At 63.5% G+C, this 56,412-nt stretch carries 52 protein-coding genes and 1 other RNA gene (1 of these 53 only partly in view); 26 read left to right on the forward strand and 27 right to left on the reverse strand.

The annotated features are described in order from the left end of the window. Positions 1-103, reverse strand: a 103-nt coding sequence (locus ACNFIA_RS24380; protein ID WP_416788720.1) for a transposase, incomplete at its 3' end; no start/stop codon positions are given. 135 nt (positions 104-238) lie between these two features. On the opposite strand from ACNFIA_RS24380, the gene ACNFIA_RS24385 reads away from it, so the two are divergent. Further along, on the forward strand, positions 239-421 hold the full coding sequence (locus tag ACNFIA_RS24385) for a helix-turn-helix domain-containing protein (RefSeq protein ID WP_416789682.1): 183 nt from the start codon (positions 239-241) through the stop codon (positions 419-421). Between the two features lie 481 nt (positions 422-902). Here ACNFIA_RS24385 and ACNFIA_RS24390 read toward each other — a convergent pair whose 3' ends face one another. Continuing rightward, entirely contained in the window at positions 903-1,523 is a 621-nt protein-coding gene (locus tag ACNFIA_RS24390; protein WP_416789408.1) for a zinc ribbon domain-containing protein, read from the reverse strand. 35 nt (positions 1,524-1,558) lie between these two features. After that, positions 1,559-1,963, reverse strand: a complete 405-nt coding sequence (locus tag ACNFIA_RS24395) for a hypothetical protein (RefSeq protein WP_416789411.1) — start codon at positions 1,961-1,963, stop codon at positions 1,559-1,561. Between the two features lie 194 nt (positions 1,964-2,157). On the opposite strand from ACNFIA_RS24395, the gene ACNFIA_RS24400 reads away from it, so the two are divergent. The 3 genes from ACNFIA_RS24400 (at position 2,158) to ACNFIA_RS24410 (ending at position 4,202) form a co-directional block, all read left to right on the forward strand. Beyond that, a complete protein-coding gene (locus tag ACNFIA_RS24400; RefSeq protein WP_416789684.1) occupies positions 2,158-2,367 on the forward strand; it encodes a helix-turn-helix domain-containing protein in 210 nt (69 codons plus the stop codon). Positions 2,368-2,447: 80 nt separating this feature from the next. Then, entirely contained in the window at positions 2,448-3,191 is a 744-nt protein-coding gene (locus tag ACNFIA_RS24405; protein ID WP_416789414.1) for a hypothetical protein, read from the forward strand. A gap of 306 nt (positions 3,192-3,497) precedes the next feature. Continuing rightward, positions 3,498-4,202 (forward strand): recombinase family protein, encoded by a 705-nt coding sequence (locus tag ACNFIA_RS24410; protein ID WP_416789417.1) that lies wholly within the window; start codon positions 3,498-3,500, stop codon positions 4,200-4,202. A gap of 208 nt (positions 4,203-4,410) precedes the next feature. On the opposite strand, the gene ACNFIA_RS24415 is transcribed toward ACNFIA_RS24410, so the two are convergent. From ACNFIA_RS24415 to ffs, 5 genes are all read right to left on the reverse strand, one after another. Beyond that, positions 4,411-5,214, reverse strand: a complete 804-nt coding sequence (locus tag ACNFIA_RS24415) for a hypothetical protein (RefSeq protein WP_416789420.1) — start codon at positions 5,212-5,214, stop codon at positions 4,411-4,413. A gap of 42 nt (positions 5,215-5,256) precedes the next feature. Beyond that, positions 5,257-6,090 (reverse strand): DUF2971 domain-containing protein, encoded by an 834-nt coding sequence (locus ACNFIA_RS24420; RefSeq protein ID WP_416789423.1) that lies wholly within the window; start codon positions 6,088-6,090, stop codon positions 5,257-5,259. Positions 6,091-6,099: 9 nt separating this feature from the next. Then, positions 6,100-6,693 carry a hypothetical protein gene (locus tag ACNFIA_RS24425; protein WP_416789426.1) on the reverse strand — a complete coding sequence of 198 codons (594 nt, stop codon included), beginning with the start codon at positions 6,691-6,693 and terminating at the stop codon, positions 6,100-6,102. A gap of 366 nt (positions 6,694-7,059) precedes the next feature. Then, a complete protein-coding gene (locus ACNFIA_RS24430) occupies positions 7,060-7,305 on the reverse strand; it encodes a hypothetical protein (protein WP_416789430.1) in 246 nt (81 codons plus the stop codon). A 702-nt stretch (positions 7,306-8,007) separates the two neighbouring features. Beyond that, positions 8,008-8,104, reverse strand: an RNA gene (ffs, locus tag ACNFIA_RS24435) — signal recognition particle sRNA small type. A 239-nt stretch (positions 8,105-8,343) separates the two neighbouring features. On the opposite strand from ffs, the gene ACNFIA_RS24440 reads away from it, so the two are divergent. Then, positions 8,344-8,715 carry a hypothetical protein gene (locus ACNFIA_RS24440; RefSeq protein ID WP_416789433.1) on the forward strand — a complete coding sequence of 124 codons (372 nt, stop codon included), beginning with the start codon at positions 8,344-8,346 and terminating at the stop codon, positions 8,713-8,715. A gap of 5 nt (positions 8,716-8,720) precedes the next feature. Here ACNFIA_RS24440 and ACNFIA_RS24445 read toward each other — a convergent pair whose 3' ends face one another. From ACNFIA_RS24445 to ACNFIA_RS24470, 6 genes are all read right to left on the reverse strand, one after another. Further along, positions 8,721-9,098, reverse strand: a complete 378-nt coding sequence (locus ACNFIA_RS24445) for a hypothetical protein (RefSeq protein WP_416789436.1) — start codon at positions 9,096-9,098, stop codon at positions 8,721-8,723. Positions 9,099-9,164: 66 nt separating this feature from the next. Next, the gene (locus ACNFIA_RS24450) at positions 9,165-9,443 is read right to left on the reverse strand and encodes an HU family DNA-binding protein (protein WP_024763913.1); all 279 of its coding nucleotides are present in this window, start codon (positions 9,441-9,443) and stop codon (positions 9,165-9,167) included. A gap of 53 nt (positions 9,444-9,496) precedes the next feature. Beyond that, positions 9,497-11,884, reverse strand: coding sequence for an NAD-dependent DNA ligase LigA (gene ligA, locus ACNFIA_RS24455; protein ID WP_416789439.1), 2,388 nt, complete (start codon positions 11,882-11,884; stop codon positions 9,497-9,499). 87 nt (positions 11,885-11,971) lie between these two features. Next, positions 11,972-12,868, reverse strand: a complete 897-nt coding sequence (gene zipA / locus ACNFIA_RS24460) for a cell division protein ZipA (RefSeq protein WP_259755901.1) — start codon at positions 12,866-12,868, stop codon at positions 11,972-11,974. Between the two features lie 301 nt (positions 12,869-13,169). Further along, positions 13,170-16,658, reverse strand: coding sequence for a chromosome segregation protein SMC (gene smc, locus ACNFIA_RS24465; protein WP_416789443.1), 3,489 nt, complete (start codon positions 16,656-16,658; stop codon positions 13,170-13,172). A gap of 21 nt (positions 16,659-16,679) precedes the next feature. Continuing rightward, positions 16,680-17,339, reverse strand: coding sequence for a GntR family transcriptional regulator (locus ACNFIA_RS24470; RefSeq protein WP_416789446.1), 660 nt, complete (start codon positions 17,337-17,339; stop codon positions 16,680-16,682). Between the two features lie 183 nt (positions 17,340-17,522). On the opposite strand from ACNFIA_RS24470, the gene ACNFIA_RS24475 reads away from it, so the two are divergent. From ACNFIA_RS24475 to guaD, 5 genes are all read left to right on the forward strand, one after another. Next, positions 17,523-18,659, forward strand: a complete 1,137-nt coding sequence (locus ACNFIA_RS24475) for an alkane 1-monooxygenase (RefSeq protein ID WP_416789449.1) — start codon at positions 17,523-17,525, stop codon at positions 18,657-18,659. A gap of 601 nt (positions 18,660-19,260) precedes the next feature. Then, positions 19,261-20,724: a xanthine dehydrogenase small subunit gene (gene xdhA / locus ACNFIA_RS24480; protein ID WP_259755907.1), complete on the forward strand. Its 1,464-nt coding sequence runs from the start codon at positions 19,261-19,263 to the stop codon at positions 20,722-20,724. Beyond that, a complete protein-coding gene (xdhB, locus tag ACNFIA_RS24485; protein WP_416789452.1) occupies positions 20,717-23,107 on the forward strand; it encodes a xanthine dehydrogenase molybdopterin binding subunit in 2,391 nt (796 codons plus the stop codon). Before xdhA ends, xdhB begins: the two co-directional genes overlap by 8 nt. A gap of 192 nt (positions 23,108-23,299) precedes the next feature. Then, entirely contained in the window at positions 23,300-24,151 is an 852-nt protein-coding gene (gene xdhC, locus ACNFIA_RS24490) for a xanthine dehydrogenase accessory protein XdhC (RefSeq protein WP_416789455.1), read from the forward strand. A gap of 162 nt (positions 24,152-24,313) precedes the next feature. After that, positions 24,314-25,618, forward strand: coding sequence for a guanine deaminase (gene guaD, locus ACNFIA_RS24495; RefSeq protein ID WP_416789458.1), 1,305 nt, complete (start codon positions 24,314-24,316; stop codon positions 25,616-25,618). A 329-nt stretch (positions 25,619-25,947) separates the two neighbouring features. On the opposite strand, the gene ACNFIA_RS24500 is transcribed toward guaD, so the two are convergent. Next, a complete protein-coding gene (locus ACNFIA_RS24500; protein ID WP_416789461.1) occupies positions 25,948-26,370 on the reverse strand; it encodes a universal stress protein in 423 nt (140 codons plus the stop codon). A gap of 165 nt (positions 26,371-26,535) precedes the next feature. Between ACNFIA_RS24500 and ACNFIA_RS24505 the strand changes: the two genes are divergently transcribed. From ACNFIA_RS24505 to ACNFIA_RS24520, 4 genes are all read left to right on the forward strand, one after another. Then, complete coding sequence (locus tag ACNFIA_RS24505) at positions 26,536-27,459, forward strand: LysR family transcriptional regulator (RefSeq protein ID WP_259755914.1); 924 nt, start codon at positions 26,536-26,538, stop codon at positions 27,457-27,459. Positions 27,460-27,622: 163 nt separating this feature from the next. Beyond that, positions 27,623-29,203 (forward strand): MFS transporter, encoded by a 1,581-nt coding sequence (locus ACNFIA_RS24510; protein ID WP_416789464.1) that lies wholly within the window; start codon positions 27,623-27,625, stop codon positions 29,201-29,203. Between the two features lie 11 nt (positions 29,204-29,214). Beyond that, positions 29,215-30,282: an HlyD family secretion protein gene (locus ACNFIA_RS24515; protein ID WP_416789468.1), complete on the forward strand. Its 1,068-nt coding sequence runs from the start codon at positions 29,215-29,217 to the stop codon at positions 30,280-30,282. Continuing rightward, positions 30,279-31,721 carry an efflux transporter outer membrane subunit gene (locus ACNFIA_RS24520; protein WP_416789470.1) on the forward strand — a complete coding sequence of 481 codons (1,443 nt, stop codon included), beginning with the start codon at positions 30,279-30,281 and terminating at the stop codon, positions 31,719-31,721. Before ACNFIA_RS24515 ends, ACNFIA_RS24520 begins: the two co-directional genes overlap by 4 nt. Before the next feature lie 366 nt (positions 31,722-32,087). Here the strand turns inward: ACNFIA_RS24520 and ACNFIA_RS24525 are convergent, their stop codons facing one another. Next, positions 32,088-32,864, reverse strand: coding sequence for a GntR family transcriptional regulator (locus ACNFIA_RS24525; protein ID WP_259755919.1), 777 nt, complete (start codon positions 32,862-32,864; stop codon positions 32,088-32,090). 395 nt (positions 32,865-33,259) lie between these two features. Between ACNFIA_RS24525 and ACNFIA_RS24530 the strand changes: the two genes are divergently transcribed. Then, positions 33,260-34,606: an NCS2 family permease gene (locus ACNFIA_RS24530; RefSeq protein ID WP_259755921.1), complete on the forward strand. Its 1,347-nt coding sequence runs from the start codon at positions 33,260-33,262 to the stop codon at positions 34,604-34,606. Positions 34,607-34,676: 70 nt separating this feature from the next. On the opposite strand, the gene ACNFIA_RS24535 is transcribed toward ACNFIA_RS24530, so the two are convergent. Both ACNFIA_RS24535 and uraH read right to left on the reverse strand, forming a co-directional pair. Beyond that, a complete protein-coding gene (locus ACNFIA_RS24535) occupies positions 34,677-36,491 on the reverse strand; it encodes an ATP-binding protein (protein ID WP_416789474.1) in 1,815 nt (604 codons plus the stop codon). Positions 36,492-36,657: 166 nt separating this feature from the next. After that, positions 36,658-37,011, reverse strand: coding sequence for a hydroxyisourate hydrolase (gene uraH, locus ACNFIA_RS24540; protein WP_259755923.1), 354 nt, complete (start codon positions 37,009-37,011; stop codon positions 36,658-36,660). A 410-nt stretch (positions 37,012-37,421) separates the two neighbouring features. Between uraH and puuE the strand changes: the two genes are divergently transcribed. The 5 genes from puuE (at position 37,422) to ACNFIA_RS24565 (ending at position 42,758) form a co-directional block, all read left to right on the forward strand. Continuing rightward, positions 37,422-38,357, forward strand: a complete 936-nt coding sequence (gene puuE, locus ACNFIA_RS24545; RefSeq protein ID WP_416789478.1) for an allantoinase PuuE — start codon at positions 37,422-37,424, stop codon at positions 38,355-38,357. Next, a complete protein-coding gene (gene uraD / locus ACNFIA_RS24550) occupies positions 38,354-38,869 on the forward strand; it encodes a 2-oxo-4-hydroxy-4-carboxy-5-ureidoimidazoline decarboxylase (protein ID WP_416789482.1) in 516 nt (171 codons plus the stop codon). The genes puuE and uraD overlap by 4 nt, the downstream gene beginning before the upstream one ends. A gap of 68 nt (positions 38,870-38,937) precedes the next feature. Continuing rightward, the gene (locus ACNFIA_RS24555) at positions 38,938-39,438 is read left to right on the forward strand and encodes an ureidoglycolate lyase (protein ID WP_254475879.1); all 501 of its coding nucleotides are present in this window, start codon (positions 38,938-38,940) and stop codon (positions 39,436-39,438) included. A gap of 200 nt (positions 39,439-39,638) precedes the next feature. Further along, entirely contained in the window at positions 39,639-40,976 is a 1,338-nt protein-coding gene (locus ACNFIA_RS24560; RefSeq protein ID WP_416789487.1) for a urate hydroxylase PuuD, read from the forward strand. A gap of 435 nt (positions 40,977-41,411) precedes the next feature. Further along, positions 41,412-42,758, forward strand: a complete 1,347-nt coding sequence (locus ACNFIA_RS24565; RefSeq protein ID WP_259755931.1) for a nucleobase:cation symporter-2 family protein — start codon at positions 41,412-41,414, stop codon at positions 42,756-42,758. Between the two features lie 429 nt (positions 42,759-43,187). On the opposite strand, the gene ACNFIA_RS24570 is transcribed toward ACNFIA_RS24565, so the two are convergent. After that, complete coding sequence (locus ACNFIA_RS24570) at positions 43,188-44,831, reverse strand: methyl-accepting chemotaxis protein (protein ID WP_416789490.1); 1,644 nt, start codon at positions 44,829-44,831, stop codon at positions 43,188-43,190. A gap of 64 nt (positions 44,832-44,895) precedes the next feature. After that, complete coding sequence (locus tag ACNFIA_RS24575; protein ID WP_416789493.1) at positions 44,896-45,234, reverse strand: hypothetical protein; 339 nt, start codon at positions 45,232-45,234, stop codon at positions 44,896-44,898. A 171-nt stretch (positions 45,235-45,405) separates the two neighbouring features. On the opposite strand from ACNFIA_RS24575, the gene ACNFIA_RS24580 reads away from it, so the two are divergent. Beyond that, complete coding sequence (locus ACNFIA_RS24580) at positions 45,406-46,176, forward strand: 2OG-Fe(II) oxygenase (protein WP_416789496.1); 771 nt, start codon at positions 45,406-45,408, stop codon at positions 46,174-46,176. Here the strand turns inward: ACNFIA_RS24580 and ACNFIA_RS24585 are convergent, their stop codons facing one another. Further along, complete coding sequence (locus ACNFIA_RS24585; RefSeq protein ID WP_416789499.1) at positions 46,177-47,352, reverse strand: O-antigen ligase family protein; 1,176 nt, start codon at positions 47,350-47,352, stop codon at positions 46,177-46,179. It abuts the gene before it with no gap. 269 nt (positions 47,353-47,621) lie between these two features. Here ACNFIA_RS24585 and dusA point away from each other — a divergent pair, with 269 nt between their 5' ends. Next, positions 47,622-48,614 carry a tRNA dihydrouridine(20/20a) synthase DusA gene (gene dusA, locus ACNFIA_RS24590; protein WP_416789502.1) on the forward strand — a complete coding sequence of 331 codons (993 nt, stop codon included), beginning with the start codon at positions 47,622-47,624 and terminating at the stop codon, positions 48,612-48,614. 62 nt (positions 48,615-48,676) lie between these two features. Continuing rightward, the gene (tal, locus tag ACNFIA_RS24595) at positions 48,677-49,597 is read left to right on the forward strand and encodes a transaldolase (protein ID WP_259755939.1); all 921 of its coding nucleotides are present in this window, start codon (positions 48,677-48,679) and stop codon (positions 49,595-49,597) included. Positions 49,598-49,663: 66 nt separating this feature from the next. On the opposite strand, the gene rssC is transcribed toward tal, so the two are convergent. From rssC to ACNFIA_RS24615, 4 genes are all read right to left on the reverse strand, one after another. Next, positions 49,664-50,146, reverse strand: a complete 483-nt coding sequence (gene rssC, locus ACNFIA_RS24600) for an anti-sigma factor antagonist RssC (RefSeq protein WP_259755940.1) — start codon at positions 50,144-50,146, stop codon at positions 49,664-49,666. Continuing rightward, the gene (gene rssB / locus ACNFIA_RS24605; RefSeq protein ID WP_259755941.1) at positions 50,143-51,327 is read right to left on the reverse strand and encodes a two-component system response regulator RssB; all 1,185 of its coding nucleotides are present in this window, start codon (positions 51,325-51,327) and stop codon (positions 50,143-50,145) included. Before rssB ends, rssC begins: the two co-directional genes overlap by 4 nt. Before the next feature lie 179 nt (positions 51,328-51,506). Next, positions 51,507-52,211: a VacJ family lipoprotein gene (locus tag ACNFIA_RS24610; protein ID WP_259755943.1), complete on the reverse strand. Its 705-nt coding sequence runs from the start codon at positions 52,209-52,211 to the stop codon at positions 51,507-51,509. 169 nt (positions 52,212-52,380) lie between these two features. Then, the gene (locus tag ACNFIA_RS24615; RefSeq protein ID WP_416789508.1) at positions 52,381-53,097 is read right to left on the reverse strand and encodes a UTRA domain-containing protein; all 717 of its coding nucleotides are present in this window, start codon (positions 53,095-53,097) and stop codon (positions 52,381-52,383) included. A gap of 112 nt (positions 53,098-53,209) precedes the next feature. Here ACNFIA_RS24615 and ACNFIA_RS24620 point away from each other — a divergent pair, with 112 nt between their 5' ends. The 3 genes from ACNFIA_RS24620 to ACNFIA_RS24630 all read left to right on the forward strand — a co-directional run bounded on the left by ACNFIA_RS24620 (position 53,210) and on the right by ACNFIA_RS24630 (position 54,873). Further along, a complete protein-coding gene (locus ACNFIA_RS24620; RefSeq protein WP_416789511.1) occupies positions 53,210-53,953 on the forward strand; it encodes an HAD family phosphatase in 744 nt (247 codons plus the stop codon). Then, positions 53,950-54,531 carry a phosphonate degradation HD-domain oxygenase gene (locus ACNFIA_RS24625; RefSeq protein WP_416789514.1) on the forward strand — a complete coding sequence of 194 codons (582 nt, stop codon included), beginning with the start codon at positions 53,950-53,952 and terminating at the stop codon, positions 54,529-54,531. Before ACNFIA_RS24620 ends, ACNFIA_RS24625 begins: the two co-directional genes overlap by 4 nt. Before the next feature lie 78 nt (positions 54,532-54,609). Continuing rightward, positions 54,610-54,873 carry a DUF4404 family protein gene (locus ACNFIA_RS24630; protein ID WP_259755949.1) on the forward strand — a complete coding sequence of 88 codons (264 nt, stop codon included), beginning with the start codon at positions 54,610-54,612 and terminating at the stop codon, positions 54,871-54,873. A gap of 64 nt (positions 54,874-54,937) precedes the next feature. Here the strand turns inward: ACNFIA_RS24630 and queF are convergent, their stop codons facing one another. Both queF and ACNFIA_RS24640 read right to left on the reverse strand, forming a co-directional pair. Further along, positions 54,938-55,768 carry an NADPH-dependent 7-cyano-7-deazaguanine reductase QueF gene (gene queF, locus ACNFIA_RS24635; RefSeq protein WP_259755951.1) on the reverse strand — a complete coding sequence of 277 codons (831 nt, stop codon included), beginning with the start codon at positions 55,766-55,768 and terminating at the stop codon, positions 54,938-54,940. 268 nt (positions 55,769-56,036) lie between these two features. Beyond that, a protein-coding gene (locus ACNFIA_RS24640; RefSeq protein ID WP_416789517.1) for a copper resistance protein B crosses the window boundary here: on the reverse strand, positions 56,037-56,412 show its 3' portion. Its footprint extends 332 nt past the window's final position; only the last 376 of its 708 coding nucleotides appear in the window; its start codon lies beyond the right edge, outside the window; its stop codon occupies positions 56,037-56,039.

Consider the following 56,412-nt stretch of genomic DNA (forward strand, 5'->3'; position numbering starts at 1 on the left):
ACACACCCAAACGCTCCGCCACATCCGCTACACGCAGGCCGCGCTCGGTAACTTGTCTGACCGCTTCGATTTTGAATTCTTCGGGGTAACGCTGGTTGCTCATGGCACCTCTGATGGGCCTCATTATGAGGCTTGGAGGTGTCTACGAAACTAGGGGCGATTCAATGTGCAAGATATGCAGGTAGCAGAATTCTTAGCAGAGAAACTTGGTAACGCTGTTATTGATGACTCTCTGGCTATGAATCCTTATCGTGCTGAGACTCATGCCAAAGCTAACAGGAATGAACGTAAGGCTGAAGCCGTGAGGATGTATTCGCAGGGCGTAGCTATCAAAGCGATAGCCCAAGCTATTAGTAAGAGTGAACGAACTGTTAGAGATTGGTTAAAACCATACAGACAGCTTGAGCACGTTGCTGCATAGATACCTTGAAAAGTATGTGTATGGAAAATTTCTCTTAGAGAATTCTCTAAGGGATTTTTTCCACACCCCATAGGTTGGCGAAATTTTCCTTAGAACACTCCCCAAGGAATTTTTCGTGTAATCATAGATACTTTACCAACACCTACTAGAACCTAAATTTTTAGAATCCAGAACACGATGATCAATCTACGCCCAGCTCTTAGCTAAAAGTATTCTCAAGAATCGGCACGATTATACATCAGGATACTGGCGTAGCCAAAGCTTTGATGTTTACCGTGCAGAGTCTTGAGACACGTGAGGCTTCTTGGGTTAGCACGTCAGATTCAGAGTTCTGCTCAAGTTTTTTACTTGGGGCGTGATCATCAGCCCCTTCTCTTTCTGTGCTGAGACTTCGACTCCTCAAAAACAACTTGCAGGTCACAATGCCGTAGGCGCTATCCTGCAATACTCTTTCATATATCGCAAATCATTACCTACACGCTCAACCGTGAAGAGACGTCACTTCAACGCCCTCATCTGGAACTACCCAAAACTCTTCGATATTCCCATGCAAAGAGTTCTGCATGAGCTTCTGCAATATCCTCCCCGCTTCGTCCTTGACAGGGTAAGGCCCAACCCTAAGGAATCTGTCGGTTTCAGAATGGACCGGTATCCCCGTCAGAATCAATCCTTCCTTAACCTTTGCATACTCAGCTTTAGTGCTAAACGGCAATGCTACAACCCAATGCCGAATAAGACCGTCCTTGTTAGGAATCCTATTTAGCGGATCAACATAAATAGGCTCTTCAGCTTTAACCGGCTCAACATCAGAACCACAATGCTTACACTTAATAGCTTGATTTTTAATCAGCTCTGCACAGAAGGGACACTGACGCTCCCCCACGCTGACAGCATTGCTCTCTGACTTTCCTCCAAAGATCGCCATGAGGATGCCAGCTATGAAGAACAGTCCACCCAAAATGGTGTAGTTCTGACGATCAGCCATCAGGCCAATATTATTGACCCTTCCCCCTCCCCCCGTCGCAACGGACACATCCATACTCAGGGCGGAGATGATCATAATAATCCCCACCACGATTGCAATTATCCCAAACTTGCGCATCACAGCTCCTTGTATGTTTTCTCAAAAAAATCTGGCTAATGCGTCATCGGATCGTAGCCCTGGGTAAGTAGATTGAACAGATTCTGCTTCCTGTTCAAATACCGATTGCACCAGCTATAGCCGCCACAATCGAATTTCCCTTTGATCGCATACTTCTGATCGCCAACCTTCTCTTTGTACACCTGCCCGTTCATGTAGCCAATCTTGGTAGTAGGGTAGGTTTGAAGGAAGCTATCCGTAGCAGTCATCAGCTTCATACCTGTGGTAGTAGAAATCGCTTCAATAGCCCGCCCCCACATCTTTGAACACTGCTCCTCTCCGACACAAACCGGAGTCGGCTGAACCTCAGACGCGGGTATGTCCGGCTCCTTAGGAGGTGCAGCACATCCCCCGAGCATCACGACCATCCCTAATGCCACCATCCTCAATCGCTTTTCCATCGTACCCTCCAAGGTGTGCGCTCCAAGCGTCCAGTCCAGGTGCTGCCCGATAGAGCGTCCTGGTGCAGCAGATGATGCCATTGCAGCTACAACATTACCAATATACTGTGAAGACCAAGTGGCAGCCAAAGCGGACAGTTCCTCCTCAGTAGAATGAGGGACTGGGTTTGGACGTTGCAGTAGCATTCGGAAAGGTGCTTCGACAGAAGCGAAAGGAAGCAGGTCTAACGCAGGAGGAGCTAGCTCTCATTGCTGACGTGCAAAGGAACTACGTAAGCTTGATTGAGCGTGGCGTCAACCAGCCGACCATCACAGTGATCTTCAAGCTCGCCAAAGCGCTGGGGTGCTCTCCAAGCGCAATCGTTGCCAGCGTCGAAAGGGCTATTTCGTCAGCAACCGAATAACTTGGCTAACTCATCCTCGCCGCACCTGGCTGTAGATGACACAGAGATCAAAGTCATCGCTTTACCAATGGAGATTCATCGTGGGCGCAGACGAGCTCGATATCGATAGCGACTGGAAGAAAGCCAGGGCATTCCTTTTAGCATACTCAACCGTTGTCCTGCTAGCGTGGTATTTTTCTGCCGACCTTAACTCCATTAGCATGATGGGGGTTTCTATAAAAATTAAGGATAACGCCCATAACGTCTGGGTGATAATCGCAATAATCAACATTTACCTGCTGCTTCGTTACATTCAAAAACTCCCAAAACAAAGTATCATTCCAAACGAAACCATGAGACGAGTAACTGAGAATGTCTTAATGGAAAGAGCAATAATTTTCCACAAAAGAAAATTGATAAAGGAAATAATGGAGAGCGAAGCTCAAACCGAATACGACCCCAAACTAGCAATTCAGAAAGTAATAAGAATACAGCCCTGCTGCCAGATGCTGTACCGAGAAAAGCATGAATTAATGAAGGACGCCAACTTTCCGCCATCAATTAACCAGCTCCGTCATCAATACAAGCACACCATATCACTTTCGATTCCATTCACTTATCAAGCAAAGGATCAGGGAGTAGTTACTAGCTCAGGCTATCAGACTGATCTGACCCCAAATGCTATTCTTGTAGCTTACTGCGAGATTTACGGCTTCATCAAAGGAGCATTATTTACCCCATGGCTTAGCGAATACATTCTCCCGATAATTTTCGCAATCGCAAGCTCAACTGCAGCCATATATTCGTGGCTCATCGTTAATGGAGTTATCTCTGGGACTCACTAAATTAACTATCGCCCCTTCAGCACGAGCGGGCTTTATCAGGCGTGTACATTCCCTCACAGCCCCCATTCATGCGTCCTCTGCACTCCGGGGGATAAGCACACTTCGCTCCACACTGATTGAGCCACCTTTACGGTGGGTAATTACGGGAAAACCAAGTAATAAGATAAATTCTCATCAAAAAAGAAGGATCGACAGTCAGAAGTCTTTAACATGTCAAACTTTTTATTTGCATGTCATTACAACTCTTGAACGATCGTTGTAACCGATGTAAAGTCATCCCATCGACAACAGATCGGAGTCACGAACATGGACGTAGTTGCTTACTACCGGGTATCTACCAAAGGTCAGGGTGAATCCGGCCTCGGTATCAAAGCCCAAGAGGAATACGTCCGTATCGCTGCAGAACAACAAGGTTGGACAGTAGTTGCTAAGTACACTGATTCGGGTGTATCCGGTTCTGTGCACCCTCTTGAGCGTCCTGAAGCATCCAAGGCGTTTGCACACGGTCTGCCTGTGGTAGTCGCTAAGCTAGATCGCATCAGCCGCGACGTTGAACACATTGCGGGCCTGATGAAGCGTGCTCAGTTCAAAGTCGCCACGATGCCCACTGCCGATACCTTCCAGCTTCACATATACGCCGTGTTGGCTGAGCAGGAACGTACTTTCATCAGCGAGCGCACCAAAGCGGCATTGAAGACGTTGGAGGCTAGTGCTGCTGCTGGTGATATCGACGCTATGCACAGTGTTGCCAACCGAGAGGATAAGCTTCGGAAGGGCCGCACCATGCTCAACCGCCAGAAGGGTCGTGACACACAACGGACTCAAGCTGATGAGCGCGCAGCCGAACTTAAGGACAAGCTAGAACTGTGCATTTTCAAAGGTGCACGTACTCTGCAAGCCCTCGCGAATTGCCTGAATGAGAGCGGTGTACCAACTGCAAGGGGCGGCAACTGGGCTCCGACCTCTGTACAGCGTGTTATGGACCGTCTGAGTCTTACCTTCCCTCAGTAACTCTACGCTAAGTGCCCTAGAATGCTCTCTGTGCAGTGCTAAGAGGAGAGCAGGACCTGACCCTGCCCGTGTCGATATTTGATTATTTCGGCACCCTAGCCCCCTTCCTAAGCCCTCGGGCACTAAGCGCCGATCCACACACGGGTCGATATTTCTCCGTGTATAAATAACGTTTCCGCTGTTAATGGTGCTGGATTTCCCAGGGAGATTATGGCCAGCGTTTCTTCCGTAGGACAGAACTTCTGTCGTCCCATATCCACTCCAGAAACTCCCCCATGAGTGGAACTTTCGATGCCGCCTTGCCGCTATAGTGATAATCAAAACTTATCTTGCCGAGAAGCTTCTTGAGGGGATAAAGTATATTCACTATTCGTAGAACGGCGTATCGTATAGCTTGCTCATGTAGTGCAGGCTGAGAGATTGTTTCTAGTAGGGATAATTGTTGCTGCTTTAGATCAAGCATATTTACGTGTGTTATATCCTTTATCTTATCTGAGACAAACTTCGCTCTAGCCATAATTTTAGATACTGTCGCCGGTCGTACGTCGCTTTTCAGAATGTCATAAAGGATGTTCTCCAACTGCTCTAGCGGATCGGTATTCTGTGATGGCGAATGCAGTTCATCAAGATTGTGATAGCGGGCCGTCTGTGCAAATTCGTTCAGCAGATTTATGATACTGTTATCTATTTTATCAAGGGAGCTGCTCTCATTGATTTTTATACCAAGAGGTTCTCCGATAGCTGCACAGGCGTCGTAAAGCAGAATCAAGCCATGTCGGTACTTGTCTTTTAATATTTTTCTTGTTGGGACGCTTCCTCCATTTTTCTGCATATGGTCAATTATCACAATTGCCTTCATCAATCTTTCCAGCCCGATAGAAAGGTTAAAAAGGGCTATATAGAATTCTCCTCTGTTATGGACATGAGCTTTTCGGAGCGCTGTTAACCCGGTTGAGAGGCAAGAGCGCATCAAGTATGCCTCCTGCATCAGTAGAACGAATGATTTTTCCATTCTATTCGCCCACTCTAAACATTGTTAAACTAGATTTTCGTCTTATCTTCCGTAAAACAATGGATCAGTAAAATCGTACCAAGGAGCACAGTTCTTCCATCTGACCGCTTGATAAGTCAACCCTCGTCCCTGGTTGAGTCGTTTCACTTCAGCAATGCACTCCGCAGATGCATCATTACCAAAGATCACCCCTACTAACGAATCTTTATAATCCAAGAACAACTCTTCGTCGGTCTTAGAGAAAAGCACGCAGCGCCACTCATTCTCCGCCCGCCAGTCAGTCATCTTCTCAAAGAAAAGTCGCTGATAGTGCGCATGAATGTGAGCTTCCGGATAGGAGGACCTCCCTAGTACCTCAAGAGCATCAAGATTAATCAGATACTGTTGATCCTGGTGAAAATTATCTGCAATTAGACGATCACGATACTCGACATCACCACCAATAATTAAGCAGCTTTCCTCATATTGAGTTATCACGTTGCTTAGCAGTTTTTCTCTATCAAATATTAGACATACGCCAGCGTGGTTTGCACCGTACTGTGCCCACATTCGAGGCTTGCAAAAACCTCTCTTACAGATATCAAGAAGATGGTTCCCCTCAAGCCCATCCTCATCACGAGAGAAGCATAAAACACGAGTTTTAGACTTTAGCTCTCCAGATAGCCACTTTGACAAGTCATCCCATTCTCGGACCGGCAGCTCAATACTTTTGCTGCTCCAAAGATTGAATTTCCACTCCTTTACCTCTTTAGGGTCATTAGTACAATTGTACTTTCCAAGCCTTAACTTCCCCGTCGGCAGGATATGTCTTATGGCAGTGTCGGCACTGCGGTAGTGGTATATGTATTTCTCGGAATCCTTGAGCCCAATAATCATATTTACTCCTCAAGCAGTGAAAGGTTTAACAATCTCAAGCCATCCGAGCATCTTATATACATTCCAGCTAGCAACCCCATACAAGATATAAGCAACCACTACAAGGGCGTTACTGGCGATGTTAGCGCCATGACCTATTCGCTCTTTCGCTTTATGCTCATCATAGAACGAGGAATGAAAGAAGTACTGCGCGACGTAGCTCATTCCGCTTGCAATTGCAGAACATAGAACTCCGATAGCCAGCAGAAACACGCTCAGAGAAAGCGCTTCTAACCCCTCAGGTTTTAATGATCGCCAAGCCGAACTGGCAAATGCTAATAACGCCGCAGCGGAGCCTCCACCAACCAAAATGCTTGTCTTTAGTGCGGCTTGCCCATTACCAATTACAGAGTCGAATAACCTCTGTGCAGATTGGTTGTTGAAATCATTTTCTTGCTTCTGGAAGTCTATGTTTATCTGATCAATGGACATGCTGTTCTCTATAGCAGCACTTAGGTCCTTTAGATATGCATCCAAACCGTCAACATTGACCTGATGCGTTCCTTGCCTCTTGAGAAGCGCGAGCTGATTGCGCACTTCCTCTATCGTCTGCTTGGCATTCAAGATTGGTGCGTCCCTGATCGAAGTGATAGCCCGATGCTAGCATCAATCACCAACCAGATTGCAGCCAGCCATTACTAGACAATGTGCCTGCATTCCAAACAGAAAGGCGACAGTTTCGTCGCCTCCCCTGTCTAAACACGCCTCTCCGCTAGCTCGTATGACATATATTGGAGCAGAAGTAGCACCCGTTTGCCCGATAGAATCCCAGGCGCTGCGCCTCAGCGACAGCACCAGAGCAACTCGTAAATACCCCGAGGTAGTGTCGGTTCAATGGGAGGAAGCGGCAGTCATCACGATGAACTTCATGATCACCATTGGGCTGAGCTTGGCGATTGACGTAGTAGTTTGTGTACATGGCATCAGCCCTCAGCGCTGCTTGTCAGACTGCGAGAGAACCGAGGCAGCGAGCGCCTTAGTCTCATCGCTGTACTTTTCCGACTGGAGCACCTTGGAAGCTTTCGTCTCCATCACCTTCCCCGTTTCCTTGGAGGGCGACGATTGCGAAAGGGCAGATGCAGCCAAGCTCTTCGCGATAGCCGAAGCATTAGGGTCGCGGAGAGTGTCAGAGGCGAGCTTAGATACGTCGCCAGAAGTGGTCTTGCGGTTGGTCATGACAATGAACCTCTTATCAGGCAGTCAAATGCTCGCCCAAATAGAGGAAACCGCTTAGCAGATTGCCCATTGACGACAGCGAGCAATACTAGGCTGAATACCCACCCCTATCAGGACCAGCGTCATTCCTGTCGCTTGGTTCAGGTGGTACGGGTGGTGTCGCCAAGTTTTGGTCGACGGAAGCGGCACTACCCGTAGTCTTACCTTCACTCAGTACGCAGGATGCAGCAGAAGCAACCACTACATCTTGGGTCGCAAATCGCTACAGACCACATGATACGGTGCCAAAATGCGTTTGCAAGGCGACCTAACGGGGGAGTCTTGTGGATAAAATGTGCGTGAAAAGTGGACAATATGTGATCAGCCCCACAGCTGAGATGAAAAATCCTTGCACATCCAAGATTTAAGAAGCCCAACGCCTCCATCTAATCGAATCGCCAATTAACTGCCGACGATTTGTAACTAGATATTTCATCACGAAAACGACCCAGATCGGTGCCAACTGGCGAGCCAGCTCATCGACAGCTTCTGGCGCTCAAAAGCTGGCTTTGCGGGGATTTCGAAGGCTATCTAGGAAGGGCAAAGGAAATGCTGTAGCGTGCAATCGCGGTGCACCACACAGGTGTACCAAGGCGCTGTCACACTCAGAGATTTTCAGGAGAGAAAGTCCTTTAGAATTAAGGACTTACGAAATGGAGGCGGCCCCGCCAGCCACACCCCGGCACACAATGTCCCCGCTATGGCTGCTTCCTTCCGGACCTGACCAGGTTAACGGGTAATCGTTGCGGGGGGACCGACAGGGCCACCATCGCGAGAACTCGCCAGATCGGCGAGCCGCGCCATTGTAGCGGCTTGAGCGCAACTTACAAGTACTTCAAGCACTTAGCGCTGCCCTTCAGGAAATTCCTGACCGTCATCACTAATCCGGGCGATTATTTCGAGAATCGCTTCACGCGCTATAAAGAAATTTCCTCTTGCGCCGACGCCCTGAATAGAGACCCCGCCAATCAAGGACGGGCCATTCAGAGCGAGAAAGCCATGATGTCCGTTGCCCTGCGTTCCACCACCCTTGCCGCCCTGCTCTGCTCCACCCCGCTGATGGCCTATGACGGCATCATCTACTTCAGTGGTGCAGTGGTCGAGCCGACCTGTCAGGTCGGGCTGAGCGACGTTACTGACCGCAGCGCACACGTGCAGCTGAGCGAATGCGGCCAGGTGTTGACGATGATGCTGAACGAACCCCGCGGCGCGCAACCCAGCGTGAGCTATCGGCTGACCGATATGCACGGCAAGGCGCTGGGCAGGGGCATCACCGCCACCGGCGATGCCGACAGTGTGATCCGCGAGGTCACCCAGGGCGGCGTCGCTGCGGGCCAGCGCAATGTGGTGCTGGTGGCCGAATACCTGTAAGGGCGTTATTGCCCCTGGAGCAAGCCCTCGGGCCGAGGCTGGGTGGAAACTTCCAGGTTCGGCCCGATGAACAGGTCCATCTTGCTGTAGCCCGGACGGGTGCTGAAGGTCGAATAGCGCTCTGCGCCCTGGTGGAACTGGAAGGCGACGCGATACTCGCCCGAACGCAGCAGGCGCAGCGGGAAGGCGCGCGCCTCACCCGGCTTGATCTCGCCCGCGAGGGTTTCCTCGCCGTTTTCCTTGAAGCTGTAACTCACCGCAGGGCCGCCCACGCCGTCGTAATGCAGGACGATCTGCGGGCGCTCGGTCCAGGCCACGTAGGCCCCGAACAGCAGCACCAATGCCGCCACGCCGAGCAGGCGCTGCTTTCTTGCCTTGTCCATCGTGCTCTCCGCTCACGGATGGCCCGCCCCGCACCGAATCCTCGCTGGGCGAAACGGGCCCGCCGATCAGTTCAGGCTGTCAACCAGCGCCTTGGCCGGCACCAGGCGCACCGCCTTCTTCGCGGCGATCTCGATGGTCTTGCCGGTCTGCGGGTTGCGGCCGGTGCGGGCGGCGCGCTCGCTGACCTTGAGCTTGCCGATGCCCGGCAGGGTCAGCTCACCGTCGTTCTCCAGGGCGTCCTGGGCGATCTGCGCCAGTTGCTCGAACACGCCGCGCACAGCGGCCTGGGTCAGGTCGAGGGATTCGGCGATATCGCGAACCAGTTGGTCCTTGGTCATGGGCATGGATTGACTCCTTGATGCGTTGATCGTGATTCGTTGATCGAAAGAAAGGCGTGTCAGGCGCCGATGCCGTGGTCGGCCAGCAGCGTGATCAGCTGCTCTTCGTCCATCACGGCGACGCCAAGTTCCTGGGCCTTGGCCAATTTCGAACCCGCGCCAGGCCCTGCGACCACGCAGTGGGTCTTGGCCGAGACGGAGCCGGCGACCTTGGCGCCCAGGCTTTCGAGCTTCTCCTTGGCCACATCGCGGCTCATGGCTTCGAGCGTACCGGTGAGCACCCAGGTCTGTCCGGCCAGCGGCAGGCCTTCGACCACCTTGCGCTCGCTGCGCCAGTGCATGCCGAACTCGGCCAGCTGCGCCTCGACCGCCCTGGCGCGCTCGACGCGGGCGGCATCCGCGAAATACTCGCGCACCGACTGCTTGGCCTTTTCGTTCACCCCTTTCAGGGTGCTGAGGTCGAGCCAGTCCTGGCTGAGGGTAACCAGGGCATCAAGGCTGCCGGTCCGGTCAGCCAGCTTCTCGGCGCCGGTGGCGGCGATGAAGGGGATGTTCAGCTTGTCGATGAAGCCGGCCAGCGTGGCGACGGCGGCGAACTCGGCAGACACCTCGCCTTCGTCCTGCAGCTCGACGCCACGCTCGAGCAATTGCGCGATGACCTCGCGGTTGTGCTCATCGTCGAAGAAATTGTGGATCTCATAGGCCACTTCGCCGCCGACATCCGGCAGGTAGGTGAGCACTTCCGGCAGCGCCTTCTGGATGCGCGCCAGGGAGCCGAGCGAGCGCGCCAGCAGCTTGGCGGTCTCCTCGCCGACGTCGGGGATGCCCAGGGCGAAGACGAAGCGCGCCAGCGTCGGCTTGCGACTGTCGGCGATCGCGGCGAGCAGGTTGCGCGTGGAGACTTCGGCGAAGCCCTCCAGCTCGATGACCTGCTCGAACGTCAGGGTGTAGAGGTCCGCCGGCGACTTCACCAGCCCCTTGTCCACCAGCTGCTCGACGATCTTGTCGCCGAGGCCGTCGATATCCATCGCGCGGCGTGACACGAAGTGGATGATCGCCTGCTTGAGCTGAGCCTGGCAGAACAGTCGGCCGACGCAGCGGTAGATCGCCCCCTCGCTGACCGACTCCTTGCCCTTGCTGCGCTTGACCAGCTGGGTGCGCTCGACCTGCGAGCCGCACACCGGGCACTGGGTGGGAATCTCCACCGGGCGGGCGTCCGCCGGGCGGCGCTCGGTGACCACCTGCATGACCTGCGGAATCACATCGCCAGCGCGGCGGATGATCACGGTGTCGCCGATCATCAGGCCCAGGCGGGCGACCTCGTCCATATTGTGCAGGGTGGCATTGGAGACGGTCACGCCGGCCACCTGCACCGGCTTCAGGCGCGCCACCGGCGTCACGGCGCCGGTACGGCCGACCTGGAATTCCACGTCGAGCAGCTCGGTCAGCTCTTCCCGCGCCGGGAACTTGTGGGCGATCGCCCAGCGCGGCTCGCGGGCGCGGAAGCCCAGCTCACGCTGGAAGTCGATGCGGTTGACCTTGAACACCACGCCGTCGATCTCATAGGCGAGGCTGTCGCGGCGGGCGCCGATGTCCTCGTAGTAGGCGCGGCAGCCCTCGACCCCCTTGGCCAGCTTCAGCTCGCGGCTGATCGGGATGCCCCAGCCCTTGAGCGCTTCGAGGATGCCGACCTGGGTGCCGGGCAGCGTGCCGCCCTCGACGCGGCCGAAACCGTAGCAGCAGAACTCCAGCGGGCGGCTGGCGGTGATCTTCGAATCCAGCTGTCGCAGGCTGCCGGCCGCGGCGTTGCGCGGGTTGGCGAACGTCTTGCCACCGGCTTCCATCTGCCGCTGGTTGAGCGCCTCGAAACCGGCCTTGGACATGAACACTTCGCCGCGCACCTCCAGCACCGCCGGCCAGCCCTCGCCCTTCAGGCGCAGCGGCACGTTGCGGATGGTGCGCACGTTGACGCTGATGTCTTCGCCGGTGGTGCCATCGCCGCGGGTGGCGCCGCGGGTCAGCACACCGTTCTCGTACAGCAGGCTCACCGCCAGGCCGTCGAGCTTGGGTTCGCAGCTGTACTCCACCTCGGCGCCGCCGCCGAACAGGTCCGAGGCCGGCAGCAGGTCCGCCAGGCCTTCGCGCACGCGGCGGTCGAAGTCGTTGAGGTCCTGCTCCTCGAAGGCGTTGCCCAGGCTGAGCATCGGCACTTCGTGGCGCACCTCGCCGAAGGCCGAGGCAGCCGCACCGCCGACGCGCTGGGTCGGCGACTCGGGGGTGACCAGTTCCGGATGCTCGGTCTCCAGCGCCTTCAGCTCGCGGAACAGGCGGTCGTACTCGGCGTCCGGCACGCTCGGCTCGTCGAGCACGTAGTAGCGGTAGTTATGGTCGTCGAGTTCGCTGCGCAGCTGGGCGATGCGTTCGGCTGCGGTTTGGGCGTCGGTCATGCGGGAATCTCGGGCGGCAAGGGGTTGCGGCTAGAAATGCGAAGCCCCAAGGGTTGCTTGGGGCTTTTTGTGCAGCGTGCGGAAAGCTTAGCGCTTCTGGGTCAGGGCGCGTCGCTCGAAGTCGATGATGCGCTGGCGGTAGTGCTCGATGGTCTGGGCGGTCATCACGCTGCGCTGCTCGTCCTTCAGCTCGCCATTGAGCTCCTGGGCCAGCTTGCGCGCGGCGGCGATCATCACGTCGAACGCCTGCTTGGGATGGCGCGGGCCCGGCAGGCCGAGGAAGAAGCTCACGGCGCGGGTGCTGAACTGGTCGATGTTGTCCAGATCGAAGGTGCCCGGCTTGACCGCGTTGGCCATGGAGAACAGCACTTCGCCGTTGCCGGCCATGCTCTCGTGGCGGTGGAAGATGTCCATCTCGCCGTAGCGCAGGCCGCTTTCGAGGATGTTCTGCAGCAGAGCCGGGCCCTTGAAGCCGGTTTCGTCGCGGCTGATGACGTTGATGATCAGCACTTCCTCGACCGGTGCCTGAGGCGCGGACGAGGTCGCAGCGGCCGCCGCGGGAGCGGCACGCTCCTTGTCCTTCTTGCGGTCCTTCCTGGGCTTTTCCTTTTCCTGCGCGGACTCGTCCAGCGGGTTGGGGAAATCCTCTTCGTCCAGCGGGCCGAGCAGGTTCGGGGCCGGGTCGTCCAGGTTCAGGTCGCCCTGGCGCGGTTCGCCACGGCGCTTGCCGCGCGATTCCTTGGCGCTGACCTTGGGCAGGTCTTCCTCGTCCAGTGCCGGTTCGCGGTGCTCGACCACCCGGGAAGGCCCGAGCAGTTCCGGATTGCTGTCATCCCCGTCATCGGGCTGGTTGGCAAACTGGCGATCCAGCTTGAACCGCAACTTGCCCTTGCCGCCCCGCATACGACGCCAGCCGTCGAACAGAATGCCGGCGATGACGATAAGCCCAATGACGATCAGCCATTCGCGCAGACCGATATCCATCTAATCCCGTAGCCCCTGAACAAAAAATGATGATGATGAAAAAAAGGACATCCTATCCCTTGAAAACGTGGAGCCAACTTCATGTTCTGACTGATGTTTTCCACGCGATACAAAAGTGGGCGTTAAGCTAACACGCTCTCACATAACTTTACACTGCCTGAAGCCATACTCCGCCGCGCACTTTGCAACTTTTCATAGCCGTCGCCACTTGCGCTTGCCAAATATAGCCTACCCCAATCAAATCAAGGCCTTAGGCTGAAAAAAAGCACCTGGCCAGCATCCTTCGAGTTGGCCTGCGCGATCACGCTTCGGCCAACGCAACAGCCTCTTCCACATCCACCGCCACCAGGCGCGAACAACCCGGTTCATGCATGGTCACGCCCATCAATTGATCGGCCATCTCCATGGCGATCTTGTTGTGGGTGATATAGATGAACTGCACTTTCTCGGACATTTCCTTCACCAGTCGTGCATAGCGGCCGACGTTGGCATCGTCCAGCGGCGCATCGACTTCATCGAGCATGCAGAACGGTGCCGGGTTCAGCTGGAAGATCGCAAACACCAGCGCCAGAGCGGTCAGGGCCTTCTCGCCGCCGGACAGAAGATGGATGGTGCTGTTCTTCTTGCCGGGCGGCCGCGCCATGATCGCCACCCCGGTATCGAGTAGATCCTCGCCGGTAAGTTCCAGATAGGCGTGACCGCCGCCGAAAACCTTGGGGAACAATGCCTGAAGGCCAGCATTGATCTGGTCGAAGGTTTCCTTGAAGCGGTTGCGGGTTTCCTTGTCGATCTTGCGGATGACGTTTTCCAGGGTCTCCAGCGCCTCCACCAGGTCGTCGTTCTGGTCGTCCAGGTAGCGCTTGCGCTCCGATTGCTGCTGGTATTCCTCGATCGCCGCGAGGTTGATCGGACCCAGGCGGCCGATGCGCGCGGCCAGTTCTTCCAGGCGCGTTTCCCAGACCCTTTCGGCGGCGTCATGGGGCAGCGTGGCGAGCACCCCGTGCAGGTCGTAGCCGTCCTCGTGGAGCTGCTCCTGCAGCGATTTGCGGCGCACGCTCAGCGCCTGCCATTCCATGCGCTGCTGTTCCAGCTGGCCACGCAGCAATTGCGACTGCTGCTCGGCCTGGGTGCGGCGCTTCTCGGCATCGCGCAGCTGGCGGTCGGCGTCTTCCAGGGCCAGGCGCGCGTGCTTGAGTTCGTCCTCGACAGCCATGCGCCGGTCGAGCAACTCCTCCAGGCGCATGCGCAGTTCTTCCAGCGGCGCAGCGCCCTCCTCCAGGTTGAGGTTGAGCTGCTCGCAACGCTCGACCAGGCGCACCGCCTGGCTGTCCAGGCGCTCCAGGGCCTGGCGGGTGGATTCGTGCTGGGCGCGCAGCGAGCCGACGCGCACGGCCAACTGGTGGGCGTGGTCCTTGTGCTGGCGGGACTCCTGGCGGATGCGGTCGAGCCGCTCGCGCATGCCGTCGCGCTCGGCCAGCAGCGCCTCACGGCGCTCGGTGTCCACCGCCATGGCGTCCAGCGCTTCCTGCAGGTTCAGACGGGCTTCGCCCAGCTGTTCCTGCTCGATGGCGTGCTGCTCGGCCAGTTCGGCCAGTTCTTCGTCCAGACGGCGGCGGCGGAGGGTCAGCTGCTCGACCTTGGCCTGCTGCGCGGACAACTGCGCCTTCAGCTCGCCCTGGCGGCGGCCTTCGTCCTGCAGACGGCGGCGCACCTGGTCGCGGCCTTCTTCGGCCTGGCGCTGCTCATCGCGCAGGCGCACCAGTAGTTCGTCGATTTCAGCCAGGCGCTGCTCCAGCGTCTCGCGCTCGGCATACAGGCGCTCCAGCTCCTGGCCGCGCGCCAGCACGCCACCATCGGCGGATTCACCGCGGCGCACGCGCAGGTAGTGGCGGCCGACCCAGTAGCCGTCGCGACTGATCAGGCTTTCGCCATCCCCCAGCGAAGCACGCTGGGCCAGCGCCTGCTCCAGGCTTTCCACCGGCCGCACGCGCCCCAGCCATTCGCTCAGGTCGACATTCGCCTCGACCTTCTCCAGCAGGCTGCCAGGGCGGGAAACGGCGCCGGCGGCCAGATCGAGCAGGCGCAGCTCGCCCTTCTCCAGCGCATCGAACGGCAAGCCCTTCACATCATCCAGCAGCACGCCGTGCAGGTCGGCGCCGAGCACGGTTTCCACCGCCAGCTCCCAGCCCGGCTGCACGCGCAGGCCTTCGGCAAGACGCGGACGTTGCTCCAGGCCCTGCTGGCGCAGCCATTGCGCGGTGCCATCGCCCGGATCGAGCGCCGCCTGCTGCAGCGCCTCCAGCGAGGCGATGCGCCCGTTCAGGCGTTGCAACTCGCCCTGCGCCTGGTGCTGCGCGGCGGTGCTTTCCTGCAGGGACTGGCGCACCTGCTCCAGGCGCTCGGCCAGCTCCTGCTCCTGGATCTGCGACTCTTCCAGCAGCAATTCGATGGCCGCCACCTGCTCGCCCAGTTCGAGGATCGCGGCGTCTTCCGGATCGGCGGCCAGTTGCGCGCGCTCGTCGTTCAGGCGGCGCTGGCGTTCGGCCTGGCGCTCCAGGCTCTGCTCCAAGTGCTGGATGCGCGACTGCTGCACTTCCGCCTCGCGGCGCGGTTCGGCGCTCTGCTGGTTGAAGGCGTCCCAGCGCTGCTGCCAGTCGTGCATGCGCTGCTCGGCTTCTTCCAGGCCGGCGCTGGCCTCTTCGGCGGCGGCGGCGCTGATTTCCTGCTCCGGGGCCAGGCGCTCCAGTTCCTCGCCCAGCGTGGCCAGCAGGGTGCGGTCGTGGCCCAGGTGGGATTCGGTTTCCTGGCGGGATTTCTCCGCCTCGCGCAGGTCGTCCTGCAACTGGCGCAGGCGCTGCTGGCCGTGCTGGATGCTCTGTTCGACGCGGGCGATGTCGCCGCCTACGGAATAGAAGCGGCCCTGCACCTGGTTGAAGGTTTCCGATAGCTCATGGTGGCCGTCACGCAGGCGCTCGATGCTGGCGTCGGCGCTGCGCTGCTCGGCCACCAGGGCCTCGAAGGCGACTTCCTGGTCGCCGATGACCTTTTCCTTCTGCCCGACCTGCTCGTTCAGGTCGCGCCAGCGCAAGGCGCCGAGCTGGGCCTTGAGGGTGCGTTCCTCGGCCTTGAACTCCTGGTACTTCTCCGCCGACTGGGCCTGGCGGTGCAGGCGTTCCAGCTGGCGTTCCAGCTCTTCGCGCAGGTCGGTGAGGCGCGCCAGGTTCTCCTGGGTGCGGCGGATGCGGTTCTCGGTCTCGCGGCGGCGCTCCTTGTACTTGGAGATGCCGGCGGCTTCCTCGATGAAATTGCGCAGGTCCTCCGGCTTGGCCTCGATCAGCTTGGAGATCATGCCCTGCTCGATGATCGAGTAGCTGCGCGGGCCCAGACCGGTGCCGAGGAAAATGTCGGTGATATCACGGCGCCGGCACTTGGTGCCGTTGAGGAAGTAGGTGTTCTGGCCGTCGCGGGTCACGCGGCGGCGGATGGAAATCTCGGCGTAGCTGGCGTATTCGCCCAGCAGGGTCTGGTCGGAGTTGTCGAACACCAGCTCGATGGACGCCTGGGTCACCGGCTTGCGCGTGTTGGAGCCATTGAAGATGACGTCGGTCATCGACTCGCCCCGGAGGTTCTTCGCCGAACTCTCGCCCATCACCCAGCGAACGGCGTCGATGATGTTGGACTTTCCGCAACCATTGGGGCCGACCACGGCCGCCATGTTGCTCGGGAAATTGACCGTCGTCGGGTCGACGAAGGACTTGAAGCCCGCCAGCTTGATGCACTTGAGCCGCATGCGCCCTCTTCCCCCTTCTTCTTATCGTTCAGCCAGCGCGGCCAGGACCAGTTGGCTGTTGTGCCGACCGTAGTCGAGCAGGACCGCGCGGATGCCCGCCTCGTCCCGGGCCACCACCGCGCGCAACAGGCTTTCGAAGCTGCCGATGAACTGGCTCATCTCGCCTTTGCGACGCTCCAGGGCCAGATGATAGGTGCGACTGATCGCCGGCAGGAGATTTTCCACGGTTTCCTGCAGGTAGGGGTTGGCGGCGAACGGGAAGGCGGCGCGCATGATGTCGAAGCTGGATTCGACGAACGCGTTGATGTCGCCGCGTTCGAGGTTGTCCAGCAGGCGCTGCTGGATCGCCATGAAGGGCGCCAGGTCAGCCTCTTTGCGCCAGGTCCGCGCCACGGCGCTGGCGAGCATGATGTACAGCTCCATCACCAGCGCGTAGAGGCTTTCGACATGGGCGGCGGACAGTTCGGACACCTGCGCGCCCCGGCGCGGCAGGATGACGACCAGGTGGCGGCGTTCGAGGATCAGCAGCGCTTCGCGGACCGAGCCGCGGCTGACGTTGAGGGTCTGGGTGACCTTCTGTTCCTGGATGCGCTCGCGCTCCTTGAGTTCGCCCCGGATGATGCGTTCGGCAAGGTGGTGCGCGATCTGCTCAGCCAGGCTGTCCGGGGCCTTGAACGTCATGGTTGTCCTTAAGAATCGGGGCGCTTTCGAGGGGGTGTTGCGGACGCCAAGTGTAACACAGGGTGTTACCGCGCCATCTCCTGCCTGGGGCGGACGACTGAACAAAGGTTGGTGCGTCCACTGCCCGGATCAGGCGCAGGATTGTCTGACAATCCTACACAAGAGACGTCTCGGGAGTCGTCCATGTTCGCCTTGTTCCTTTCCCCTGCCTGGATGTTGCGTCTCAAGAAAGCCGGCTACTGGATCTGGCTGGTTCCCGTCTTCGGCATTCCGGTCAGCTACTGGTGGTCCTACGGCAGCGACCATCCCAACGCCTGGGCCTGGCTGGTGATCAGCGTGGTGTTCGGCGTCATCCCGCTGCTGGACTTCGTGGTCGGCCGCGACCCGGCGAACCCCGACGAGGTGACGGAAGTGGCGCCCATGGAGCGCGAAGGCTACTACCGCTTCCTCAGCCTGCTGACCGTGCCGCTGCTGCTGGGCATGCTGGTCTACGGCGGCTGGGTGCTGGCCACCTATGACGCCTGGAACTGGGTCGGCCAGCTGGGCTGGATCCTCTCGGTCGGCACGGTGATGGGCGCCATCGGCATCACCGTCTCCCACGAGCTGATCCACAAGGACCCGCAACTGGAGCAGAACGCCGGCGGCTTGCTGCTGGCGGCGGTGTGCTACGCGGGCTTCAAGGTCGAGCACGTGCGCGGCCACCATGTGCATGTGTCCACGCCCGAAGACGCCTCCTCTTCGCGCTACGGCCAGAGCCTGTACGCCTTCCTGCCCCACGCCTACAAGCACAACTTCCTCAATGCCTGGAAGCTGGAGAGCGAGCGCCTCAAGCGCAAGGACCTGCCGGCGCTGCACTGGCGCAACGAGCTGATCTGGTGGTACGCGATCAGCGCGCTGTTCCTGGTCGGTTTCACGCTCGCCTTCGGCTGGATCGGCGCGCTGTATTTCATCGGCCAGTCGGTGATGGCCTTCACCCTGCTGGAGATCGTCAATTACGTCGAGCATTACGGCCTGCACCGCCGCCGCCTGGACACCGGGCGCTACGAGCGGACCACCCACGAGCACTCCTGGAACAGCAACTTCCTGCTGACCAACCTGTTCCTGTTCCACCTGCAGCGCCATTCCGACCACCACGCCAACGCCAAGCGCCGCTACCAGGTGCTGCGCCACTTCGACGAGAGCCCGCAGCTGCCCAACGGCTATGCCGGGATGATCGTCCTCGCGCTGTTCCCGCCGCTCTGGCGCGCGGTGATGGACCGCCGGGTGCGCGCCTACTACGCCGGCGAGGAGTACCAGCTGAGCGCGACCCAGCGGGCCTGATCCAAGAGTTCCACGCCTTGGCGGCAGGCCCTAACCCGGCTTGCCGCCTTTTTTCTTTTGGCTTTTGGCTTTTGGCTTTTGGCTTTTGGTAGGAGCGAGCTTACTCGCGAAGCTCTTCTACCCAGTACCACCCTCACCCCAACCCTCTCCCAAAGGGAGAGGGGGCGCATCGGCATGCCCGACTCGCACCGCGCCCACCGGCAGCCACGGCTGTTCGCGAGCAAGCTCGCTCCTTCAAAAGCGCGCCGTTGCTGGACGTACGGCGCATAACCCGGAACGGGTTGTAGGCCCTACGCCTCTGCTCTTCGTAGGATGGTGTGGAGCGCAGCGATACCCATCACGCCTCGCCCGGTCACCGCATGGGTATCGCCCAGGCTTCACCCATCCTACGGCCAGCTCCTATTGCCCTCTGGTAGGAGCTGGCCATGCCCGCGATCGCGCGCCTGGGCCGCTCCTACATAAAACCCAAACACGCCACTCATCATCCGTCGAAGAAATTTCTGACCATTGGGACAGAAATTTTATTGACTCAAAAGTCAGCTTTCCATAGATTCGCCATTCAGTGCCCTACCAAAAACAAGAACCAGCCTGGAGGCAAGCCTTGATCAGGTTCCTGCTCAATCGCGAGCTGCGTGTCGAAGACCGCCTCGATCCCAATCTCACCGTGCTCAATTACCTGCGCCAGCACCTGGGCAAGACCGGCACCAAGGAGGGTTGCGCCTCCGGTGACTGCGGCGCCTGCACGGTGGTCGTCGGTGAACTGGTCGGCGAAGAAGGCGCCGAGCGCATCCGCTACCGCACCCTCAACGCCTGCCTGACCTTCGTCTCCTCGCTGCACGGCAAGCAGCTGATCAGCGTCGATGACCTGAAGCACCGCGGCGAACTCCACGGCGTGCAGCAGGCCATGGTCGACTGCCACGGCTCGCAGTGCGGTTTCTGCACGCCCGGCTTCGTCATGTCGCTGTTCGCCCTGCAGAAGAACAGCGCAGGCGAAACCGCCGCAGCGCGCAAGGCCGAGGCCCATGAAGCGCTGGCCGGCAACCTGTGCCGCTGCACCGGCTACCGCCCGATCCTCGACGCCGCCGAGCAATCCTGCTGCCAGAAGCAGCCGGACCAGTTCGACATCGCCCAGCCCGAGATCATCGCCCAGCTCAAGGCCATCGCCCCGCGCGAGACGGCCGAGCTGAACAGCGGCGACAAGCGCTGCCTGCTGCCGCTGACCATCGCCGACCTGGCGGACCTCTACACCGCCAACCCGCAGGCGCGCCTGCTGGCCGGCGGTACGGACCTTGCGCTGGAAGTCACCCAGTTCCACCGCGAGCTGCCGGTGATGATCTACGTCGGCCACGTCGAGGCCATGAAGCGCGTCGAGGTCTTCGACGACCGCATCGAGATCGGCGCCGCGACGCCACTGACCGACTGTTACGAAACCCTGGCCCGCGACTACCCGGACTTCGGCGAACTGCTGCACCGCTTCGCCTCGCTGCAGATTCGCAACCAGGGCACCCTGGGCGGCAACATCGGCAACGCCTCCCCCATCGGCGACTCGCCGCCGCTGCTGATCGCCCTCGGCGCGCGCCTGGTGCTGCGCAAGGGCAACGAGCGCCGCGAGCTGCCCATCGACGAGTACTTCATTGACTACAAGGTCACCGCGCGCCAGGAAGGCGAATTCATCGAGCAGGTCATCATCCCGCGCCCGCAGGCCAACCAGGCATTCCGCGCCTACAAGGTCTCCAAGCGCCTGGACGACGACATCTCCGCCGTCTGCGCCGCCTTCAGCCTGACGGTCGACAACTGCAAGATCACCGCCGTGCGCACCGGATTCGGAGGCATGGCTGCCATCCCGAAACGCGCCAAGGCCTGCGAAGCCGCGCTGCTGGGCCAGACCTTCAACAGCGCTACCTTCGAACGCGCCGCACTGGCTCTGAGCGAGGACTTCGCCCCGCTCACCGACTTCCGTGCGAGCAAGGAATACCGCCTGCTCACCGCGCAGAACCTGCTGCGCAAGTGCTTCCTGGAACTGGAAGCCCCTCAGGCCGTGACCCGGGTGACCCACTATGCATAAGCCCCAGAAAAGCCAGGAAGAACTCGCCGCCCTGTTCCGCGCCGACCTCACCACCGGCGTCGGCCGCAGCGTCAAGCACGAGAGCGCCCCCAAGCACGTCAGCGGCGAGGCGATCTACATCGATGACCGCCTGGAGTTCCCCAACCAGCTGCACGTCTACGCCCGCATGAGCGACCGCGCCCACGCGCGCATCACCAGGCTGGACGTCAGCCCCTGCTACCAGTTCCCCGGCGTCGCCATCGCCATCACCAAGGATGACGTCCCCGGCCAGCTGGACATCGGCCCGGTGGTCGCCGGCGACCCGCTGCTGGCCGATGGCAAGGTCGAGTACGTCGGCCAGATGGTCATCGCGGTGGCCGCCGACAGCCTGGAAACCGCGCGCAAGGCCGCCATGGCCGCGATCATCGAGTACGAGGACCTGGAGCCGGTGCTCGACGTGGTCGAGGCGCTGCGCAAGAAGCACTTCGTGCTCGACAGCCACCAGCACAAGATCGGCGACTCGCAAGGCATGCTCGCGACCGCGCCGAACCGTATCCAGGGCACCCTGCACATCGGCGGCCAGGAGCACTTCTACCTGGAGACGCAGATCTCCTCGGTGATGCCCACCGAAGACGGCGGCGTGATCGTCTACACCTCGACGCAGAACCCCACCGAAGTGCAGAAGCTGGTCGCCGAGGTGCTGGGCATCTCCTTCAACAAGGTGGTCATCGACATGCGCCGCATGGGCGGCGGCTTCGGCGGCAAGGAAACCCAGGCGGCCGCGCCGGCCTGCCTGTGCGCAGTGATCGCGCGCCTCACCGGCCGGCCGGCGAAGATGCGCCTGCCGCGCGTCGAAGACATGCAGATGACCGGCAAGCGCCATCCCTTCTACGTCGAATACGACGTGGGCTTCGACGACGACGGCCTGCTGCACGGCATCCACATCGACCTGGCCGGCAACTGCGGCTACTCGCCGGACCTCTCCGGCTCCATCGTCGACCGCGCGATGTTCCACTCCGACAACGCCTACTTCCTCGGCAACGCCACGGTGAACGGTCACCGCTGCAAGACCAACACCGCCTCGAACACCGCCTACCGCGGCTTCGGCGGCCCGCAGGGCATGGTCGCCATCGAGGAGATCATGGACGCGGTCGCGCGCCACCTGGGCAAGGACCCGCTAGAGGTGCGCAAGCGCAACTACTACGGCAAGCACGAGCGCAACGTCACCCACTACTACCAGCAGGTGGAGCACAACCTGCTGCAGGAGATGACCGAGGAACTGGAAGCCAGCGCCGAATACGCCAAGCGCCGCGCCGAGATCCGCGCCTTCAACGCCAGCAGCCCGGTGCTGAAGAAAGGCCTGGCGCTGACCCCGGTGAAATTCGGCATCAGCTTCACCGCCACCTTCCTCAACCAGGCCGGCGCGCTGATCCACATCTACACCGACGGCAGCATCCACCTGAACCACGGCGGCACCGAGATGGGCCAGGGCCTGAACACCAAGGTCGCCCAAGTGGTGGCCGAAGTCTTCCAGGTCGACATCGACCGCGTGCAGATCACCGCGACCAACACCGACAAGGTGCCCAACACCTCGCCGACTGCCGCCTCTTCCGGCGCCGACCTGAACGGCAAGGCCGCGCAGAACGCCGCCGAAACCCTCAAGCAGCGCCTGGTGGAATTCGCTGCCAGGCACTGGAAGGTGACCGAGGAAGACGTCGAGTTCCGCAACAACCAGGTGCGCGTGCGCGATCTGATCGTGCCCTTCGAGGAACTGGTGCAGCAGGCCTATTTCGGCCAGGTGTCGCTGTCCTCCACCGGCTTCTACCGCACGCCGAAGATCTACTACGACCGCAGTCAGGCCCGCGGCCGGCCGTTCTACTACTTCGCCTATGGCGTGTCCTGCTCGGAAGTGATCGTCGACACCCTCACCGGCGAGTACAGGATGCTGCGCAGCGACATCCTCCACGACGTCGGCGCCTCGCTGAACCCGGCCATCGACATCGGCCAGGTGGAAGGCGGCTTCGTCCAGGGCATGGGCTGGCTGACCATGGAAGAGCTGGTCTGGAACGCCAAGGGCAAGCTGATGACCAACGGCCCGGCAAGCTACAAGATCCCGGCCATCGCCGACATGCCCCTCGACCTGCGAGTGAAGCTGGTGGAGAACCGCAAGAACCCGGAGCAGACGGTGTTCCACTCCAAGGCCGTCGGCGAGCCGCCGTTCATGCTGGGCATCTCGGTGTTCTGCGCGATCAAGGACGCCGTGGCGAGCCTGGCCGACTACCGCGCCCAGCCGCAGATCGACGCCCCGGCCACCCCGGAGCGCGTACTCTGGGGCGTGGAGCAGATGCGCAAACTGAAGGCCGCCCAGGCAGAGAGGGCACCGGCTCAGGTCGAGCCGGCGTGATGTGACCATGGGGTGCCGCCGGCACGGGAAGACGTCCCCAATCCCGTCCTCCCCCGGGCCAGCGGCGCCCCACCCTAACTCCCAACTGTAGGAGCGAGCTTGCTCGCGAACCGCCCAGCCACAGAGCTGCCGGGAAACTCGTTCGCGAGCAAGCTCGCTCCTCCGAAGAGCTCCACCCCAGAGGTTGAAGCCATGAACTGGATCAGTGCCCTCGCCGACCTGCAACAGCGCGCCGAAGCCAGCGTGCTGGTGACCATCATCGAAGAACGCGGCTCGACCCCGCGCAATGCCGGCTCGAAGATGGTGGTCAGCGCGGACAAGGCGTACGACACCATCGGCGGCGGCCATCTCGAATTCAAGGCCATGGCCATTGCCCGCGAGATGCTCCTCGCCCGCGAGCGTGAACCCAAGCTGGAGCGCTTCAGCCTCGGCGCCAGCCTGGGCCAGTGCTGCGGTGGCGCCACCGTGCTGCTGTTCGAGCCCATGGGCCAGCCCCAGGCGCACATCGCCGTGTTCGGCGCCGGCCACGTCGGCCGCGCCCTGGTGCCGCTGCTCGCCAGCCTGCCGTGCAAGGTGCGCTGGATCGACTCGCGCGAGGCCGAGTTCCCGGACAGCATTCCCGAGGGCGTGACCCGCGTGATCAACGAGGACGTCATCGACGAGATCGACGAGATGCCCGCCGGCAGCTACTTCATCGTCATGACCCACAACCACGCGCTGGACCTGGAGCTGACCGCGAAAATCCTGGCGCGCAACGACTTCGCCTACTTCGGCCTGATCGGCTCGGACACCAAGCGCGCCAAGTTCGAACACCGCCTGCGCGACCGTGGCTTCGCTGCCGACACCGTGCAGCGCATGCGCTGCCCCATGGGCATCAGCGAGGTGAAGGGCAAGCTGCCGGTGGAGATCGCCGTGTCCATCGCCGGCGAGGTGATCGCCACCTACAACGCCACCTTCGGTCAGCAGGCGAGCCAGGGCGAGAACACCGTGGCCAGACTGTTACCCACGAGCCGCCGCGCACGCACGGCCGATGGCGGCACCTGATTTCCAACGTGTCTGGCCTTGTGATGGGTATCGCTTCGCTCCACCCATCCTACGGAACCATGACCCGCTTTTTGTAGGATGGGTAGGACGGCGCTCCGCGAGCGAAGCGATACCCATCGAATAGCGTCCGAAGACGCGCTAATTCCGATTTGCGAGACATTGATGAGCACTCAAGCCAAAGCCTACCGCGCCAGCATCCTGCACAGCGTCGCCGACCCCGCCGAAGTCGGCGTGGAGAAGTCCTACCAATACTTTGAGGACGGCATCCTGCTGGTGGAAGACGGCAAGGTCGCCCGCCTCGGCCACGCTGCCGACCTGCTGCCGCACCTGGGCGGCGTGGACGTGGTGGAGTATCGCGATGCGCTGATCACCCCCGGCTTCATTGACACCCACATCCACTACCCGCAGACCGGCATGATCGCCTCCTACGGCGAGCAGCTGCTGGACTGGCTGAACACCTACACCTTCCCCACCGAGAAGCAGTTCGCCGACCCGGCGCATGCCGCCGACGTCGCCGGCATCTTCCTCAAGGAACTGCTGCGCGCCGGCACCACCACTGCGCTGGTGTTCGGCACCGTGCACCCGCAGTCGGTGGACGCGCTGTTCGGCGCCGCGCAGAAGCTCGACCTGCGCCTGATCGCCGGCAAGGTGATGATGGACCGCAACGCGCCGGACTACCTGACCGACACCGCCGAAAGCAGCTACACCGACAGCAAGGCGCTGATCGAGCGCTGGCACGGCAAGGGCCGCCTGCTCTACGCGGTGACGCCGCGCTTCGCTCCGACAAGCACCCCGGAACAGCTGGACGCCGCCGGCCGCCTGCTCAAGGAGCACCCGGGCGTGTACCTGCACACGCACCTGTCGGAAAACCTCAAGGAAATCGAGTGGGTCAAGGAGCTGTTCCCGGAGCGCAAGGGCTACCTGGACGTCTACGACCACCACGGCCTGCTCGGCCCGCGCTCGGTGTTCGCCCACGGCGTGCACCTGTGCGACGGCGAGTGCCAGCGCCTGGCGGAAACCGGCTCGGCAGTGGCCTTCTGCCCGACCTCCAACCTGTTCCTGGGCAGCGGCCTGTTCGACCTGGCCAAGCTGGAAAAGCACAAGGTCAAGGTCGGCCTGGGCACCGACGTCGGCGCCGGCACCAGCTTCTCCCAGCTGCAGTCGTTGAACGAGGCCTACAAGGTGATGCAGCTGCAGGGCATCAAGCTCGACCCGTTCAAGTCGCTGTACCTGGCCACCCTCGGCGGCGCCCGCGCGCTGGAGCTGGAGGACAAGGTCGGCAGCTTCGCCCAGGGCAACGAAGCCGACTTCGTGGTGCTCGACTACAAGGCCACCCCGCTCCTGGACTACCGCCTGCAGCAGGCGAAGACCCTGGAGGAGAAACTCTTCGCACTGGTCATCCTCGGCGACGACCGCACCGTGAAGGAGACCTTCGCGCACGGCCGCAACGTGCATCGCCGCGGCTGACCCCTTACGGCTCCGGCGCCGGGTCCTCGCTCAGGACCAACCCGGCGCCGGGGCCGCTTTTCTTTCGTGCTTCGCGCGACATTCCCGCGTGAATCCTCCCTTGTAGGACGGGGCCCTGCGCGCGGTCGCGGGCATGGCCCGCTCCTACAGGGAGCTCCACAGCCCCCGACATACGTAGGAGCGGACTCCGTCCGCGATCGGCTCCAGCCGATTGTTGGCGCCGTCCGCGGTTCGCGAGCAAGCTCGCTCCTACGAAGAGCGCGTCGGTGCGGGCCTGTAGGAGCGAGCTTGCTCGCGAACCGCACGGCACCCATCCGCAAACAGTCGCCCTACTCCCGCACCTCCACCAGCACCGGGCACGGCGCGCGCTCGATCACCCGCTGCCCCACCGATGGGTCCAGCAACCGCTCGATGCGCCCCAGGTGCCGATGGCCGATCACGATCAGGTCGCACTCCAAGCGCTCCGCCTCACGCAGAATGGCCCGCGCCGGATCGCCCGCCACCACCGTGCCCGACGCCTGGCAGGGCTGCAACTGCGCCACGGCGCTATCCACCAGGCCCTGCGCCTCGTGCTGCTCCTGCTCCGCCGGCGGGTACTCCAGCGCATCCTGACGGGGCATGGCGAAAGCACGGTCCACGGCGCAGACCACGTGCACCTGCGCCCCATTGCAACGTGCCAGCTCGCGGGCGGTCGCGATGATGCGGGGCGACTGCGCCGCGCCGTCGATGGCCAGCAGAATCCGTTTGAACATGCGTCTCTCCTTCGTAAAGCGAAATCCGCCGCCATTCTTCGGGCCCGGGCGCGGAGCGTAAAGGCACGCTGGGCGTAATGGACCATTGCATGAAACGCACGCTTGCCCATTCGGCCCTTCGCCAGGGAACATGATCCGCATCGCGCCTACCGTTCTGGAGTCACCATGGCCCTGCCCGATCTCAACCTGCTGGTCGCCCTCAATATCCTGCTGGAAGAAGGCAGCGTGGTCGGCGCCGCCCGGCGCATGCACCTCAGCGCGCCAGCGATGAGCCGCACCCTGTCGCGCATCCGCGAGGCGGTGGGCGACCCGATCATGGTTCGCGCTGGGCGTAACCTGGTGCCCACGCCCCGCGCGCTGCAACTGCGCGAGGAAGTCAGCGACCTGGTAGAACACGCCACGCGCCTGTTCAACGCCAAGGAAAACCTGCGCATGGACCAGCTCGAACGCTGTTTCGTGCTGCGCTCCAACAACGTGCTGGTCGGCGGCTTCGCGTCGCGCATGCTCGCGGTGATGAAGGACGAGGCGCCACGCTGCAGCCTGCGCATCGCCCCGGAGGCGGACTTCGACGACGAAGCCCTGCGGCAGAACCGCATCGACCTCTACATCGGCGGCGCTTCGACGCTGGAGCCGGAGATCCGCACGCAGACGCTGTTCACCACCAACTTCGTCGGCCTGGCGCGGCGCGACCACCCCATCTTCGACGACGAGATCACCGCCCAGCGCTTTGCCTCCTTCCCGCAGATCAGCGTGTCGCGGCGCGGGAAATCCCGCGGGCCGATCGACGAAGAGCTGGCCAACCTCGGCCTGCAACGGGAAATCCGCCTCACCGCACCGACGTTCCACTCCTCGATCTTCGCCCTGCTGGAATCCGACCTGGTGCTGCCGATCCCCGAGCATTCGCTGTGGCGCCTCGACCGCCTGGGCTTCGCCCTGCGCCAGTTCGATATTCCGCTGCCGCTCAAATCGGTGGTGATCATCCAGGCCTGGCACCCGCGCTTCGACAATGACCCGGCGCACAGCTGGCTGCGGCAGACGGTGAAGCGCGTCTGCATCGAGCTGCGCGAGACGTCCGGCTTGCTGAGTTGAGTGCACATTAAGTGCGTTAGACGCACTGATTAGCTGCAATCATTTCAATTTTCACAGCTATCGCCCTTCCCTAGACTCGGTCGCAAATACCCGAGTTGATTCCTATGCCTTGCACAGCACCGCCCACCGGCGGCGGCAGCGGCCACCCCCGTGGAGGCCGGCCATGACCGCGCTCGCCCCGCTTTCCACCACCCAGCCACCAGCGGCCAAGCCCGCAGCCCCCGCAGCGCAGCCCTTCGGCTTGCGCATCGTGGTCGGCATGCTCGGCGTGCTGCTGGCCTCCCTGAGCGCCGGCCTCAACGAAAAGGTCACGGACCTGGCCATGACCGACGTGCGCGGCGCGTTGTCCATCGGCCACGACGAGGGCACCTGGCTGCTCGCCCTGTATTCGGCGGCGCAGGTAGCGGCCATGGCGTTCGCGCCGTGGTTCTCGGTCACCGTCTCGCTGCGCCGCTTCACCCTCGGCGCCATCGCCTGCTTCGCCCTGCTCGCACTGCTCTGCCCCTTCGCCCCGAACGTCGAGACGCTGTACCTGCTGCGCCTGTTGCAGGGCTTCGCCGGCGGCTGCATGCCACCGATGCTGATGACCGTGGCGCTGCGCTTCCTGCCGCCGGGCATCAAGCTCTATGGCCTGGGCGCCTACGCGCTGACCGCCACTTTCGCGCCCAACCTGGGCATGCCGCTGGCGGCGCTGTGGACCGAGTTCGTCGGCTGGCAGTGGGTGTTCTGGCAGGTCATCCCGCTCTGCACGGTGGCACTGGCCGCCGTCGCCTGGGGCATCCCGCAGGACCCGCTGCGTCTGGAACGCCTGAAGCAGTTCGATTACCCGGGCCTCGCCCTCGGCCTGCCGGGCATCCTGATGCTGGTGATCGGCCTGCTGCAGGGTGAGCGCCTGGACTGGTTCGAGTCCGACCTGATCACCGTGCTGGTGCTCGGCGGCGCCGGGCTGCTGGTGGGCTTCTTCATCAACGAATGGACGCACCCGCTGCCCTTCTACCGCCTGGACATCCTCAAGCGGCGCAACTTCACCCACGCGCTGATCACCCTGGCCGGCGTGCTGGTGGTGCTCGGCGCCTGCGCGGGCGTGCCGGCGTCCTACCTGGCCTCGGCCCACGGCTATCGCCCGTTGCAGTCGGCACCGATGGCGCTGCTGGTGGCGCTGCCACAGTTGGTCTCGCTGCCGCTGGTGGCCGCGCTGTGCAACATCCCGCGGGTGGATTGCCGCTGGGTGCTGGCCATCGGCATCAGCCTGTGCGGCCTGTCGGCGTTCGGCATGAGCCAGCTGACCAGCGAGTGGACGCGGGAGAACTTCTATTGGCTGCTGGCGCTGCAGATCGTCGGGCAGCCGATGGCCATCGTGCCGCTGCTGATGTCCGCCACCAGCGTGGTCGCGCCCATCGAAGGGCCGTTCGCCTCGGCCTGGTTCAACAGCGTGCGCGGCTTCTCAGCAGTGCTCGGCAGCGCCGTGGTGTCGATCCTCATGACCTGTCGCCAGCACTACCACTCCAACCGCCTGGTCGATCACCTGGGCAACGCCCCGCAAGCCCTCGGCCTGCGCCTGGAACAACTGGGCGGCGCCGAGAACGTCGGCCGCCTGGCCGGCCAGGTGCGCGGCCAGGCCGGCGTGCTCGCCGCTGCCGACACGCTGCTGGCGATGTCCTGGCTGGCCGCCGCGCTGCTCGTGCTGATTCCCCTGATGCCGCTGCGGGTCTATCCGCCGCGGCCTGTCATTCCTCATCAATGAAAGGTCTGCCCATGTCGAAACTGAGCTCCCGTCGCGGCAGTCTGGCCCTGGTCGCCGTGCTGCTTCTCGCCCTCGTCGTCTACCTGCTGCTGCGCCTGCTGGGCCCCAGCCGCGAGCAGAGCACCGACGATGCCTACGTCCACGCCGACTTCACCCTGGTGGCGCCGAAAGTCGCCGGCTTCATCGAGCAGGTGCTGGTGGAGGACAACCAGCCGGTGAAGGCGGGGCAGGTCCTGGCGCGCATCGATGCCCGCGACTATCGCGCCGCGCTGGAAGCCGCCGAAGCCGACGTACTGGCCGCGCAGGCGCGTCACCACCACGTCGCCGCCGACCTCGAACGCCAGCAGGCGGTGATCGCCCAGAGCGCCGCCCAGGTGCAGGCCGACCAGGCGGCGCTGACCTTCGCCACGCAGGAACTGAACCGCTACCAACACCTCGCCACCCAGGGCGCCGGCACGCTGCAGAATGCCCAGCAGGCACGCTCGCGCGTGGACTCGGCGAAGGCCGTGCTGGACAAGGACAAAGCCGCCGCGCTGGCTGCCCGCAAGCAGCTCGACGTGCTGCTGGCCCAGCAGGCCGAGGCCCTCGGCGCCCTCAAGCGCGGCCAGGCGCAGTTGCAGCAGGCGCAGCTGAACCTGTCCTACACCGAGATCCGCGCGCCCTTCGACGGCATGGTCGGCCGCCGCGCCGTACGCGTTGGCGCCTACACCACGCCGGGCACCGCGCTGCTCGCGGTGGTGCCGCTGCAGGATGCCTACGTGGTCGGCAACTTCCAGGAAACCCAGCTGACCGACGTGCAACTCGGACAGCGCGTGGCGATCAGCATCGATACCTTCCCCGGCGAGACGCTGCACGGCCACGTCGACAGCATCGCCCCCGCCACCGGCCTGAGCTTCGCACCCATCGCCCCGGACAACGCCACCGGCAACTTCACCAAGATCGTCCAGCGCATCCCGGTGAAGATTGTCCTCGACGCCGACCAGCCGCTGCGCGACAAATTGCGCGTGGGCATGTCGGTCATCGCCCGCATCGACACCGGCACCCACGCCGAGGCCCCGCAGACGGTGGCCGCGCAATGACCGCCGCCCGCACTCCGCTGCTGCTTGCCTTGCTGGCGCTGGGCGCCTGCAGCGTCGGTCCGGACTTCCAGCGCCCGCAGGATGCCGACGCGGTGGACTGGTCCGCCCAGCGCGGCGACGCGCCAAGCCGCACGCTCAACGCGCCGCTGGAGGCGCAGTGGTGGACGCTGCTGGGCGATGCGCAGCTCGACGACCTGCAACGCCGCGTCGCGGCCGCCAACCTGGACCTGCGCGAAGCCGACGCGCGCCTGCAGCAGAGCCGGGCGATCCGCCAGGCGCTGGGCGGCGATGCCGTACCCAACGTCGGCGCGGACCTGGGCTACCAGCGCAAGCGCAACAGCCAGGTCGGCCTGAACGACCCGTCCGGCAAGGCGGGCAAGGACAGCTTCAACCAGCTCGACGGCGGCGTCGAGCTGTCCTGGGAACTGGACTTCTGGGGCCGCGTGCGCCGCGAACTGGAGGCGGCCGACGCCAACGTCCGCGTGAGCGAGGAAAGCCGCCGCGACGTGCTGGTGTCGGTACTCGCCGAGACCGCGCGCAACTACCTGCAACTGCGCGCCGAACAGGACCTGGAAGCGATCATCCGCGGCAATCTGGAGATCGCCCGGCGCAGCCTGGAATTGACCCGCCTGCGCCGCGCCGATGGCGTGGCCACTGAACTGGACGTGGCCGAGGCCCTGACCCAGGTCGCCAGCATCGAGGCGCGCCTGCCCGATAGCCAGAAGCGCCAGGCACGACTGATCAACGCCCTGGGCTACCTGCTCGGCGAAGCGCCTGGCGCGCTGCAAGCCGAACTGGCCCAGGCCGGACCGGTGCCCCAACCGCCCCGCGGCGTGCCGGTCGGCCTGCCCTCGGAGCTGGCCCAGCGCCGCCCGGACATCCGCCGCGCCGAAGCGGCGCTGCACGCCGCCACCGCCAGCATCGGTGTGGCCAAGGCGGACTTCTACCCGCGCATCAGCCTGAACGGCAACCTCGGCTTCCAGGCGCTGCAACTGTCGAACTTCGGCGACTGGAACAGCCGCACCTTCGGCATCGGCCCGAGCCTGTCGCTGCCGATCTTCGAGGGTGGCCGGCTGAAGGGCATGCTGGCCCTGCGCGAGGCGCAGCAGCAGGAGGCAGCCCTCGCCTACCGCCGCACCGTACTCAACGCCTGGCGCGAGGTGGACGACGCGCTCACCGACTACGCCGCCGACCAGCGTCGCCTGGCAAGCCTCGATACCGCCGCCGAACACGGCCGCACCGCCCTGGCCAACGCCCGCGAGCAATACAAGGCCGGCGCCGTGGATTTTCTCAACGTGCTCAGCGCCCAGCGCGAACTGCTCGCCACCGAGGAACAGCAGGTGCGCGGCCGCGAGGCCGTGGCGACCACGCTGGTGCTGCTCTACCGGTCGCTCGGCGGGGGCTGGCAGCAAGATCGGGAAACCGCGCAGAACCTGTAGGAGCGCCCTCTGGGCGCGATCGCGGGCATGGCCCGCTCCTACACGTCGTTCGGCTGTAGGAGCGGACTCCGTCCGCGATGGCGTCAGGCGCGATGCGGGCGTTTGCAGATCAGGCTCGCTTCCAGAGCGGCGCGGCCTCGGTTCGCGAGCAAGCTCGCTCCTACGAAGAGCAACGCGGCACACGCGGGAGTCTCAGCTGGCACCACCCTGTAGGAGCGAGCTTGCTCGCGAACCCACGTCCCACCGGAACCCGAGGTGCGGCGCGTCGGCGGCCAAGGGCCAGGGCTTCCTGCGCTGCCCTGCAAAGCGCTACCCGTGCAACCACAAAAAAGCCCCGCACTGCGGGGCTTTTTTCCAGCTCGGCGATCAGGCCGCGGAGTCGGCGTCGGCCTTGCTGCGGCGCGGCTTCTTCTTGCCGGCCAGCAGGTGCGAGAACACCGCGTGCAGGTCGCCGGAGGCGCCGTCCACGTCCAGGTTCAGCTTGTCGTCGATGTGCGCCATGTGGTGCATCATCAGGGTCACGGCCTTTTCCTTGTCGCCCTTCTCGATGGCGTCGAGGATCTCGTTGTGCTCGTCGAACGAGCAGTGCGAGCGTCCGCCACTTTCATACTGGGCGATGATCAGCGAGGTCTGCGATACCAGGCTGCGCTGGAAGCTCACCAGCGGCGCATTCTTCGCCATTTCGGCGAGCTTGAGGTGGAACTCCCCGGAGAGGCGGATGCCGGCGCCACGGTCGCCACGGGCAAAACTGGACTGTTCCTGCTTCACCATGTCGCGCAGTTCGGCCAGGGCATCGCCGCTGGCGTTGTCCACGGCCAGCTCGGTGATGGCGCGCTCGACGGTGCGGCGGGCGAAGAGAATCTGCCGCGCTTCGTCGATGCTCGGGCTGGCGACCACCGCGCCACGGTTCGGGCGCAGCAGCACGACCTGCTCGTGGGCCAGGCGCGACAGGGCACGACGGATGATGGTGCGGCTGACGCCGAAGATTTCGCCGAGGGCTTCTTCGCTCAGCTTGGTGCCGGGCGCCAGGCGCTGCTCGAGGATGGCGTCGAAGATGTGCGCGTAGACGATCTCGTCCTGCGTGCCGCTGCGGGTCTTGCCATTGCGCGGCTGCTTCCTGATCTGTTGCAACTGGTCGGTCATCGGAGTCGAACCCTGCTCAGCCGGTGGGAACCGGCGCGAAATCCGTGGGGGCTTGGGTGGAGCTGGCCGCGGGCCAGGCATGGGGCACAGTGTACACAAAGTGGCCACTATCGTGCAGCCGTCGCGCGCGACTCGCCATCGGCGCCAATGCCGCGCAGCGAAGGAACATGGCGACCATCAGCCTGCGACCATTCCGATGCTTTGCTTGTAAAAATCTTTCAGCAGGGCACGAAACATTATTTGAAGTTTTTGTACACAACTGCATAATCGCGGCGTGACTTCCTGACCCAAAGGTCAACATTCACACCCTCACAACTCTTTCCGTTAGCGCAAGGGACGCAGGTGAACCAGCCGACGGCGAGAGACCAACAACAAGAGCGTTGAGGAGTACCGCTGTGGAAAGCACCAAACAAGAACAACAAGCCTTTGCAACCAGCCCCCCCGCCACCGGCCTGCTCGAACGCGTGTTCAAGCTCAGCCAGCATGGCACGACCGTGAAGACCGAGCTCGCCGCGGGTCTCACGACCTTCATCACCATGGCGTACATCATCTTCGTCAACCCCAACATCATGGCGGATGCCGGCATCGACCACGGCGCCGCCTTCGTCGCCACGTGCCTCGCCGCAGCGCTGGGCTGCTTCCTGATGGGCCTGTACGCCAACTGGCCGGTGGGCCTGGCGCCGGGCATGGGCCTCAACGCCTTCTTCACCTACACCGTGGTCAAGACCATGAACTACAGCTGGGAGATCGCGCTGGGCGCGGTATTCATCTCCGGCATCGCCTTCATGATCCTGACCTTCTCGCGCGTGCGCGAATGGCTGCTCAACAGCATCCCGGTCAGCCTGCGCTTCGCCATGGGCGCCGGCGTCGGCCTGTTCCTCGGCTTGATCGGCCTGAAGACCGCCGGCATCGTGGTCGCCAGCCCCGCCACCCTGGTCCACCTGGGCGACCTGACCAGCCCCGGCCCGCTGCTCGCCGCCGTCTGCTTCCTGATGATCGCCGTCCTGGAATACCGCCGCGTGTTCGGCGGCATCCTGATCAGCATCCTCACCGTCACCGTGGCCGGCATCGCACTGGGCATCGTCAAGTTCGGCGGCGTGTTCTCCATGCCGCCGAGCCTGGCGCCGACCTTCCTGGCCATGGACATCGCCGGCGCGTTCAACGTGACCATGATCAGCGTGATCCTGGCCTTCCTCTTCGTGCACATGTTCGACACCGCCGGCACCCTGATGGGTGTCGCCCAGCGCGCGCACCTGGTGCGCGAGGACGGCCGCATCGAGAACCTGTCCAAGGCGATGAAGGCCGACAGCACCTCCAGCGCCTTCGGCGCGGTGCTCGGCGTGCCGCCGGTGACCAGCTACGTGGAAAGCGCCGCGGGCGTCGCCGCCGGTGGGCGTACCGGGCTGACCGCCGTCACCGTGGGCGTGCTGTTCGTCGCGGCGATGTTCTTCGCCCCGCTGGCCGGCATGATCCCCGCCTACGCCACCGCGGGCGCGCTGATCTACGTCGCCATGCTGATGATGGGCGGCATGGCCCACATCGACTGGGACGAGCACACCGAGACCATCCCGGCCATCGTCACGGTGATCATGATGCCGCTGACCTTCTCGGTCGCCGATGGCATCGCCCTGGGCTTCGTGACCTACGTGGCGATGAAGGTCTTCACCGGCCGCCACAAGGACGTGACCGTCAGCCTGTACGCGCTGTGCGCGATCTTCGTCGCCAAGTTCATCTTCCTTTAAAGCCATCAACGAACGAGCCCCGGCACAGGCCGGGGCTCGTTCGTTTCGCTGGTGCGCACGGCGCCGCGCCTCAGGACTCCGGCGCGGACGACCAGTTCTCGGCGGTGGTGAAGGTCAGCGTCACCCGCACCTCGGTGCCGCTGCCCGGCTCGCCGAGCACCTCGATCCGCCCGTCCATCATCTCCACCAGGCTCTTGCTCAGCGCCAGGCCGAGCCCGGTGCCGCCCCGCAGGATCAGCTCGCTGTCGATGTGCTGGGAGAACGGCTCGAAGACGCGCTGGCGCTCATCGGCTTCGATGCCGATGCCGGTATCGATGACTTCCAGTTGCACGTCGACGATGCCCTCGCTGCGCCCGCGCGCGATCAACCGGACCAGGATGCCGCCGTGATCGGTGAACTTGAGGGCGTTGCTCAACAGGTTGCTGAGGATCTGCCGCAGGCGCGTCGGGTCGGCCCAGACCAGCGTCTGCCAGGCCTGGTCGAAGTCCGTGTCCAGCCGCAGGCCCTTCGCCTGGGCGCGCTCCTGGATGGCGACGACCTGTTCCTTGACCAGCGCCGCCAGGTCGACCGCCTCCTGCGCCAGCACCAGACGGCCGGACTCCGCGCGGCCCAGGGACTGCACGTCATCCAGCAGGGCGAGCAGGTTGTCGGCGACCGAGCGCGCAACCTGCAGCGGTTCCTGGCGGGACTTCTGCTCGGACTGGTTGAGCGCCAGGTCGATCATCGCGACCATCGACTGAATCGGCCCCTGCAACTCCGAGGCGATGCCGGCCAGGAACTGGCTCTTGCTGCGACTCACGCTCTGCACCCGGGCATTGGCCCCGCGCAGCGAGCGCAGCAGCTCGTCGCGGTCGGTGATATCCACCGAACCGGAGATGGCGCCGATCAGCGTGCCCTGCTCGTCCGTGTAGGGATGGGTCCAGTGGCGAATGACCATGCGCCCCTTGTTGGACATGAACTCCAGGTCGTCTTCGTACGCCTCGCCCTTGCTGACCCGCTCGAGGAAACGCTCGCGCAGGTACTCCACTTCATGGTGATTGGGCAGCAGCAGGTCGTTGGTGTATTTGCCGACGACCTCTTCGAGCGGCAGGCCGAGCATCTCCAGGGCGGAGCGGTTGCCGTACACCAGCCGCGCCTGCAGGTCGCGAATGGTGATGGGATGCGGGATGGCATCGATCACCTTGCGCAGCAGGCCCAGCTCGCGGGATTGCTCGGCATCGAATGCCGGGGCCGGCTCCTCGTGCTCCTCCTTCACCCCGCCCTCGACCAGCCCGTGGCGCCGGCCGATGTCCACCAGCTCCACCAGCGACTTGGCCCGCAGCTTCTGCATCAGGCGCACCTTGTAGGTGCTCACGGTCTTGTCGCTGATCGCCAGTTGATCGGCGATGGCGATGTTGCTCAGGCCGCGCGCCAACAACTGCAGCACCGACAGCTCGCGCACCGACAAGCCACGCAGCAGCTCGCCATGCCCAACCTCCTCGGCCGCCGCGACACTGCCCAGCGCGTGACTGGGAAAATAGCTATGCCCCTGGGTGATGGCGCGGACGGCCTCGCGCACGGCCTGGGGGTTCTCCTGCTTGCTGACGAACCCGGCGGCGCCGGCGGCCAGGCAGCGGCCGGCAAAGTATTCCGAATCCTGCGAGGTGAGCACCAGCACCTTCACCGGAGAATCCTGGGCCACCAGGCGCTGCAACACCTCCAGGCCACCCAGGCGGGGAATGGACAGTTCGAGGATCATCAGGTCCGGCTTGCAGGCGCGTACCTGCTGCAACGCATCGGGGCCGTTGTCCGCTTCGCCGACCACCTCGTGATGGTCCGCCTCCATCATCAGCCGCAAGGCGTGACGGGTGACCGGTTGTTCGTCGACGATAAGAATCCTGCTCATACCACTCCTCGAAACGGATTTTTCCCTCACTCCTTCTAGCCCAATTCCACCCTTCTCGCCTGTGATTCCTACGCATTTCCCTGAACGACGGGCAAAAAAAAGCCCGCAGTGTGGGCGGGCCGAGGAAGACTCCACGAAGAGTCCGGGAAGAACCTATGGGCGGGGACTAGCTGCCGCGATAGGTGGAATAGCTGTAGGGGGAGATCAGCAGCGGCACGTGGTAGTGGTCGCTTTCCGAGGCGATGCCGAAGCGCAGCACGACCTGGTCGAGGAACGCCGGCTGGGGCAGCTCGACGCCACGGGCGCGGTAGTAGTCGCCAGCGTTGAACAGCAGCTGGTAGACGCCGGCGCGGAAGTCGTCGCCCTGCAGCAGCGGCTCGTCGCAGCGGCCGTCGTCATTGGTCACGCGGGTGGCGATCAGCTCCAGCTGCTGGCCTTCGACGCGGTACAGCTCGACGGTGATGCCGTGGCCGGGGCAACCGTGGGCGGAATCCAGTACGTGGGTGGTCAGGCGTCCCATGGGCTTAACGGTGTCCTGCGGCGGAGCCGGCCGACACCTTCCTCCTCTGTCTTGTTGATACGAATGGGCGGGCGGCCATCGAGGCCGCCCGCGGATGCGTTTGGTGTCTGCGAATATACCCAGCAGCACGGACGATTGTATACAAAAAACTGATTCAGCTCTGCAAAAAGCCTCTGCCGCCCGCCTCGCTCCGAGGCTACCCGATGGCGCAAAAAGGCCCGCCACAAGGCATGGATGCTGGAGATATCGGGCATCCGCAGCCCGTCGAGCGCTGACGAACGGAATGAAACGACCGTTGCGCGGATTGTATTTACAGACTGCCTGACATTTTGTATACAATGCACCCATCAACGGCAGCGCACAGTCCACCGACCCGGCGCCGACCGCCAACCACAAGAAGGAACACTGCAGTGAGCGCTGATTACCCACGCGACCTGATCGGTTACGGCAACAACATCCCCCACCCGCACTGGCCCAACGATGCCCGCATCGCCCTGTCCTTCGTCCTCAACTACGAAGAAGGCGGCGAGCGCAACATCCTCCATGGCGACGCCGAATCCGAAGCCTTCCTCTCCGAGATGGTGGCCGCGCAGCCGCTCAAGGGCGAGCGCAACATGTGCATGGAGTCGCTGTACGAATACGGCAGCCGCGCTGGCGTGTGGCGCCTGCTCAAGCTGTTCAAGAAGTACGACCTGCCGCTGACCGTGTTCGCCGTGGCCATGGCCGCCCAGCGCCACCCCGAAGCGATCCGCCAGATGGTCGCCGACGGCCACGAGATCTGCAGCCACGGCTACCGCTGGATCGACTACCAGTACATGGACGAAGCGCAGGAGCGCGAGCACATGCTCGAGGCCGTGCGCATCCTCACCGAGCTGACCGGCCAGCGTCCGCAGGGCTGGTACACCGGCCGCCTGGGCCCCAATACCCGCCGCATCGTCCGCGAGGACGGCAACTTCCTCTACGACTCCGACACCTACGACGACGACCTGCCCTACTGGGACCCGGCCAGCACCGCCGAGAAGCCGCACCTGGTGATCCCCTACACCCTGGACACCAACGACATGCGCTTCACCCAGGTGCAGGGCTTCAACAAGGGCGACGACTTCTTCGAATACCTCAAGGACGCCTTCGACGTGCTCTACGCCGAGGGCACCGAGGGCGCGCCGAAGATGCTGTCCATCGGCATGCACTGCCGCCTGCTGGGCCGTCCGGCGCGTATGGCCTCGCTGGAGCGTTTCATTCAGTACGTTAAAGGTCACGAGAAGGTGTGGATCACCCGCCGCGTCGACATCGCCCGTCACTGGTACGAGCACCACCCGTTCAAAGCGCAGGAGAACAAGGCATGAGCCGCTTCCAGACCCTGACCCCGGCCAGCCTCGACCGCGCCGCTTTCGTCGCCGCCTTCGCCGACATCTACGAGCACTCGCCGTGGGTCGCCGAGAAGGCCTATGACCTGGGCGTCGACGACAGCCTGAACGACATCGAGCGGCTGCAGCAGCGCATGGCTGACATCCTCCTGTCCGCCAGCCGCGAAGCCCAGCTGGCGCTGATCAACGCGCACCCGGACCTCGCCGGCAAGGCCGCGGTGCGTGGCGAGCTGACGGCCTCCAGCACCGCCGAACAGGCCGGCGCCGGCATCCAGGACTGCACCGCCGAGGAGTTCGCCCGCTTCACCCAGCTCAACGACGCCTACAAGGCCAAGTTCGGCTTCCCCTTCATCAAGGCGGTGAAGGGCAGCAACCGCCACCAGATCCTGGCGGCGTTCGAAGAACGCATCCACAACACGCCGGAGCAGGAGTTCCAGACCGCCCTGGCGGAGATCAACAAGATCGCGATGTTCCGCCTGCAGCAGCTCTGAGCGAGCGGACCTCCACTCCCTTCTCCACGAAGGGGACCCAAGCGAACAACGATATAAGAAGACCAGCCATGCGTACCCTGAAGATCGAGCCGTTGACCAAGGAAGCCTTCGCACCGTTCGGTGATGTCATCGAGACCGAAGGCAGCGACTTCTTCATGATCAACAACGGCTCCACCCGCCGTTATCACAAGCTCGCCACCGTCGAAACGGCGCAGCCCGATGACAAGGCGATCATCAGCATCTTCAGCGCCGAGTCCCTGGAGATGCCCTTGCGCATCCGCATGCTGGAACGCCATCCGCAGGGCAGCCAGGCGTTCATACCGCTGCTCGGCAACCCCTTTCTGATCGTGGTCGCGCCACTTGGCGATGTACCTGTATCGGGCCTCGTCCGCGCTTTCCTGTCCAACGGCAAGCAGGGCGTCAATTACCACCGCGGCGTTTGGCACCACCCGGTGCTGACGATCGAAAAGCGGGATGACTTCCTGGTGGTCGATCGCAGCGGTTCTGGCAACAACTGCGACGAGCATTTCTTCACCGAGGACGAACAGCTCCTCCTCGACCCCCAATGAGGTTCCTACTGAGCGTCGTCGAGTGACGATGAGGCAAGGCGAAAGGCGGCGAGGCAAGCGCAGTTTACGCTTGTAAATGAGCATCCGAGCCGGCTTTCAACGCAGCAGCATCACCACGAAGACACGCGCAGGTGGAAACTGAACTAATAAGAGAGGCCCGCGCATTGCGACGGCAAAGTCCGGGCAAGAGGTAAAAAACTGTGGAAGCACATCTCATCGAATGGCTGAACCTGCTGGTCCGCTGGATCCATATGATCGTGGGTATCGCGTGGATCGGCGCCTCGTTCTACTTCGTCTGGCTGGAAAACAACCTCAACCGCGTCAACCCGCGCGAGGGGCTTTCCGGTGACCTCTGGGCGATCCACGGTGGCGGTATCTACCACCTGGAGAAGTACAAGCTCGCCCCGCCGAAAATGCCGGACAACCTGCACTGGTTCAAATGGGAGGCCTACTCGACCTGGCTGTCGGGTGTCTGCCTGCTGACCATCGTGTTCTACCTGAACCCGACCCTGTACCTGATCGCCCCGGGCAGCGACCTGGCACCGGCGGCCGCCGTGGCCATCGGCATCGGCTCGCTGATCGCCGGCTGGTTCGTCTACAGCACGCTGTGCGACTCCCCGCTGGGCAAGACCCCTGCCCTGCTCGGCGCCATCCTGTTCGGCCTGCTGGTCCTCGCCGCCTACCTGCTCAGCCAGGTGTTCAGCGGTCGCGGTGCGTACCTGCACGTGGGCGCCATCATCGGCACCATCATGGTGGGCAACGTATTCCGCGTGATCATGCCGGCCCAGCGTGCGCTGGTGAAGGCCATCGAGGAAAACCGCGAGCCCGACCCGGTGCTGCCGGCCAAGGGCCTGCTGCGTTCGCGCCACAACAACTACTTCACCCTGCCGGTGCTGTTCATCATGATCAGCAACCACTTCCCGAGCACCTACGGCAGCCACTACAACTGGCTGATCCTGGCGTGCATCGCGGCGCTGGCGGTGATCGTGCGTCACTACTTCAACACCCGTCACGAAGGCAACGGCATGGCCTGGGCCCTGCCCGCCGGCGCCGTCGGCATGATCGCCCTGGCCTTCGTCACCGGCCCGAACTGGCCGAGCAGCGACGCCTCCTCCAGCACCGCGCAGGCTCAGAAGGTCGAGTACCAGCCGCTGCCGGAAACCGCCATCGGCGGCAAGACCCCGGCCGAGCGCGTCAAGGACGAGGAAGCCGCCAAGGCCGCCGCCGCGCAGCAGGCGCAGGCCGCCCCGGCCCAGGCGTCCGCCGCGGGTTCGGGTGAAGGCTTCGACAAGGTCCACCACGTCATCCAGGAACGCTGCGCCGTGTGCCACTCGGCCAAACCGACCAGCAACCTGTTCAGCACCGCGCCGGCCGGCGTGATGTTCGACACCCCGCAGCAGATCCAGCAGCTCGCCCCGCGCATCCAGGCGCAGGCCGTGGCCTCGCAGGTTATGCCGCTGGGCAACATCACGCAGATGACCCCGGATGAGCGCAAGCTCATCGGCGACTGGATCGCCAAGGGCGCCCAGGTTAATTGAGCCTGCGGCACGGCCAGAAAAACCGCACCTTCGGGTGCGGTTTTTTTATGCCCGTGCGATACCGGATCTGTAGGAGCGAGCTTGCTCGCGAACAAACCATCAGCGCACGCCGGATCGATCGGGTATGGCCCGGTTCGCGAGCAAGCTCGCTCCTACGAAAAGCGCGCGCTAAACAAAAAATGTAGTCCACTCGACCAATGGCTACAGAAACACCGAAGCCAGGAAACACGCGGCGCAGAGCCCTGCAGCACTACGAAGACAAAACGTGACCGAGCAGTTGTATACAAAAATCGATTGAACGTAATACACATCGCGTTTATAAAGTCCCGCACCGCTTCACCCGCTCGGCCCCGGGGGTGAGATCGGCCAGTACTTCCCGGTTGTCGTGCCCGTCCGGCAACCAGCGACTGACAACAATAAAAACCGAGGTGTTGCATGTCCGTGGTAACTGAGCGCTCCACTACCGGCTCGCCCGTCGACCAGCGTTTGCCCTTGCTGCAGCTGCTGCTGGTCGGCTTCCAGCACGTTCTCCTGATGTACGGCGGCGCCGTCGCCGTCCCGCTGATCGTCGGCCAGGCCGCCGGCCTGTCCCGCGAGGAAATCGCCTTCCTGATCAACGCCGACCTGCTGGTCGCCGGCATCGCCACGCTGGTGCAGTCGCTGGGCATCGGCCCGGTGGGCATCCGCATGCCGGTGATGATGGGCGCCAGCTTCGCCGCGGTCGGCAGCATGGTCGCCATGGCCGGGATGCCCGGCGTGGGCATGACCGGCATCTTCGGCGCGACCATCGCCGCAGGCTTCTTCGGCATGCTCATCGCGCCGTTCATGAGCCGCATCGTGCGCTTCTTCCCGCCGCTGGTGACCGGCACCGTGATCACCTCCATCGGCATGTGCCTGTTCCCGGTGGCGATCAACTGGGCTGGCGGCGGCAAGGCAGCGGCCAACTTCGGCGCCATCGAATACCTCGCCCTGTCGTCTTTCGTGCTGGCGGTGATCCTGCTGATCAACCGCTTCCTCAAGGGCTTCTGGGTCAACGTCTCGGTGCTGATCGGCATGCTGCTGGGCTACATCATCGGCGCCAGCATGGGCATGGTCAGCCTGGACGGCATCGAGCAGCGCCCATGGTTCGACGTGGTGACCCCGCTGCACTTCGGCGCGCCGGAATTCCACCTCGCGCCGGTGCTGTCCATGTGCCTGGTGGTGGTGATCATCTTCGTCGAGTCCACCGGCATGTTCCTCGCCCTGGGCAAGATCACCGACACCGAGATCTGCCCCAACCGCCTGCGCCGCGGCCTGCTGTGCGATGCCAGCGCCTCGTTCGTCGCTGGCTTCATGAACACCTTCACCCACTCCTCGTTCGCCCAGAACATCGGCTTGGTGCAGATGACCGGCGTGCGCAGCCGCTACGTCACCGCCGCCGCCGCACTGTTCCTGATCGCCCTGTCGCTGCTGCCCAAGGCTGCCTTCCTGGTCGCCTCGATTCCGCCGGCGGTACTCGGCGGCGCCGGCATCGCCATGTTCGGCATGGTCGCCGCCAGCGGCATCCGCATCCTCCATGAGGCGGACATCGTCGACCGCCGCAACCAGTTGCTGGTGGCGGTGAGCATCGGCATGGGCATGGTGCCGGTGGTGCGTCCGGACTTCTTCGCCGCCCTGCCCCAGTGGATGGAGCCGATCACCCACAGCGGCATCGCGATGACCGCGATCTGGGCCGTGGTGCTGAACATCCTTTTCAACATCCTCGGCGAGCATGGCCGCGACGCCCTCTGCGGGCATCACTGAGTCCCTTTCGCGGGCGCCTCCCGGACGCCCGCACCCCAGCCGCGTACACTCCTTCGCGGCTTTTTTTATTTTCGCAGCGCTTGGTAGCGAATCGCCCCTGGCGCCGCGGTGCCAACCGGAAACCATCGCGAACTAAGTCCGCTCTTCCCTGTAGGAGCGGGCCATGCCCGCGATCGACGTCCGAAGGATGCTCGTAGGGCGCATAACCTGAAAAAGGTTATCCACCAAAACCCGCACGGCGGATAACGCTGGCGCGTTATACGCCCTACGTTCTGGGGCTCCCTTCTCCCCGCCCTGACTGCGCGCCCGCTCCGAAGGGAGAGGGTTAGGGAGAGGGAATCCCAAGCACGAACTATCAGAAGAAGACAGTTGCTCCTACGCCGCCCGCAGTAGCGGCATCGACCGGCAGCGCCAGGCCCCACCGGGGACTCAGGCTTCCGGCCGGTAGCCCAGGCGCAGGCCTCCCCATTGGCGGCCACGCACATAGATCGGCACCGAGAGGTCGTGCATCAGCTCGCCGGTATCGCGGCAGTAGGTCTGCAGCAGCATCGGCTGGTTGTGGCTACCGCAGCGCACCCCGGTGCGGTCATTGAACAGGCGCTTGCTGCGGCTCTTGAGCATGTCCACCTGCAGGTCGCCCGACGGCGGGTGGCTGAACGCCTGGTTGTGCGTCGGCACGTAGCCCTCGGCAGTGCAGGCGATGGCGAACACCAGCCCTTCATGGCGCTGCAGCAGGTCTTCCTGGATGCGCGGCAGCACCTCGTCGGTGTAGCGATCGAAGCGCGTGCGGTACTTCTGCGGGCGGGTGCCGGGCATCGGCTGGTAGTCACGGTCGAACAGGTCGTCGAAGCCGATCCGTCCGCTTTCCACGTCCGCCTCGAACTTCGCGCCAATGGCCTGGGCGCCAGCGCGGGCAAGGTCATAGGCACGCTGGTGGTAATCGTCCAGCGCCACCTCGGCCAAGCGCTCGCTGATGGTTTCCGCCTGGCTCTCCAACTGCATCGCCGCGTCGGCCAGGCGGTGGGTCTGTTCGTCGCTGGCGCGCAGGTCGCCGCGCACCTGCTCCACCGCCGCGAACAGGCTGTCCAGCTGGTTGCGGTTGATTTCCGCCCCTTCGGCAATCTCGGTGATCTGGGTTTCCACCGTCGCGGCGAGCCCGGCGATGTCCTGCAACTGGCGTCCGGTGCTCTCCACCTGGCTGACGCCCAGGCCCAGCTCATCGGTAAGCTGGCGGATCTGCTCCACCACCTCGCCGGTCTGGCGCTGGATATCCTCGACCATCTGCCCGACCTCGTCGGTGGCCTCGGCGGTGCGCCCGGCCAGGCCGCGCACTTCCTCGGCCACCACGGCGAAGCCGCGGCCATGTTCGCCAGCCCGCGCCGCCTCGATGGCCGCGTTGAGCGCCAGCAGGTTGGTCTGGCTGGCGATGGACTGGATGACCTGGGTAACGCGCTGGATATCCTCGCTGCGCGCATTCAGCGTCTCGATCAGCGCGCGGCTGGCGCTGGCACGCTGGCTGAGCTGATGCATGCGCTGGATCGCCGCCTGCAGCTCGCCACGCCCGGCATCGCTGCCGGCGCGCGCCAGGGTCGCGGCCTCCTTCGCCTGCCGCGCCAGATTCGAGGTGGCGCGCTCGGTGTGGATCATCACCTCCGCGCTGCCGACGATCTGCTCGGCCGCCACCACCTGGGACTCGAGTTTCTCCACCAGGCGTTGCACCGAATAGGACACCCCGGCGGCGGACAACGCATTGCGGCTGGTGCCCTGGGACAGCTCGCGGGTCAACTCGGCGACATCCGGCAATACCGCCAGCGCACCGGCCGGCGCGGTCTTTTCAGGGATGAACCACGGCCCCCAGAGCAGCAGCGCGGCAAGCAGCAGGCACAGCGACAAGGGCCAACCGCCCAGCGACTGGGCGATGAACAGCAGCACCAGGCCGCAAGTCTGCAAGGTAAGGATGAGGACGATACGCGGACGCGCGATATCCATGGCGGCAGCTCTCTTCTGGCGGGCCCTACCGCTGCGCAGCGCGGGCGCGCTGCCGGGGAGCCCGATTATTCTTGTCAGAGCCATTAGGCCGCCTGCTTCAGCCGGCGGCTATCGTTCCTTAGTGGTAGACGAGACGCTGCTTGAGTCGCTACAGACAGCTGCGCGCGGCGAGCGTGATCGCATCGTCCGCCGCCGGCGCGTCGCGACGATACAGCGCCACCGCGCTGCCCTTGTCCGCCGCCGTCGTTTCCAGCAGCACCTGCGCGGCATCCCCCGACGCGGCCGGCAGCAGAAGCCGGTAGCCGAAGCGGATCTCCGTCACGCTTGCGCCGGGCCGGATCGCCTGCCACTTCGGCAGCAGGCAGGTTATGTACACCGACGGCGACGTGCCGCTTTCCAGCCGCAGCGCCGGCGCCTCCTCCTTTAGCAGGCCCGGCGAGGTACATCCGGACAGCCCTGCCAATAGCAGCATTACACGCAGCCTCATCAGCTGATTCCTATCTGGAAAGAGTGGCTGAGCGTAGTAGCACGCAGCCCCATTTCAAGCGGTCTGGATATGGACCGAAAACATTTGTAACAACTACACTACACGGGATGGCGGAGTGCCATTCCCCGGAATGGAATCCGCACTTCTCAAACTGCATCCAAGGCCATCTTCATGTCGCTTTTTCTCGACGACCGCATGCTGCGCGATTTCGCCACGGAAGACTTCACGCTCCAGCAGCCGTTTCCATGGTTTTCCTTCCAGGACGTCCTGCGGCCGGAAGCCTTCCAGGCCCTGTACGACAACTTCCCGAGCCTGGCGATGTTCGAAAAGCACAACGGGATCCAGCGCGCATATGGGCAGCGGCCCCACAATCGCTACTACCTGGCATTTGAGCAGTCCATCTACAACGATCGCGCGGCCGGCAGCGAGGGCGTGGTTGCACTGAGCGACCTACCAGTGGTCTGGCAGCAGTTCATGCTGGAGCTGCAGGGAAATTCCGAATATGCCGCCTTCGCCAAGCGCATGCTCGGAGTAGAAGACTTCGTCGTGCGCTTTGCCTGGCATGTCGGCGTTGCCGGCTCGGAGGTATCGCCGCACCGCGACAGCCATACCAAGCTGGGCACGCACATCTTCTACTTCAATACCTCGGCGGATTGGCAGCCGGAATGGGGCGGCTCGATCCTGGTGCTCAAGGACAAGCAGGTGCCGCAGGACAACCCCGAGCTGACCGACTTCGCGCAAGCGATCGGCTGCGATATCCGCGACAACCGCAGCTTCCTGTTCAAGAACACCGAGAACGCCTGGCACGGTGTAGAAAAGCTGACCTGCCCCGAAGGCCACTATCGCCGACTGTTCAACGTCGTCTTCGAACCGCGCAAGCGCGCCGACGAGGCGCGCCCCGGCAAACCCAGCGGCTGGCGCCGGCTGTTCCGCGCCGCCTGATCAGGCGGGACGCGCATCCAGCGAGGAAATCATCGGCGCCTTACGAGGCGCCCAGTACTCGCGGGAGGCAGCCCCCAGGGCGCCGGCGAGCGGGAGCCAGAGCCACATCCAGACCACGTTGGGTGCGGCGATGAAGAAATGCATTTCCACCATGAAAACGATCGTCGACGCCGCCAACACCGAGAACCACAGCGGGGCCATGGTCGCGCGGCTGCGCAGGAGCGTCCACAGGCTGGCCAGCAGCATGACCAGTAGCGACGCCAGGCCCACCGCACCGAACTGGTACAGCACCTCCAGATAAAGGCTGTGCGGGTTGTGCACCACCTGGCCGGTACTGAGCACCACATCGCCCAGATCGGTGTGCGCGCCGTGGCCGAACCACCAATGCTCACCTACCCGCTCGATGACCGTCCGCCAGACCTCATCCCGATGGGTCAGCCCCCTGGAGCCGAACTCGTAGGCCAACTGGCGATACCCCCCCACCGCCGCCACAAGCCCTCCCAGCCCGAGTAGCCCCAGCGCCGCCTTGCGCACCCGGCCATGGGTAGCCACCAGCACCAGTACTACGGCGCCGATCAGGGCAGCCATCCAGGCCGCTCGCGAGAAAGTGAAGTAAATGTAGAGGCCTTGCGACAACGCACAGAGACTCCATAGTCCGGCTGCCGGCCAGCGGCGACTGCGCATGGCCAGCCAAAGCGAGACGATGAAGCTGAATGCGTAGTTCATGCCGGCTTCGATGGTGATGCCGAAGTCCGCCACACCTGGCACGCCCGAGTCATGGATGTTCATGGTCCGGTAGGCGAAGGAAAACTCGCCGAGCTGAGCCTTGTGCACCAGCGAGAACAGGGCAAAGCCGGCACCCGCAATGGCCCCGATACCCAGCACGACGCGCCAGAAACGGCCGTCCTGGCCGCCCATGCCAATCACTACCAGGCTGAACAGCAGGATCATCATCAGTTGGCGCATCGAACTGGACGAGTTCGCTGCCAAGGCATTGGCCAGCAACCCCAGCCAGAACAGACCAAATAACAGAGCCAACACCGACACCCAGCGAGCGCGCTCGCGAATCAGCGCGACCGAACAGGCCAGAACGGACAGGACCGTCATCAACCTCAGCGTCTTTTCCCAATTGCCCGAATCGGTGGGCCACCAGAACCGCCCGATCAACAGGCTCACCAGCAAAATGCCAGTGAGGACGACACCTACTACCTTCAATCCCGGTGCAATTCGTTGGATCTGCATAACGTGTGCAAGGCTCGATCAGACTGACGCGGCACTATACACGGTGCCTGTAATCTGCTGAAACAATTGACCGATGATCCCGCCTGACGGCCGGTATTCGGCGTGCAGGTCCGTCCAGCGGAAGGTAAACTATCGCCCCTTTTTCGCGACCCACTTCCGAACGCCCAGCCGGCGGGGAGTTGGGCCCTCAAGTTGACGATGCCATGAACGACCAGCTTCCGCGCCCCGAGCCCTCCCGCCGCTTCTCCGTGGCGCCGATGATGGATTGGACTGACAGGCACTGCAGATTTTTCCTGCGACAACTGTCCAGCCACGCCCTGCTATACACGGAAATGGTCACCACCGGCGCCCTGCTGCACGGCGACGCCGCGCGCTTTCTGCGTCATGACGAGTGCGAGCACCCGCTGGCCCTGCAACTGGGCGGCAGCAACCCGGCGGACCTGGCAGCCGCGGCGAAGATGGCCGAGCAGGCCGGCTACGACGAGGTGAACCTGAACGTCGGCTGCCCCAGCGACCGCGTGCAGAACAACATGATCGGCGCCTGCCTGATGGGCCATCCGGCCCTGGTGGCGGATTGCGTGATGGCCATGCGCGACGCCGTGTCGATCCCGGTGACGGTCAAGCACCGCATCGGCATCAACGGTCGCGACAGCTACGAAGAGCTCTGCGATTTCGTCGGCCAGGTGCGCGACGCCGGCTGCCGCAGCTTCACCGTGCACGCACGCATCGCCATCCTCGAGGGCCTGTCACCGAAGGAGAACCGCGAAATCCCGCCGCTGCGCTACGACATCGCCGCGCAGCTCAAGCGCGACTTCGCGGAGCTGGAAATCGTCCTCAATGGCGGCATCAAGACCCTGGAGGAGTGCCGCGAGCACCTGAAGGTGTTCGACGGCGTGATGCTCGGCCGCGAGGCGTACCACAACCCCTACCTGCTGGCCCAGGTGGACGCCGCGCTGTATGGCTCGCAGGAACCGGCCATCACCCGCGCCGAAGCCCTGGCGCGGATGCGCCCGTACATCGAGCGGCACATCGCCGAGGGCGGCGCGATGCACCATGTGACCCGCCACGTGCTTGGCCTGGCGCAGGGATTCCCGGGGGCGCGACGCTTCCGCCAGTTGCTCTCGGTGGACGTTCACAAGACCCGGGATTCCCTGGGGCTGCTCGATCAAGCGGGAGAACTTCTCGCCGGTCATTGAGTCCCGTTGAGTGGCGCATCGGCCTCGGGTAAGGTCGATGCACTTTCCACGGAAGACGCGCCATGACCTCCAAGCTCGAGCAACTCAAGCAGTACACCACGGTTGTCGCCGATACCGGCGATTTCGACGCCATTGCCCGCCTGAAGCCGGTGGACGCCACCACCAACCCGTCGCTGTTGCTGAAGGCCGCCGCCCTGCCCCGCTATACCGAGCACCTGGCTCGCGCCACCGAAGGCGCGCAGGGTGATGCGGGCCTGGCGTGCGACCGTTTCGCCGTCGCCGTGGGCAAGGACATCCTGGGCGTCATTCCGGGGCGCATTTCCACCGAAGTGGACGCCCGCCTGTCCTTCGACACCCAAGCCACCCTGCAACGTGCTCATCGCCTGATCGAGCTGTACGACCAGCAGGGCATCGGCCGCGACCGCGTGCTGATCAAGATCGCCTCCACCTGGGAAGGCATCCGCGCCGCCGAGCAGCTGGAGCGCGAAGGCATCCAGACCAACCTGACCCTGCTGTTCTCCTTCGCCCAGGCCGCGGCCTGCGCCGACGCCGGCGTGTTCCTGATCTCGCCCTTCGTCGGGCGCATCTACGACTGGTACAAGAAGGCCAACAACCGCGACTACGTGGGCGCGGAAGATCCCGGCGTGCAGTCCGTTTCGCGGATCTACCGCTACTACAAGGCCAACGGCTACGAAACCGTGGTGATGGGCGCCAGCTTCCGCAACCTGGGGCAGATCGAGCAGTTGGCCGGCTGCGACCGCCTGACCATCAGTCCGGACCTGCTGCAACAGCTGGCTGACGCCGACGGCGAACTGCCGCGCGTGCTGCAGCCCGGTGGCGGCGAAGCGCGTCAGGTGCTGGATGAAAGCGCCTTCCGCTGGCAGATGAACGAAGACGCCATGGGCACCGAGAAACTGGCCGAGGGCATCCGCCTGTTCGCTCGCGACCAGGAGAAGCTCGAGGCACTGCTCGCGAGCCGCTGAAAAACAGCGGACGAGCCAATGCAAACCGGCGCCCCAGGGCGCCGGTTTGCATTGTGGCTCATCGAATCAGTGGCGCTCGAGCGCACTCACCAGGTCGTGGAAGGCCTCGCGGTTGGTCTCGTTCAGGCCCATCAGGATACGGTGGGCTTCGAGCACCTTGCCGCGCACCACCTCCTCGGACTGGTCCTGGGGAGGCAGATCGGTCAGGCAATCCGAGCACGGAACGGGGTGATCGACGATGTTGAACACCTGATCGAAGCCCATCGACTGCAGCAGCCGGGTGATGTCCGCGTTGGTGGTGACCAGCGTGGGCAACAGACCGATCTTCTGCCGCGACAGAATCGACAACTTCGCCAGGAGGCCCAGCGTGGTGCTGTCGATGCTCTGGGTTTCCGTGAGATCGATGATGATCGCCGAGAAATTCAACGCGGCGAAGATTTTTTCAATGGTGGCATCCAGCGCCGAACACAGAGTCAGTCGGACTTCGCCCACGAACTTCAGGACAAATGAGCCATCCTGCTCGGCGAACTGGATTTTACCGGTACTCATGCAAGGTTCCTGCTCAACACCAGCAAGGCAATATCATCCGGCATCTCGGACAACTTGGCCAGTCCGAAGACTTGACGCAGGCCATCCAGGGTTCCGCCGGCGGCGACGACCTGCTCGGGCAGGGCCGTTTCCTTTTCTTTCAGCGTAGCTCCCGGCAGCACATCGAGAATGCCGTCCGAGAACAGGGAAAGACTGAAGGACTTGGGTAGATCAAGGACATGATCGTCGTAGGTCGCTTCGTCGAACAGCCCTACCGGCAGGCCGCGGCCTTCCAGGTAGCGGGCTTCGCCGTTGACGTAGAGCACCGGCAACGGCAGGTGACCGCCGATGCTGTAGGTCAGACGATCGGTTTCCAGGTCGATCACGCCCCCGAGCATGGTCACGTGCTTGCCAAGGTTGCAGTTGATCAACCCACGGTTGATGTGACCGAGGACGTCCGACGGCTTGAATTCCGGCAAGCGGTCGTTGCGCTTGGATTCGTACAGCAGCCGCGTGGTCATGAACTTCAGCAGCACCGTGACGAAGGCCGACGAGGCGCCGTGGCCGGACACGTCGGCGAGGTAGAAGCCGATACGCCGGGCATCCACACGGAAGTAATCGACGAAGTCGCCCGAGAGGTACAGCGACGGGATGATCTGGTGCGAGAACACCAGCCCTTCGGATTCCCACGGCGTCTCCGGAAGCATGTTCATCTGCACCTGGCGACCGGCGTTCTGGTCTTCCTGGAGCAGATTCAGGCTGGCCTGCAGCTCGCGGTTGGCGGTTTCCAGCTTCTCGCGGTAGCGGCGGTTCTCAGAGCGCAGGTAGGCGCGGTCCAGGGCACGGCGGACCGAGTGCTCCAGGACGGCGAGGTCTTCCAGCGGCTTGATCAGGTAGTCGGCGGCGCCCAGGCGCAAGGCCTCGACGGCGTCGCTCATGACACCGGCACCGGAAAGCACGATCACCGGGGTCTCCACCGCCATCTCGCTGACCCGACGGATCAGCTCGAGGCCGTCCATCTGCGGCATGCGCAGATCGCAGATCACCAGATCGGGAAGTTCGTGCTCGAAGACTTTAAGGCCTTCCAGGCCGTTGGTGGCCTGAGTGACCTTGAATCCGCTGTCTTCCAGGTAGGCGGCGAGGCTTTCGCGGACGACGTCGTCGTCATCGATAATCAGCAGCGAGGCACTGGCTTTGTGCATGGGTCATCCAGGCAAACGGCGCCGGGGTTGTGGTGTGGCGCTCATTCTAGGGAACAGCGGCGCGGGTCGGTCGCGACAAGGCGCAGACACTACTCCCATCCGCTCAAGGGTTCAAGCAGGCGCCGCCCGCGCCACGATTGGCGCGGGCTGGAGGACAGAGCGGTCTGCGTGCAAAGCGATCAGAAGTCGTCTTCGACGTCGCCGTCCTTGACCTTGAACTCGCGGTTCTGCAGGTAGGCGTTGCGGATGAAGGTGTACTTGTCGCCGCTGATCAGCTTCTCGGATTTGAGCAGATCGGCGCGGGTGTCGACCACGTCCACGCCACGCAGGCTGTTGCGTACCGGCACGTTGTCGATGTACGGGTAGGGGCCGGTGAAGGAGTCCGGAATCAGCGCCGGCGCATCGCGCAGGGTGCTCGGGCCCAGCAGCGGCAGCATCACGTAGGGACCGCTGCCCACGCCCCAGTGGCCGAGGGTCTGGCCGAAATCTTCGTCGTTGCGGCGCAGGCCCATGTGGGTGGCGACGTCGATGAAACCGGCCAGGCCGAAGGTGGTATTGAACAGCAGGCGGCTGGTGTCGACACCGGCGTCGCGGAACTTCAGCTGCAGCAGGTCGTTGACCAGGTTCTTCACGTCACCGATGTTGCCGAAGAAGTTGTGCACGCCGTCCTGCACCACGTTCGGAGTGACGTACTGGTACCCCTGGGCCAGCGGCTTGAGGGCGTAGGTGTCCAGGGTGTCGTTGAAGGTGAAGATCGGACGGTTGACGCTTTCCCACGGGTCGTCTTCGCTGGCGGCCTGGGCGAGGAATGGGATAGTGGCCAGGCCGGCGGCGGCGATCAGGCTGAAGCAGCGTTTGGTCCATTGGACGCCTAGTGGGCGCATCGGGAATTCTCCAGTGAAGGTCTATCGGGCCAGCCATGGCGGCCCCGCTATGCGGGCAGATTATATAGAGGCGCAACGATTTTGCAGACCCGCACCGATATCGCAGAAATTCGATTCAGCGCGGCAGGCCGGCGTTTCGCATGCGTCCAGTTGAAAGCATAGTGCCACTTCAGTCCGGATACCGTGCGTCGATGACAATTTCCAGGGCATCGGAGCGCCAGAATTCCTGATCCCACTCCACCAGCCGGCCGCCGTCGGTGTAACTGGCCCGCTCCACATAAAGCCCCGGCGAGCCGGGCGTGAGCTGCAGCGGCGTCGCCCGCGCCTCCACCAGCGCGGTGGAATGCATGGCCAGCTCGGAGCGCGACAGGCTCAGCCCCAGTTCGTCACGCAGCACGCGGGTGAGGGAGGTATCCAGCCCGTGGTCGAGCAGGCCGGGGCACCAACTGGCGTCCAGGGTGATTTCCTCCAGCATCACCGGCCGCTCGTCGACCCAGCGGCGGCGCAGGATGTGAAAGACCTCCGCCGCCTCGGCCAGCCCCATGCGCCGCGCCAGTGCCGGCTCGGCGGCGCGGCGCTCGGCGGCCAGCACCTCGGTGCGCGGCATACGCCCCTGGGCCTGGACGTAGTCCATGAAGCCGGTCGTGCGGGTCGGGTTGTAGCGGATGCGCGGCGGCGAAACGAACCAGCCGCGGCGGTTCTCGCGGTACAGCAGGCCTTCGGTTTCCAACTGCTGGAGCGCTTCGCGCAGGGTGACGCGGGTGCAACCGAAGCGCTCGGCCAGTTCGCGTTCGGCGGGCAGGCGCTGGCTCAGGCTGGCGGTGGCGATGTCCTGCGCCAGCTGGTCACGGATGCGAAGGTAGTGGGGCATGGGTTCGACCGGCATGGGCATCTTCCGCAAAAAGGCGCGGCGATTATAACGGCACGGCGGCGGACTTCATCGGACCGTCACATTGCCCCGCTAGCCTGGCCTAGACCAATCATCAGAAAAGCCCACCATGCCTGCGACCGCCGACCTGCCGCGCTTTACGACCCTGCTGTTCGGACTCTCGGGCGACCTGGTGGACTTCGGCGCCAGGACGCTGCCGGTAGCCCTGCAACGCACCTGCCCCGAGGCCCCGCCGGAGCGCCTGGCCGATACCCTCGCCCTGCCCCCGCAGCAAGCCCTGGAACGGCTGCTGGGCCGCCGCGCCGATGCCGACGAACGCAGCCGCTTCCAGTGCGCCCTGGACGACGCTGCCCAGGCCCATGCCGAGCCCACGCCTGGCGCCCTGGAGGCCCTGCACAGCCTGCACCGGCGCGGGGTGCCCTGCGCCTGGCTGGATGAGCTGCCCGACGCCACCACCCGCCACCTGGCCGCCGCTCTCGACGAACGCCTCGCCGCCGGGCTGAACATCGCCGCCCGCCCGTGGCCCGCGCCAGACGCCTGCTGGCAGGCGCTGATGCAGCTGGACAGTCCGCACCTGGACGGTTGCGTGCTGGTCAGCGGCCAGCCGCGGCTGCTCCAGGCAGGCCTGAATGCCGGCCTGTGGACCATCGGCCTGGCTGCCAGCGGCCCGCTGTGCGGCCATGCACCGGGGGACTGGGATGCCCTGGGCAACCTCGACCGCGACCGCCTCCGCGCCCAGGCGACGCTGGGCCTGTACCGCCTCGGCGTGCACTCGGTCATCGATCACCTGGGCGAGCTGGATTCCTGCCTGCAGGACATCGCCGGCCGCCGCCTGAAAGGAGAAAAACCGTGAAGCACATGCGTCACCGCTTCCTCGACGAGCTGGCCGAGCGCTTCGCCAGCCATGGCGCCGAGCCGTATGGCGAAGCCATCAGCCAGGCCGAACACGCGCTGCAGTGCGCCACCCTGGCCGAACGCGCCGGGTGCTCCGACAGCCTGGTGATCGCCGCCCTGCTCCACGACATCGGCCACCTCTACGAGGACCCGCAGCTGATCGACGAACAGGACCAGCGTCACGAGGAATTTGGCGCCCATCTGTTGCGCGAGCTGCTGCCCGAATCGGTATGGCAGCCGATCCGCCTGCACGTGGCCGCCAAGCGCTATCTCTGCGCGGTCGACCCGGCCTACCACGCCGGCCTGTCGTGGGCGTCGCGGCAGAGCCTGGCGCTGCAGGGCGGGCCGTTCGACGCGCGCGGCGCCAGCGCCTTCCTCAACGCCCCCTTCTCCCAGGACGCGCTGACCCTGCGCCGGCTGGACGACCTGGGCAAGGACCCGGCCATGCGCACGCCGGAGCTGGAGCACTTCTTCCCGCTGCTCGAACGCCTGCTGCGTGTTGATCGGCATCAGGCAAGGGTGCGCGCGGCGAGTTAAGCTCAACGGCATGGCGATGGACCTTTTGCCCGCCGGGCGAGGTCCATCTTTGCGTACGAACCGCAGAAGGACACCACCATGCCGACACAACGCCTCCAGGAAGAACTCCAGGCCCTGCGCGAGCAGCTCGAGCGTCAGCCGCCGCTGAACGAGGAAGAGCGCGCATCGCTGCAAGCGCTGATCAAGGACATCGAGATGCAGCTGGCCAACGAAGAGGCGCTGGCCGACGAGACGCTCATGGACAACGTCAACCTGGCCGTCGAGCGCTTCGAGGCGAGCCATCCGACGCTGGCCGGCACGCTGCGCTCCATCGTGCAGAGCCTGGCGAACATGGGCATCTGACCCGCCACGGACATAGAAAAACCCGGCCAAGGCCGGGTTTTTCGTCTCCGCGATTTACCGAGCTCTACTGGCGCACCAGCCGGCGGTTGTCGGGCTGCACGGCTTCGCTGCTGCGGTAGGGGTTGATGTCCAGCCCGCCACGGCGCACGTAGCGCGCGTAGACGGTCAGGCGGGTGGGTTGCAGCAGGCGTTGCAGGTCGAGGTAGATGCGCTCGACGCACTGCTCGTGGAAATCCTGGTGCTGGCGGAAGGATACGACATAGGCCAGCAGGCTGGCGGCATCCAGGGCCGGGCCGCTGTAGTCCACCACCAGCGTGCCCCAGTCCGGCTGGCCGGTGACCGGGCAGTTGGACTTGAGCAGGTGACTGTAGAGCACTTCGTCGACGCGACGGGTATCGTCGCAACGCAGCAGTTCCGGGCGCGGGTGGTCGTAACTCTCCACCGCGACGTCCAGGTCATCGACACAGGTGCCGTGGATGACGGCCACGCCCTCCCCCGCCACGTCGTCCAGGCTGCGCACCCGCACGCCCACCGGCGCGCCGGCGGCGGCGGAGAGGTCGCGCTCCATCACCGCGCGCACGGCATCGGCGCTGTCGAACGCGGTCTGGTTCAGCGAGTTGAGGTAGAGCTTGAAGGACTTGGACTCGATGATGTTCGGCGACTGCGCCGGGATCGAGAATTCGCCGATGGCCACCACCGGCTTGCCCGAGGCGGTCAGCCAGGACAGCTCGTAGCAGTTCCACAGATCCACGCCCTGGTACGGCAGGGTTTGCGCGGTCAGCCCCAGCTCCGCCCACTTGGTGCTGCGGGAGATCGGGAACAGCAGCTGCGGCGCGTAGGTGGAGACGTATTCGCTGGATTTGCCCAGGGGCGAGTGTTCGGCGGGGTGCTGCATGGGAAGACCTGCTGGATCGGCGATGCGGGTGGTGGTGCGAGGCGGCGAGTGTATACAAATCCGCCGGCCCTTTCAGCAGGCGGCGGACGAGCCGGGGGCTGAAAGGGCCGGCTCCTGTAGGAGCGAGCTTGCTCGCGAACGGATTTCCCGGCGGCTCCACTGCCACCTTGTAGGAGCGCGCCATTCGCGCGATCGCGGGCATGGCCCGCTCCTACAGGTGAGCGCCGTAGGAGCCGGATTCGCGGGCAATCACAGCCGAACGGACAGGTCAGAACCACATCCTCACGCCCGCGACCCAGTAGCCCTCCTCATCGTGCTCGCCCTCGGCGCGGGCGAGGTCGCCGCTGCGGCCGTAGGTCTTGCTCCAGACGTAGCCGACGTAGGGCGCGAACTCCCGGCGTACTTCGTAGCGCAGGCGCAGGCCAGCCTCCAGTTCGCTGCCGCCGGCGCCCACGCCGATGTCGCGGTCGTCGGCCAGCGCCAGGTTGTACTCCAGCGAGGGTTCGAGGATCAGCCGCTGGGTCAGCAGCAGCTCGTACTCGGTCTCCAGGCGCAGGGACGGGTCGCCGCGTTCGCTGAGGAAGAGGTTGGCGTCCACCTCGAACCACTGCGGCGCCAGGCCCTGGACGCCGAGCACCGCATAG

This window comes from Pseudomonas sp. NY15437, assembly GCF_048068435.1.
GTDB lineage: Bacteria > Pseudomonadota > Gammaproteobacteria > Pseudomonadales > Pseudomonadaceae > Pseudomonas > Pseudomonas nitroreducens_B.

What these genes read in the sequence shown, in the direction of transcription:
- ACNFIA_RS24385 (WP_416789682.1), top strand. Translation starts at nt 239, where the DNA reads ATGAATCCTTATCGTGCTGAGACTCATGCCAAAGCTAACAGGAATGAA.
- ACNFIA_RS24475 (WP_416789449.1), top strand. Translation starts at nt 17,523, where the DNA reads ATGTTCGCCTTGTTCCTTTCCCCTGCCTGGATGTTGCGTCTCAAGAAA.
- tal (WP_259755939.1), top strand. Translation starts at nt 48,677, where the DNA reads ATGACCTCCAAGCTCGAGCAACTCAAGCAGTACACCACGGTTGTCGCC.
- ACNFIA_RS24535 (WP_416789474.1), bottom strand. Translation starts at nt 36,491, where the DNA reads ATGAGCAGGATTCTTATCGTCGACGAACAACCGGTCACCCGTCACGCC.
- ACNFIA_RS24570 (WP_416789490.1), bottom strand. Translation starts at nt 44,831, where the DNA reads ATGGCTCTGACAAGAATAATCGGGCTCCCCGGCAGCGCGCCCGCGCTG.
- queF (WP_259755951.1), bottom strand. Translation starts at nt 55,768, where the DNA reads ATGCAGCACCCCGCCGAACACTCGCCCCTGGGCAAATCCAGCGAATAC.
- xdhB (WP_416789452.1), top strand. Translation starts at nt 20,717, where the DNA reads ATGCATAAGCCCCAGAAAAGCCAGGAAGAACTCGCCGCCCTGTTCCGC.
- smc (WP_416789443.1), bottom strand. Translation starts at nt 16,658, where the DNA reads ATGCGGCTCAAGTGCATCAAGCTGGCGGGCTTCAAGTCCTTCGTCGAC.
- ACNFIA_RS24505 (WP_259755914.1), top strand. Translation starts at nt 26,536, where the DNA reads ATGGCCCTGCCCGATCTCAACCTGCTGGTCGCCCTCAATATCCTGCTG.
- guaD (WP_416789458.1), top strand. Translation starts at nt 24,314, where the DNA reads ATGAGCACTCAAGCCAAAGCCTACCGCGCCAGCATCCTGCACAGCGTC.
- ACNFIA_RS24520 (WP_416789470.1), top strand. Translation starts at nt 30,279, where the DNA reads ATGACCGCCGCCCGCACTCCGCTGCTGCTTGCCTTGCTGGCGCTGGGC.
- uraD (WP_416789482.1), top strand. Translation starts at nt 38,354, where the DNA reads ATGAGCCGCTTCCAGACCCTGACCCCGGCCAGCCTCGACCGCGCCGCT.
- ACNFIA_RS24470 (WP_416789446.1), bottom strand. Translation starts at nt 17,339, where the DNA reads ATGACGTTCAAGGCCCCGGACAGCCTGGCTGAGCAGATCGCGCACCAC.
- ACNFIA_RS24445 (WP_416789436.1), bottom strand. Translation starts at nt 9,098, where the DNA reads ATGGACAAGGCAAGAAAGCAGCGCCTGCTCGGCGTGGCGGCATTGGTG.
- ACNFIA_RS24525 (WP_259755919.1), bottom strand. Translation starts at nt 32,864, where the DNA reads ATGACCGACCAGTTGCAACAGATCAGGAAGCAGCCGCGCAATGGCAAG.
- ACNFIA_RS24555 (WP_254475879.1), top strand. Translation starts at nt 38,938, where the DNA reads ATGCGTACCCTGAAGATCGAGCCGTTGACCAAGGAAGCCTTCGCACCG.
- ligA (WP_416789439.1), bottom strand. Translation starts at nt 11,884, where the DNA reads ATGACCGACGCCCAAACCGCAGCCGAACGCATCGCCCAGCTGCGCAGC.
- ACNFIA_RS24515 (WP_416789468.1), top strand. Translation starts at nt 29,215, where the DNA reads ATGTCGAAACTGAGCTCCCGTCGCGGCAGTCTGGCCCTGGTCGCCGTG.
- ACNFIA_RS24415 (WP_416789420.1), bottom strand. Translation starts at nt 5,214, where the DNA reads ATGGAAAAATCATTCGTTCTACTGATGCAGGAGGCATACTTGATGCGC.
- ACNFIA_RS24440 (WP_416789433.1), top strand. Translation starts at nt 8,344, where the DNA reads ATGATGTCCGTTGCCCTGCGTTCCACCACCCTTGCCGCCCTGCTCTGC.
- rssC (WP_259755940.1), bottom strand. Translation starts at nt 50,146, where the DNA reads ATGAGTACCGGTAAAATCCAGTTCGCCGAGCAGGATGGCTCATTTGTC.
- ACNFIA_RS24500 (WP_416789461.1), bottom strand. Translation starts at nt 26,370, where the DNA reads ATGTTCAAACGGATTCTGCTGGCCATCGACGGCGCGGCGCAGTCGCCC.
- zipA (WP_259755901.1), bottom strand. Translation starts at nt 12,868, where the DNA reads ATGGATATCGGTCTGCGCGAATGGCTGATCGTCATTGGGCTTATCGTC.
- rssB (WP_259755941.1), bottom strand. Translation starts at nt 51,327, where the DNA reads ATGCACAAAGCCAGTGCCTCGCTGCTGATTATCGATGACGACGACGTC.
- ACNFIA_RS24430 (WP_416789430.1), bottom strand. Translation starts at nt 7,305, where the DNA reads ATGACCAACCGCAAGACCACTTCTGGCGACGTATCTAAGCTCGCCTCT.
- ACNFIA_RS24510 (WP_416789464.1), top strand. Translation starts at nt 27,623, where the DNA reads ATGACCGCGCTCGCCCCGCTTTCCACCACCCAGCCACCAGCGGCCAAG.
- xdhC (WP_416789455.1), top strand. Translation starts at nt 23,300, where the DNA reads ATGAACTGGATCAGTGCCCTCGCCGACCTGCAACAGCGCGCCGAAGCC.
- ACNFIA_RS24615 (WP_416789508.1), bottom strand. Translation starts at nt 53,097, where the DNA reads ATGCCGGTCGAACCCATGCCCCACTACCTTCGCATCCGTGACCAGCTG.
- ACNFIA_RS24410 (WP_416789417.1), top strand. Translation starts at nt 3,498, where the DNA reads ATGGACGTAGTTGCTTACTACCGGGTATCTACCAAAGGTCAGGGTGAA.
- ACNFIA_RS24420 (WP_416789423.1), bottom strand. Translation starts at nt 6,090, where the DNA reads ATGATTATTGGGCTCAAGGATTCCGAGAAATACATATACCACTACCGC.
- ACNFIA_RS24610 (WP_259755943.1), bottom strand. Translation starts at nt 52,211, where the DNA reads ATGCGCCCACTAGGCGTCCAATGGACCAAACGCTGCTTCAGCCTGATC.
- ACNFIA_RS24620 (WP_416789511.1), top strand. Translation starts at nt 53,210, where the DNA reads ATGCCTGCGACCGCCGACCTGCCGCGCTTTACGACCCTGCTGTTCGGA.
- ACNFIA_RS24580 (WP_416789496.1), top strand. Translation starts at nt 45,406, where the DNA reads ATGTCGCTTTTTCTCGACGACCGCATGCTGCGCGATTTCGCCACGGAA.
- ACNFIA_RS24630 (WP_259755949.1), top strand. Translation starts at nt 54,610, where the DNA reads ATGCCGACACAACGCCTCCAGGAAGAACTCCAGGCCCTGCGCGAGCAG.
- ACNFIA_RS24395 (WP_416789411.1), bottom strand. Translation starts at nt 1,963, where the DNA reads ATGGAAAAGCGATTGAGGATGGTGGCATTAGGGATGGTCGTGATGCTC.
- ACNFIA_RS24565 (WP_259755931.1), top strand. Translation starts at nt 41,412, where the DNA reads ATGTCCGTGGTAACTGAGCGCTCCACTACCGGCTCGCCCGTCGACCAG.
- ACNFIA_RS24575 (WP_416789493.1), bottom strand. Translation starts at nt 45,234, where the DNA reads ATGAGGCTGCGTGTAATGCTGCTATTGGCAGGGCTGTCCGGATGTACC.
- ACNFIA_RS24450 (WP_024763913.1), bottom strand. Translation starts at nt 9,443, where the DNA reads ATGCCCATGACCAAGGACCAACTGGTTCGCGATATCGCCGAATCCCTC.
- ACNFIA_RS24390 (WP_416789408.1), bottom strand. Translation starts at nt 1,523, where the DNA reads ATGCGCAAGTTTGGGATAATTGCAATCGTGGTGGGGATTATTATGATC.
- uraH (WP_259755923.1), bottom strand. Translation starts at nt 37,011, where the DNA reads ATGGGACGCCTGACCACCCACGTACTGGATTCCGCCCACGGTTGCCCC.
- dusA (WP_416789502.1), top strand. Translation starts at nt 47,622, where the DNA reads ATGAACGACCAGCTTCCGCGCCCCGAGCCCTCCCGCCGCTTCTCCGTG.